This is a genomic window from Burkholderia lata, assembly GCF_000012945.1.
GTDB lineage: Bacteria > Pseudomonadota > Gammaproteobacteria > Burkholderiales > Burkholderiaceae > Burkholderia > Burkholderia lata.
In genome coordinates this window covers 3,013,439-3,069,151 of the sequence record NC_007511.1, presented here as the reverse complement: position 1 = coordinate 3,069,151, position 55,713 = coordinate 3,013,439, and the positions used below count along the sequence as shown (strand labels likewise).

The 55,713-nt window shown below is 65.7% G+C and carries 54 protein-coding genes and 1 pseudogene (2 of these 55 only partly in view); 32 read left to right on the top strand and 23 right to left on the bottom strand.

All coding sequences use genetic code 11. From position 1 onward, the window contains the following. From BCEP18194_RS36265 to BCEP18194_RS36250, 4 genes are all read left to right on the top strand, one after another. On the top strand, positions 1-961 hold the 3' portion of the coding sequence (locus tag BCEP18194_RS36265; RefSeq protein ID WP_011356300.1) for an NADH:flavin oxidoreductase/NADH oxidase family protein. It extends 284 nt beyond the left edge of the window; the window shows 961 of its 1,245 coding nt (coding positions 285-1,245); its start codon lies off the left edge, out of view; the stop codon is at positions 959-961. 193 nt (positions 962-1,154) lie between these two features. Beyond that, positions 1,155-1,538, top strand: coding sequence for a DUF2946 domain-containing protein (locus BCEP18194_RS36260; RefSeq protein WP_011356299.1), 384 nt, complete (start codon positions 1,155-1,157; stop codon positions 1,536-1,538). Positions 1,539-1,647: 109 nt separating this feature from the next. Further along, entirely contained in the window at positions 1,648-2,565 is a 918-nt protein-coding gene (locus BCEP18194_RS36255) for a hypothetical protein (RefSeq protein ID WP_011356298.1), read from the top strand. A 16-nt stretch (positions 2,566-2,581) separates the two neighbouring features. Beyond that, positions 2,582-2,947, top strand: a complete 366-nt coding sequence (locus tag BCEP18194_RS36250) for a copper resistance CopC family protein (protein ID WP_011356297.1) — start codon at positions 2,582-2,584, stop codon at positions 2,945-2,947. 76 nt (positions 2,948-3,023) lie between these two features. On the opposite strand, the gene BCEP18194_RS36245 is transcribed toward BCEP18194_RS36250, so the two are convergent. From BCEP18194_RS36245 to BCEP18194_RS36210, 8 genes are all read right to left on the bottom strand, one after another. Beyond that, on the bottom strand, positions 3,024-5,141 hold the full coding sequence (locus tag BCEP18194_RS36245) for a TonB-dependent receptor (protein ID WP_011356296.1): 2,118 nt from the start codon (positions 5,139-5,141) through the stop codon (positions 3,024-3,026). 53 nt (positions 5,142-5,194) lie between these two features. Continuing rightward, a complete protein-coding gene (locus BCEP18194_RS36240; protein WP_011356295.1) occupies positions 5,195-7,297 on the bottom strand; it encodes a TonB-dependent receptor family protein in 2,103 nt (700 codons plus the stop codon). A 173-nt stretch (positions 7,298-7,470) separates the two neighbouring features. Then, on the bottom strand, positions 7,471-7,914 hold the full coding sequence (locus tag BCEP18194_RS38900; RefSeq protein WP_011356294.1) for a DUF2946 domain-containing protein: 444 nt from the start codon (positions 7,912-7,914) through the stop codon (positions 7,471-7,473). After that, positions 7,892-9,355 carry a PepSY-associated TM helix domain-containing protein gene (locus tag BCEP18194_RS36230; RefSeq protein ID WP_011356293.1) on the bottom strand — a complete coding sequence of 488 codons (1,464 nt, stop codon included), beginning with the start codon at positions 9,353-9,355 and terminating at the stop codon, positions 7,892-7,894. The genes BCEP18194_RS38900 and BCEP18194_RS36230 overlap by 23 nt, the downstream gene beginning before the upstream one ends. Positions 9,356-9,597: 242 nt before the next feature. Further along, on the bottom strand, positions 9,598-10,083 hold the full coding sequence (locus BCEP18194_RS36225; protein WP_041493391.1) for a hypothetical protein: 486 nt from the start codon (positions 10,081-10,083) through the stop codon (positions 9,598-9,600). 104 nt (positions 10,084-10,187) lie between these two features. Continuing rightward, positions 10,188-10,733, bottom strand: a complete 546-nt coding sequence (locus BCEP18194_RS36220; protein WP_011356291.1) for a hypothetical protein — start codon at positions 10,731-10,733, stop codon at positions 10,188-10,190. Next, a complete protein-coding gene (locus BCEP18194_RS36215; RefSeq protein WP_011356290.1) occupies positions 10,730-10,963 on the bottom strand; it encodes a hypothetical protein in 234 nt (77 codons plus the stop codon). Before BCEP18194_RS36215 ends, BCEP18194_RS36220 begins: the two co-directional genes overlap by 4 nt. A 93-nt stretch (positions 10,964-11,056) precedes the next feature. Continuing rightward, on the bottom strand, positions 11,057-11,380 hold the full coding sequence (locus tag BCEP18194_RS36210; protein WP_011356289.1) for a hypothetical protein: 324 nt from the start codon (positions 11,378-11,380) through the stop codon (positions 11,057-11,059). Between the two features lie 596 nt (positions 11,381-11,976). On the opposite strand from BCEP18194_RS36210, the gene BCEP18194_RS36205 reads away from it, so the two are divergent. After that, the gene (locus tag BCEP18194_RS36205) at positions 11,977-12,609 is read left to right on the top strand and encodes a LysE family translocator (protein WP_011356288.1); all 633 of its coding nucleotides are present in this window, start codon (positions 11,977-11,979) and stop codon (positions 12,607-12,609) included. A gap of 24 nt (positions 12,610-12,633) precedes the next feature. On the opposite strand, the gene BCEP18194_RS36200 is transcribed toward BCEP18194_RS36205, so the two are convergent. Further along, entirely contained in the window at positions 12,634-13,602 is a 969-nt protein-coding gene (locus tag BCEP18194_RS36200; protein ID WP_011356287.1) for a LysR family transcriptional regulator, read from the bottom strand. Positions 13,603-13,873: 271 nt separating this feature from the next. Here BCEP18194_RS36200 and BCEP18194_RS36195 point away from each other — a divergent pair, with 271 nt between their 5' ends. Together BCEP18194_RS36195 and BCEP18194_RS36190 are read left to right on the top strand one after the other, a co-directional pair. Beyond that, positions 13,874-15,202, top strand: a complete 1,329-nt coding sequence (locus BCEP18194_RS36195; RefSeq protein WP_011356286.1) for an MFS transporter — start codon at positions 13,874-13,876, stop codon at positions 15,200-15,202. Between the two features lie 132 nt (positions 15,203-15,334). Then, a complete protein-coding gene (locus tag BCEP18194_RS36190; RefSeq protein WP_011356285.1) occupies positions 15,335-16,501 on the top strand; it encodes a M24 family metallopeptidase in 1,167 nt (388 codons plus the stop codon). 67 nt (positions 16,502-16,568) lie between these two features. Here the strand turns inward: BCEP18194_RS36190 and BCEP18194_RS36185 are convergent, their stop codons facing one another. Further along, complete coding sequence (locus tag BCEP18194_RS36185) at positions 16,569-18,197, bottom strand: NADP-dependent glyceraldehyde-3-phosphate dehydrogenase (protein ID WP_011356284.1); 1,629 nt, start codon at positions 18,195-18,197, stop codon at positions 16,569-16,571. A gap of 624 nt (positions 18,198-18,821) precedes the next feature. Between BCEP18194_RS36185 and BCEP18194_RS36180 the strand changes: the two genes are divergently transcribed. Continuing rightward, positions 18,822-19,847 (top strand): ankyrin repeat domain-containing protein, encoded by a 1,026-nt coding sequence (locus BCEP18194_RS36180; protein WP_011356283.1) that lies wholly within the window; start codon positions 18,822-18,824, stop codon positions 19,845-19,847. A gap of 143 nt (positions 19,848-19,990) precedes the next feature. Continuing rightward, positions 19,991-20,356, top strand: a complete 366-nt coding sequence (locus tag BCEP18194_RS36175) for a hypothetical protein (RefSeq protein ID WP_011356282.1) — start codon at positions 19,991-19,993, stop codon at positions 20,354-20,356. Positions 20,357-20,467: 111 nt separating this feature from the next. Here the strand turns inward: BCEP18194_RS36175 and BCEP18194_RS36170 are convergent, their stop codons facing one another. Then, positions 20,468-21,418 carry a LysR family transcriptional regulator gene (locus BCEP18194_RS36170; RefSeq protein ID WP_011356281.1) on the bottom strand — a complete coding sequence of 317 codons (951 nt, stop codon included), beginning with the start codon at positions 21,416-21,418 and terminating at the stop codon, positions 20,468-20,470. 226 nt (positions 21,419-21,644) lie between these two features. Here BCEP18194_RS36170 and BCEP18194_RS36165 point away from each other — a divergent pair, with 226 nt between their 5' ends. Continuing rightward, positions 21,645-22,673, top strand: a complete 1,029-nt coding sequence (locus tag BCEP18194_RS36165; RefSeq protein ID WP_011356280.1) for a DUF1338 domain-containing protein — start codon at positions 21,645-21,647, stop codon at positions 22,671-22,673. 135 nt (positions 22,674-22,808) lie between these two features. Here the strand turns inward: BCEP18194_RS36165 and BCEP18194_RS36160 are convergent, their stop codons facing one another. Continuing rightward, complete coding sequence (locus BCEP18194_RS36160) at positions 22,809-24,317, bottom strand: DKNYY domain-containing protein (protein WP_041493390.1); 1,509 nt, start codon at positions 24,315-24,317, stop codon at positions 22,809-22,811. Between the two features lie 80 nt (positions 24,318-24,397). Between BCEP18194_RS36160 and BCEP18194_RS41510 the strand changes: the two genes are divergently transcribed. After that, positions 24,398-24,703 carry a hypothetical protein gene (locus tag BCEP18194_RS41510; protein ID WP_167316030.1) on the top strand — a complete coding sequence of 102 codons (306 nt, stop codon included), beginning with the start codon at positions 24,398-24,400 and terminating at the stop codon, positions 24,701-24,703. A 106-nt stretch (positions 24,704-24,809) separates the two neighbouring features. Next, positions 24,810-25,115 carry a hypothetical protein gene (locus BCEP18194_RS36155; RefSeq protein ID WP_157687378.1) on the top strand — a complete coding sequence of 102 codons (306 nt, stop codon included), beginning with the start codon at positions 24,810-24,812 and terminating at the stop codon, positions 25,113-25,115. A gap of 64 nt (positions 25,116-25,179) precedes the next feature. Here the strand turns inward: BCEP18194_RS36155 and BCEP18194_RS36150 are convergent, their stop codons facing one another. Together BCEP18194_RS36150 and BCEP18194_RS42210 are read right to left on the bottom strand one after the other, a co-directional pair. Next, entirely contained in the window at positions 25,180-25,434 is a 255-nt protein-coding gene (locus BCEP18194_RS36150) for a GlsB/YeaQ/YmgE family stress response membrane protein (protein WP_011356276.1), read from the bottom strand. A 124-nt stretch (positions 25,435-25,558) separates the two neighbouring features. Next, positions 25,559-25,741 carry a hypothetical protein gene (locus BCEP18194_RS42210; RefSeq protein WP_081436717.1) on the bottom strand — a complete coding sequence of 61 codons (183 nt, stop codon included), beginning with the start codon at positions 25,739-25,741 and terminating at the stop codon, positions 25,559-25,561. 7 nt (positions 25,742-25,748) lie between these two features. On the opposite strand from BCEP18194_RS42210, the gene BCEP18194_RS41815 reads away from it, so the two are divergent. Continuing rightward, the gene (locus tag BCEP18194_RS41815; protein WP_167316029.1) at positions 25,749-25,970 is read left to right on the top strand and encodes a hypothetical protein; all 222 of its coding nucleotides are present in this window, start codon (positions 25,749-25,751) and stop codon (positions 25,968-25,970) included. A gap of 18 nt (positions 25,971-25,988) precedes the next feature. Here BCEP18194_RS41815 and BCEP18194_RS36145 read toward each other — a convergent pair whose 3' ends face one another. Genes BCEP18194_RS36145 through BCEP18194_RS41810 form a run of 3 tightly spaced genes read right to left on the bottom strand, consistent with a single transcriptional unit; the run spans position 25,989 to position 26,813 of the window. Further along, on the bottom strand, positions 25,989-26,186 hold the full coding sequence (locus BCEP18194_RS36145) for a CsbD family protein (RefSeq protein ID WP_011356274.1): 198 nt from the start codon (positions 26,184-26,186) through the stop codon (positions 25,989-25,991). A 56-nt stretch (positions 26,187-26,242) separates the two neighbouring features. Next, the gene (locus BCEP18194_RS36140) at positions 26,243-26,593 is read right to left on the bottom strand and encodes a BON domain-containing protein (protein WP_011356273.1); all 351 of its coding nucleotides are present in this window, start codon (positions 26,591-26,593) and stop codon (positions 26,243-26,245) included. A gap of 55 nt (positions 26,594-26,648) precedes the next feature. Next, a complete protein-coding gene (locus BCEP18194_RS41810) occupies positions 26,649-26,813 on the bottom strand; it encodes a hypothetical protein (protein WP_167316044.1) in 165 nt (54 codons plus the stop codon). 393 nt (positions 26,814-27,206) lie between these two features. Here BCEP18194_RS41810 and BCEP18194_RS36135 point away from each other — a divergent pair, with 393 nt between their 5' ends. The 4 genes from BCEP18194_RS36135 to BCEP18194_RS36120 all read left to right on the top strand — a co-directional run bounded on the left by BCEP18194_RS36135 (position 27,207) and on the right by BCEP18194_RS36120 (position 32,022). Continuing rightward, positions 27,207-28,751: a PAS domain S-box protein gene (locus BCEP18194_RS36135; protein ID WP_011356271.1), complete on the top strand. Its 1,545-nt coding sequence runs from the start codon at positions 27,207-27,209 to the stop codon at positions 28,749-28,751. A 140-nt stretch (positions 28,752-28,891) separates the two neighbouring features. Next, a complete protein-coding gene (locus BCEP18194_RS36130; protein WP_011356270.1) occupies positions 28,892-29,083 on the top strand; it encodes a CsbD family protein in 192 nt (63 codons plus the stop codon). Positions 29,084-29,502: 419 nt separating this feature from the next. Then, positions 29,503-30,654 (top strand): branched-chain amino acid ABC transporter substrate-binding protein, encoded by a 1,152-nt coding sequence (locus BCEP18194_RS36125; protein WP_011356269.1) that lies wholly within the window; start codon positions 29,503-29,505, stop codon positions 30,652-30,654. Positions 30,655-30,849: 195 nt separating this feature from the next. Next, the gene (locus BCEP18194_RS36120) at positions 30,850-32,022 is read left to right on the top strand and encodes an NAD(P)/FAD-dependent oxidoreductase (RefSeq protein WP_011356268.1); all 1,173 of its coding nucleotides are present in this window, start codon (positions 30,850-30,852) and stop codon (positions 32,020-32,022) included. A 109-nt stretch (positions 32,023-32,131) separates the two neighbouring features. Here BCEP18194_RS36120 and BCEP18194_RS36115 read toward each other — a convergent pair whose 3' ends face one another. After that, positions 32,132-33,313: a serine hydrolase domain-containing protein gene (locus BCEP18194_RS36115; protein ID WP_011356267.1), complete on the bottom strand. Its 1,182-nt coding sequence runs from the start codon at positions 33,311-33,313 to the stop codon at positions 32,132-32,134. A 365-nt stretch (positions 33,314-33,678) separates the two neighbouring features. Here BCEP18194_RS36115 and BCEP18194_RS36110 point away from each other — a divergent pair, with 365 nt between their 5' ends. Then, a complete protein-coding gene (locus BCEP18194_RS36110; RefSeq protein ID WP_011356266.1) occupies positions 33,679-34,806 on the top strand; it encodes an aminotransferase class V-fold PLP-dependent enzyme in 1,128 nt (375 codons plus the stop codon). 379 nt (positions 34,807-35,185) lie between these two features. Here BCEP18194_RS36110 and gcvA read toward each other — a convergent pair whose 3' ends face one another. Further along, entirely contained in the window at positions 35,186-36,118 is a 933-nt protein-coding gene (gene gcvA, locus BCEP18194_RS36105) for a transcriptional regulator GcvA (RefSeq protein WP_011356265.1), read from the bottom strand. A 138-nt stretch (positions 36,119-36,256) separates the two neighbouring features. Here gcvA and BCEP18194_RS36100 point away from each other — a divergent pair, with 138 nt between their 5' ends. Together BCEP18194_RS36100 and BCEP18194_RS42205 are read left to right on the top strand one after the other, a co-directional pair. Next, entirely contained in the window at positions 36,257-37,468 is a 1,212-nt protein-coding gene (locus tag BCEP18194_RS36100; protein WP_011356264.1) for an MFS transporter, read from the top strand. Between the two features lie 5 nt (positions 37,469-37,473). Next, positions 37,474-37,587: pseudogene (locus BCEP18194_RS42205) on the top strand (2-dehydropantoate 2-reductase N-terminal domain-containing protein); the annotation flags it as partial. 18 nt (positions 37,588-37,605) lie between these two features. Here BCEP18194_RS42205 and BCEP18194_RS36095 read toward each other — a convergent pair. Next, positions 37,606-38,064, bottom strand: a complete 459-nt coding sequence (locus BCEP18194_RS36095; RefSeq protein ID WP_011356263.1) for a GNAT family N-acetyltransferase — start codon at positions 38,062-38,064, stop codon at positions 37,606-37,608. Between the two features lie 231 nt (positions 38,065-38,295). Here BCEP18194_RS36095 and BCEP18194_RS36090 point away from each other — a divergent pair, with 231 nt between their 5' ends. The 8 genes from BCEP18194_RS36090 to BCEP18194_RS36055 all read left to right on the top strand — a co-directional run bounded on the left by BCEP18194_RS36090 (position 38,296) and on the right by BCEP18194_RS36055 (position 45,808). Beyond that, positions 38,296-39,198 carry an AraC family transcriptional regulator gene (locus BCEP18194_RS36090; RefSeq protein ID WP_244273025.1) on the top strand — a complete coding sequence of 301 codons (903 nt, stop codon included), beginning with the start codon at positions 38,296-38,298 and terminating at the stop codon, positions 39,196-39,198. 87 nt (positions 39,199-39,285) lie between these two features. Continuing rightward, positions 39,286-40,200: an alpha/beta hydrolase gene (locus BCEP18194_RS36085; protein ID WP_011356261.1), complete on the top strand. Its 915-nt coding sequence runs from the start codon at positions 39,286-39,288 to the stop codon at positions 40,198-40,200. Between the two features lie 424 nt (positions 40,201-40,624). Then, on the top strand, positions 40,625-41,011 hold the full coding sequence (locus tag BCEP18194_RS41505; protein WP_157687375.1) for a hypothetical protein: 387 nt from the start codon (positions 40,625-40,627) through the stop codon (positions 41,009-41,011). A 292-nt stretch (positions 41,012-41,303) separates the two neighbouring features. Further along, positions 41,304-41,672 carry a VOC family protein gene (locus tag BCEP18194_RS36075; protein ID WP_011356259.1) on the top strand — a complete coding sequence of 123 codons (369 nt, stop codon included), beginning with the start codon at positions 41,304-41,306 and terminating at the stop codon, positions 41,670-41,672. Between the two features lie 284 nt (positions 41,673-41,956). Further along, positions 41,957-42,403, top strand: a complete 447-nt coding sequence (locus tag BCEP18194_RS36070) for a hypothetical protein (RefSeq protein ID WP_011356258.1) — start codon at positions 41,957-41,959, stop codon at positions 42,401-42,403. Positions 42,404-42,511: 108 nt separating this feature from the next. Next, the gene (locus BCEP18194_RS36065) at positions 42,512-43,006 is read left to right on the top strand and encodes a GNAT family N-acetyltransferase (RefSeq protein WP_011356257.1); all 495 of its coding nucleotides are present in this window, start codon (positions 42,512-42,514) and stop codon (positions 43,004-43,006) included. Between the two features lie 125 nt (positions 43,007-43,131). Then, on the top strand, positions 43,132-45,024 hold the full coding sequence (locus BCEP18194_RS36060) for an SAM-dependent methyltransferase (protein WP_041493661.1): 1,893 nt from the start codon (positions 43,132-43,134) through the stop codon (positions 45,022-45,024). Positions 45,025-45,157: 133 nt separating this feature from the next. Then, positions 45,158-45,808 carry a hypothetical protein gene (locus BCEP18194_RS36055; RefSeq protein ID WP_244273021.1) on the top strand — a complete coding sequence of 217 codons (651 nt, stop codon included), beginning with the start codon at positions 45,158-45,160 and terminating at the stop codon, positions 45,806-45,808. 92 nt (positions 45,809-45,900) lie between these two features. Here BCEP18194_RS36055 and BCEP18194_RS36050 read toward each other — a convergent pair whose 3' ends face one another. Beyond that, on the bottom strand, positions 45,901-46,872 hold the full coding sequence (locus BCEP18194_RS36050; protein ID WP_011356254.1) for a LysR substrate-binding domain-containing protein: 972 nt from the start codon (positions 46,870-46,872) through the stop codon (positions 45,901-45,903). A 136-nt stretch (positions 46,873-47,008) separates the two neighbouring features. On the opposite strand from BCEP18194_RS36050, the gene BCEP18194_RS36045 reads away from it, so the two are divergent. Together BCEP18194_RS36045 and BCEP18194_RS36040 are read left to right on the top strand one after the other, a co-directional pair. Further along, positions 47,009-49,309, top strand: a complete 2,301-nt coding sequence (locus BCEP18194_RS36045; RefSeq protein WP_041493660.1) for an NADP-dependent malic enzyme — start codon at positions 47,009-47,011, stop codon at positions 49,307-49,309. A 417-nt stretch (positions 49,310-49,726) separates the two neighbouring features. Further along, on the top strand, positions 49,727-50,695 hold the full coding sequence (locus BCEP18194_RS36040; protein ID WP_011356252.1) for a hypothetical protein: 969 nt from the start codon (positions 49,727-49,729) through the stop codon (positions 50,693-50,695). A 40-nt stretch (positions 50,696-50,735) separates the two neighbouring features. Here BCEP18194_RS36040 and BCEP18194_RS36035 read toward each other — a convergent pair whose 3' ends face one another. Both BCEP18194_RS36035 and BCEP18194_RS36030 read right to left on the bottom strand, forming a co-directional pair. Next, the gene (locus BCEP18194_RS36035; RefSeq protein ID WP_011356251.1) at positions 50,736-52,430 is read right to left on the bottom strand and encodes a bacteriophage N4 adsorption protein A; all 1,695 of its coding nucleotides are present in this window, start codon (positions 52,428-52,430) and stop codon (positions 50,736-50,738) included. Then, a complete protein-coding gene (locus tag BCEP18194_RS36030) occupies positions 52,427-54,388 on the bottom strand; it encodes a glycosyl transferase family protein (protein ID WP_011356250.1) in 1,962 nt (653 codons plus the stop codon). The genes BCEP18194_RS36035 and BCEP18194_RS36030 overlap by 4 nt, the downstream gene beginning before the upstream one ends. A gap of 970 nt (positions 54,389-55,358) precedes the next feature. Between BCEP18194_RS36030 and BCEP18194_RS36025 the strand changes: the two genes are divergently transcribed. Both BCEP18194_RS36025 and BCEP18194_RS36020 read left to right on the top strand, forming a co-directional pair. Further along, entirely contained in the window at positions 55,359-55,655 is a 297-nt protein-coding gene (locus BCEP18194_RS36025) for a hypothetical protein (protein ID WP_041493659.1), read from the top strand. Between the two features lie 12 nt (positions 55,656-55,667). Further along, positions 55,668-55,713: the beginning of a DUF2334 domain-containing protein gene (locus BCEP18194_RS36020; RefSeq protein WP_011356247.1), read on the top strand. The gene runs 1,595 nt beyond the window's last position; 46 of the gene's 1,641 nt are visible here — the first part of the coding sequence; it begins with the start codon at positions 55,668-55,670; its stop codon lies beyond the right edge, outside the window.

Genomic DNA, 55,713 nt, shown 5'->3' with positions numbered 1-55,713 from the left:
GCACGTGTGGATGCAGATCAATCACCCTGGGCGCCAGATGCAGGCGGCGCTCGGCCAGACGACGCTCGCGCCGTCGGCGGTGCCGCTCGCGCTCGGTGCGCTGTCGAAGCAGTTCCCGGTGCCGAAGGAGATGACGCCGGCCGATATCGCCGACGTGAAGCAGCGCTTCGTGCGCGCGGCCCAACTCGCGGAGCAGAGCGGTTTCACCGGCGTGGAGATTCACGCGGCGCACGGCTATCTGCTGAGCCAGTTCCTGTCGCCGCTGACGAACCGCCGGCAGGATCAGTGGGGCGGCAGCATCGAGAATCGCGCACGCCTGCTGCTCGATATCGTGCGGGACGTGCGCGCGACGGTGTCGCCGGAATTCGCGGTCGCGGTCAAGCTGAACTCGGCCGATTTCCAGCGCGGCGGCTTCAGCGCGGACGATGCGAAGCGCGTGGTCGAACTGCTGAATCCGCTTGGCGTCGATCTCGTCGAACTGTCGGGCGGCAGCTATGAAGTGCCGGCGATGCAGGGCGAGGCGCGCGACGGGCGCACGCTGGCCCGCGAAGCGTACTTCCTCGAATTCGCGCGCGACATCACGGCCGTCGCACGGATGCCGCTGATGGTCACGGGCGGCATCCGGCGTCGCGTGGTGGCCGAGCAGGTGGTCGACAGCGGCGTGGCGATGGTCGGCATCGCGACCGCGCTGTCGATCGAGCCGAACCTGCCGCGCGACTGGCGGGCCGGCAAGGACAGCGCGCCGGTGCTGGAACCGATCCGCTGGAAGAACAAGGCGCTCGGCGCGCTGGCCAACATGGCCGTCGTCAAGTTCCAGCTCACGCGGCTCAGCGAAGGCCGGCGCACGCACCCGCAGGTGTCGCCGCTGCGCGCGCTGGTCAGGCAGCAACTGGCCGCGCAGTGCCAGACGCGGCGCTACCGGAAGTGGATGGCGGGGCGCGTGGCGGGCTCGCGTGCGTGACATGCGTGGGCGGGGCTGAATCGACGGTCCCGCGCTGATCGGCCCGCCGCCTGGCGGGTCGCTTCAAGGCTTGACCCTTTCGGATTGCTTTCCGAAATATCGAGCCTGTTTACTGCATTATTCAGGCGCCTGAGCGCGATTTCAGCGTGGCATAATCCACCACCTTCATCGCATTCCTTCCTCGTCGCGCGTCATGCACGTCGCCCGTTTCCGCAAGCCCGGCAGCCTGATCGGATTGATCGCAATCCTGATGATGGCGCTCGCCCCTGCGGTCTCGCAGATGATGGCGTCGCGTCACCGGCTCGTCGATGCGCTGGCCGTCTATTGCACGGCAAGTGTCGACGAAGCGGTGGTCGCGCACGACGACGGCAAGCCCGCGCATGGCGTCAAGGCGCACTGGCATGCTTGTCCTTATTGCAGCTTCGTTGCGCACGCTGTCGCGTTGCCGGGCCAGGCCGTTGCATTCGCCGTTCCACGCGCGGATTCACAGGGGCCGGTCGTGTCGGCATCGATTCCGGCGCGTGTCCATCTCGTCCATACCGTCGCGCAATCGCGCGCGCCTCCCGCGTTCTCCTGAGTTCGTCTGATCTTTCTGCCTGACCCGCCGCCGTTTCGCGACCGAATCGGGCGGCCGTTCGTCGCGCACGTGCGCGACGGCATCGAACGACAACCGGAGAACACACAACATGCCCCGCTTCAACCAACGGCACGCGCCCCGCGCATGTGCCGCGCTGCTGGCCGCCATCGCCGGCCTGTCCCATGCGTCTTTCGCGAACGCACACGCCGTGGTCGGCGATCGCGTCTTTCCCGCGACGATGACCGTGGACGACCCCGGCGTCGGCGACGAATTCGACACGCAGTTCGGCCACATCAAGACCTCCGACGACAGCGGCAACACCCTCAACGTCAATACCGTGTCGTACGAGTGGGACAAGCTGATCACGAAGAACCTCGCGTTCAGCGTCGCCAGCCAGTACGTGTCGCAGAACGCGCCGGACGGCGGCTCGGCGAAGGGCTGGGACAACGTGACGCTCGGCGTGAAGTACCTCGCGTACACGAACGCACAGCATGAATTCATGGCGTCGGTCGGCCTGAAAACCGAGATCGGCGGCACCGGCGCGAAATCGATCGCGAACGCGTATTCGACGTTCACGCCGACCGTTTATGTCGGCAAGGGCTTCGGCGATCTGCCCGCGTCGCTCGGCTATCTGCGCCCGCTCGCGCTCACGGCCGAACTCGGGCCGAACCTGACCACCGCGTCGTCCGACCAGGGGCCGAACTCGCTCGGCTGGGGCATGACGCTGCAGTACAGCATCCCGTACCTGCAGCAGCAGGTGAAGAACCTCGGCCTGCCGCAGCCGCTCAGCAACATGGTGTTCGTCGTCGAGGCGCCGATGAGCACCTGCACGGCGGGCGCATGTTCGGGCCAGACGACCGGGACGATCAACCCCGGTGTGCTGTGGCTCAACCGCTATGGGCAATTCGGCGTCGAGGCGCAGATTCCGGTCAATCGCGCGAGCGGCAATCACGTCGGCGTGATCTTCGATGCGCATCTGTATTTCGACGACCTGTTCCCCGGCTCGCTCGGCAAGCCGCTGTTCTGATCGAAGGAGAAACGCGATGAACCGATTGACCACACTGCGCATGACCGCCGCCGCGCTACTGCTCGCCGGCGCCCAGTTCGCGCATGCCCATGCGTTTCCGACACATCAGGTGCCGTCCGCGGGGGAAACCGTGACCGGCTCGCCGAAGACAGTCGCGATCGATTTCGACGACGGGCTCGAACCCGCGTTCAGCTCGATCGCCGTGACCGATGCGCAGGGTCACGCCGTCACGAACGGCAAGGCCGAAGTCGACGCGTCGAACCGCAAGCACATGTCCGTCGCGCTGAACCCGTTGACGCCGGGCGTCTACTCGGTGGCGTGGGTAGCCGTCGCGCTCGACGGCCACCGCACGCAGGGGCACTACGCGTTCACGGTGAAGTGACGCTCACCGCCCGCGTCCGCGCCCGCCGCCATGCATGCACGCCGGTGGCGGGTGCGGTGCGCGTCATTGCGCCGCGTCAGAACCGGTAGTTCGCCACCACTTCGAGCCGACGGTCGTTGCCGAGCAGGTACTGCGTCTCGTTGTAGTACGCGGACTGCACGAAGCGGCGGTTGAACACGTTGTACGCGCGTGCGGTGATCGTCGTGTCCTTGCGCGGCTTCCACGCGAGGCCGAGGTCGACGGTGGTGTACGACGGCATCACGAGCTGGTTCGCGGTGTCGGCGAAACGCTTGCCGACGTACTTGACGCCCGCGATGCCCGTCCAGTCCGGCGCGAAGTGCCAGCTCACCCACAGGTTCGCGAGCCGCTGCGGCACCGACACCGGCACGTTGCCCGCGCGCGAGACGGTCGTGCCGCCGGACGTCTGCTGGAAGTCGTCGTATTTCGCGCGCAGGACCGACACGTTCGCGTCGACGCGCCAGTCCTTCGCGATCTCCGCGCCGACCGTCGCCTCGAGCCCGCGCGACGACTGCTGGCCGATCTGGATCGACTGGTTCGGGTTCAGCGGATCGGCCGTGAGGAGATTGCTCTTGACGATCCGGTACGCGGCGAGCGTCCATTCCGCCTTGCCGCCGAGGAACGACTGCTTCACGCCGATCTCGATCTGCCGGCCGGTCGCGAGCGTGAAGTTGGCCTTCGACGCATTCAGCGACAGCAGCGAGCTGATCGGGTCGGCCGCGACCGAATACTGGCCGTACACGGCGAGACCGGGCTGCACGTCGTACACGGTGCCGATGCGCCAGCCGGTGTTCGCGAACACCTTCGTGAACGCGCCGCCGTTCACGAGATCGTCGCGGTTCACGCTCGCGTGGTCGTAGCGCAGCCCGCCGATCACCGACCAGCGCGGCGTGATTTCCAGCCGGTTCTCGGCGAACAGCGCGTACTGGTTCGCCTGGCTGCGGTACTTCGGATAGGTGCCGGCCGTGTTGATGAAACTGCCCGGATCGAAGTTGAACGGATCGACCGTCGACGTGCCCGAATACGGCGAGTTGTTGTCGTGCTGGAACGTCGTGTGATTGAACTCGAAGCCCGTCGAGAATGTGTTGCGCATGCCGAGCAGTGCGGTGGTGACGGTGGCCGCCGTCACATTGCCGTACTGCTCCTGGTCGTGGAAGATCTCCGTGAAGCTGCTGCGACGCACTTGCGCGGTCGACGGCAGGTACGTGTAGTACTCGGCGTCCTTCCAGTGACGGTTGCTCTTCATCCGGTACAGCGTGCTCGTCACGTTCAGGCTGTCGCTCGGCTGCCAGTTCGCCGACACCGTCGCCCAGCTGTCGCGGAACGCGATGTCGCTGTCGCCGACGTTGTAGTTCTTCTTGTCGAGCGCGCGATCGCGCGCGCCGTTCACGAGCGGCACGCCGAAATACTGCATCGGATGCTGGAAGCCCTGCGCATACGATGCCGTCACGTACAGGTCGGATGTCACGTCGTAGCGCAGCGCGCCGGAGATCGACAGGTTGCGCGAATTGCCGCGGTCGACCCAGCCCGACGAGCGGTTGCCGCTGATGTCGAAGCGGTACGACAGCTTGTCGTTGATCGCGCCGCCGCTGCCGAACGCGACCCGCGCGGTGCCCTCGGTGCCGCCGCCCACTTGCAGCTCGTTCTGGATCGCGCCGCGGGTCGGCTTCTTCGGCACGATGTTGACGACGCCGCCGATCGCGCCTTCGCCGTAGATCACCGAAGCGGGGCCGCGCAGCACGTCGATATGATCGACCGACCACGTGTCGAACGGAAACGTGATGCCGATCGCGCCGTACGGGCGCACGCCGTCATAGAGCTGCGTGACCGACGACGCGCCGACGAAGCCGCGCGCGCCGAGCTCCGAGCCGCCGTTGCCGGGATGCGGTGACGCGCTGATGCCGGCGGCGCGGCTCACCGCGTCGACGATCGCGCTGTCGCCGCGCGTGTCGAGCGTCTTGCGATCGATCTGCTCGACGCTCGCGGGCGTTTCGAGCGAAGTCAGGCCGAGACGGCTGCCGGTATCGAGCGGTTGCGTGAGCGGCGTCGCCTTCTGTGCGTTGACGCGAATCGGCGCAAGCGTGGTGCCGGTGTGCTTGACGTCGCTTTCCTGGGCTTGCCCGGCGGGCGAGAAGGCTGCGAGCAAGGCGGCGGGCAGCATCAATCTGAACTTCATGTTTCGATATCCTTTGAATCTGCTTAATGCGGTGTTGCTTGAAAGGCGGCGCATCAGAACGCGTACCGCATGCCGGCGAACACGCTGCGTCCTTCACCCGGATAGAAGATCGCGGTGTTCGCGGTGCGCGCATCCGCGACCGTGCTGATGTCGCTCACATAGCGCTTGTTGGTCAGGTTGCGCGCGTCGACGAATAGCGACAGCCCGTTGCGGAAGTCGTAGCCGGCCTGCAGCCCGAGCAGCGTGTAGCTCGGCACGCGCAGCGTGTTCGCATCGTCGGCCCACGCGCCCGACGGCACCCAGTCGAGCGTCGCCGCGATGTGGAAGCCGCTCGGCCGCGCGTACCCCAGCGTCGCGCGCAGCACGTTCAGCGGCACGCCCGCGATCCGGTTGTTGCCGTACTGCGGATCGTTCTTGAAGCGGAAGTCGTTCAGGTTCCAGATGCCCGACAGCGTGACCTTGTCGCCCGCGCCGCGCCCGGTGACGTTGCGCAGCAACTCGACCGATGCGCCGGCCTCGATCCCCTGCAACACCGTCTTGTTCGCGTTGAATGTCGACGCCGGCACATCCGGGTTCGTCGTGTACTGCAGCAACTGGTCGCGCACGAGCGAGCGATAAGCGGTCACGTCCCAGCTCACGCGCTCGCGCGAGCCGCGCGTGCCGAACTCGATCGTCCACGCGTGCTGCGCCGCGAGCGGCGTGAAGCGTGTCGTGTTCGAGAAGGTTTGCGTGAGGTCGGTGAAGTCGGGCACGTCCTGGCTGCGTGTGATGTCGACGTAGGCCTGGGTGTTCGCGTCCGGCTGCCACAGCAGCCCGAGCTTCGGATTGACGCCGCTGTAGCTCGCGTTCGTCGACTTGTAGTTCGGGCTGCGCGGCAGCCCGCCGTTGTCGATGTACTCGCGCACCGAATGCAGCACCTTCACGCCCGTCATCAGCGCGACGGTCGGTACGAAGAACAGCCGGTTCTCGACATACGCCTCGTAGTTGAACGCCGTCTGCGTCGAGTCGAGCGTTTGCGCGCCCTTGTTGCCGTTGACGTTCACGTACTGGTTCGCCTGCGTGCGGCCGCCGAAGAAGCGCGCACCGACGATCAGGTCGTTGCGCATCCCGCCGAGCGTCAGGTGGCCCGTGTAGCGCGGCGCGAAGCCGTAGGTCCAGCCGTCCTGGTCGAGCGCCTGGAAGATCGGGTGATAGAGGCTCTTGTGGATCGCCCACGTGTCGAACTGCAGTTCGCCCGAATCGAGCTTCACGGTCGTGCGGTTCGCGATCCGCTCGGTGCGCGTGTTGCGCGCCTGATCGCCCGACATCGCGTTCGGTGCGGCCTTGGTCGGATTGTTCAGCGCGTCGGACAGCGACAGCGTGCCCGGCAGCAACTGGTCGACGACGTACACGCCGACGTAGAAGCGCGTCTCGACCGTCGGGCTGAACCGGTAGCCGACGTTCGCGTTGAACTGCTCGTATTGCCCCTTCGAATGATCGCGATAGCCGTCCGCGTGATTGACGCTGAAGTTCGCGAGGAAGTCGAGCGGGCCGAGCACGCGCGAGATCTGCGCACTCGTGCGCACCGTGCCGTAGCTGCCGCCTTCCACGCGCAGGATGTTCGGCGCGTCGGCGGTATGGGCGGTCGGCGTGATGAAGTCGATCGCGCCGCCGAGTGTCGACGCCCCGTACGCGAGGCCGTTGCCGCCCTTGTAGACCTGCACCGCCTGCAGCGCGAGCGGATCGATCTGGTAGTAGTCGCCGCTGCCGTCCGCGAGGTTGGTCGGGATGCCGTCCTGCAGGATCTCGAGGCCGCGCGTGTGGTACGAGCGGGCAATCCCCGAGCCGCGGATCGACAGCCGCAGCTCCTGGCCGTAGCGGTTCTCGACGAACACGCCGGGCACGTCCTTCAGCACGTCGCGCAGCGTGAAGGCGTAGGTGTTCCGGTAGCTGTCGGCATCGACGAAGCCCACGGAGCCGACCGTCTGTTCGAGCGTGCGTTTCAGGCTACCGGTCGATTTCGATGTGAGCGAGTCCGGCACGCGGGTTGCGTTGACGTTGATTGCAGGCAGCGTCGACGCGGCCGGTGCGTCGGCGCCTTGTGCGCATGCGGCCGACGCGAAGAGAACGGAGATCGCGCCGGACAGCGCGGCGGCAATACGGGTCGAGGTAAACATGTCGTTGTATGTATGGTTATGGTGACGATGACGAAACGGACACGATGCGCGCCATGCACGGCGCCGGCCGCCGCGCGTGGTCACGCGCGCGGGCTCGGCATCGGGCACCGGCAGGGCGGGCAGGCGAAGCGGACGGCGCGGCGCGGTGTGCGGCGGCGCGGTCGCGCGGTGCGTCAGGCGCGGGCGGGAGGCGGCCCGCGCGCGGCGAGCGCGTAGCGCTTCGACGGGTGGCGGACGGAGGGGATCGGTGGCGCGGGCGGCGCATGCCGCACGGCCGGGGAGGCGGAGAGGAACACCGCGTACTGCAGCGGCGGATGGCCGGCAAGCAGGCCGCAATAGCCGCAGCGGTCGAAATGCTTGTCAGACGGCGAATCGGCTGGAGAAGCGGACGGCGCGGGCGATTCCGCGTGCGCCACGAGCGTATTGCCGGTTGCCGAGCAGATCGGCGCGGCCGGCAGGCCGTCATCGGGTGCGGCTGCGCGCAGTTGCGAGATCAGCGGCGCGACGAGCGCGAGCACGAGCGCGAACAGCCCGAGCCACGCCGTGGCTCGGGCCTGGAGCGTCGGCGCGTGTCGCGCGCCGGCGCGCGATGAATCAGGCCGCCGCGCGTGCCGCACGGCCGAACAGCAGACGATCGATCAACCAGACCGCGACGATCGTCGCGCCCATCAGCGGGAAGACGATGCCGAGCAGCACGAGCCCCGCGATCCAGCCGCGCATCGGCGGCGCGCCGCGTTCGCGCGACGGCGCGCCCAGCTTGCGAGCCGGGCGACGCTTCCACCACATCACGGTGCCCGTGACGGCCATCGCGGCGAGCCCGAGCGACAGCACCGCGCAGATGATCTGGTTCGCGAGCCCGAAGTAGCGGCCCATGTGCAGCGACGTGCCGTACGACACGGCGCGCGATACCGCGCCGTAGTCGTCGTAGCGGATGTCCTTCAGCACGGCCCCGCTGTACTGGTCGATGTAGATCGTCCGCTCGGCTTGCGGGTCGTCCGGGAAGTACGACGCGGTGAACACGCCGTCCGCGCCGGACGGCAGCGCGAGCGTGTAGCCGTTCGTCACGCCGAGGCCCGCGACGATCGCGATCGCGCGGGCCAGCGGCAGCGGTGCCGGCGTCGGCGCCGACGGCGAATGCGGGACGGGCACGTTGCCGACCGCCCACGGCGTTTGCGGCAACGGCAGGTCGTCCATCACCATCCCCGGCATCGACTCGCCGGATTCGTGGTGATGGCCGGCCGGCGCGGCGGCCTCGGCAGGTGCGGGCGCCGCGGCGGCACCCGGGCGCGTCGAGCGCACCGATCCGCCGCCCCAGGCACCTTCCGGTGCGCCGAGGTTGACGGTCGCGGCCAGCGCCTTGAAGTTCTTGCCCCACGAGCCCGACCACGGCAGCCCCGTCAGGATGAACGCGACCGTGCCGGCCGCGAGCCAGATGCCGGCCGTCGCGTGGAGGTTTTTCCACAGCGGCCGGCCGCGCAGCGACAGGTCGGGGCGCAGGGCCTGCCCGACGCGTGCCGCGCCGCGCGGCCACCACAGCGCGATGCCGGTGCCGATCATCACGAAGGTCCAGCATGCGGCCAGCTCCATCAGCAACTCGCCCGTCTTGCCGAGCAGCAGCTTGCGATGCAGCATCCGGTCGATCTGCATGAAGCGGTTCTCGACGCTCAGCGTGCCCAGCACACTGCCGTCGTACGGGTTCACGTACACGCTCTCGCGGCTGCCGTCGCGCAGCCGGAACACGTATTCGGCGCTGCGGTCCGGCGCGGTCGAGACCTGCACGGACACCGGCGTCGCGCCGGCCGGCATCGCGGTGCGCGCGCTCGCGAGCAGCGCGTCGGCATCGAGTCGCGGTGTGGCGCGCGGCTCGACGACCAGCCGGTGCGGATACAGCAGCGGCTCGATCTGCGGCTGGAAGCAATAGAGCGTTCCGGTGATCGCGAGGACCACCAGGAACGGCATGACGAACAGGCCGGCATAGAAGTGCCAGCGCCAGAGCGTCCGGTAACCGGCGTGGGCGGATTGGGCGGGCGAGATCGCCCGTTCGACGGTGGTCGACATGGTGTCAGCTCCTCGTGTTCGTTGAGCGGCCACGCCGGTGCGAGCCGGCGGACGTCAACGCGCGTTGCGCCCGCCGGCCGGCATCGACGAAACGGGCGGCGCGGCGTCATGCGCAGAAGCGGCGCATGACGGCGTCGCCCGCGCGAGGCGGGCAGGCGGGTGAACGCTTGAATCAGGTCGTGTGAGACGAACGGCATGCGGGCCCGCGCACGTCGACGTGCACGAGCCGCTGGGCGGAACCGTCAGCAGAACAGGGGAGGCGCGCGGGAGGGTGGGCGATCGTCGAAGATCGATCGCACGATGGGGATACGGTCGAAGTGAATCCGGAAGCGGCGCGGCGCGGCGGCGGGAAACAGCAGCACCAGCAGCACGAACGACGCCAGCGCCGTGAACAGCGCGGCACCGAATGCGCACAGGCTGTCGCCGCTGCCGGACGATGCCGTGTTGTCGGCATGCCCGTCATGCTTGAGCGCATCGGCGAGCGCGAGCGCATCGTTGGCCGGTGTGATCGGCGCGCCGGCATCGAAACGGGCGGCGAGTGCGGCCACGTTGACGATCAGCGGGCCGCGGCCCGAACACAGCACCACCGAGCCCGCATCCGGACCGTCCGGATCGAGCATCACGGCGCCCGACATCAGCGCGCGGGACAGCAGCGTCACGAGGAGGAACCCCCACAGAAGCTGTCGCGCGACGCCTTGCCGGAGCAGGAAGCGGCGAAGTGCGTTCATGGCGCGCGATTGTACCTCCGTTTGCGGGGAGGAGCCGGCCGCCACGCTGATGTGCGGCATCAGCGCGGCGTGCTGCCGGACGCGGATGGCGCGCCCGAGCGCGGCTATTCGGAACCGAACGATCCGCTGCCGGGCGGCGCGTTCGCCGGGCCATACGACCAGGTGCCGTCCGCGCGGGCGGTCAGCACGTTGCCCGAGCGCCGGTCGTACAGATGCCACTGCTCGTCGGCCGGGTCGTCGCCGTATGGCCAGGTCGTCAGCTTGCCGCCGAGGTCGAAATCGAACGCCCACGAACCCGGTTGCGCACAGGGCGTGACCGACTGCAGGATCTGCCCGTCGAGCCGTTGCGCGGCGGCCGCGATGTCGCCGGATCGGGATTCGCTGTGCGCGAGCTCGTGACCGTCGAGCGCGATCGACCAATGGCAGTAGCAGATCCACAGATGCCCGTTGCCGGCCACCGTCACGTGCCGCGACGCGAGCCGGTCCCGCGCCGTCGCGGACAGGCCGGGCGAGCCGGCGAGCGGCTCCCTGACATGCAGCGCGGGTTGCCCGAATTCGAACGTGAGAAAGCTGCCCTGGCCTTTCGTCACGGACCAGGCAGGGGTTTCGCAGATGGCCGGCCAGATCTGGTCGAAGTCGACAGCGTTCACGGCGTGCGTCTCTCTTCGGCGAAACCGGCGTCGGCATCGTCCGCGCTGTCGTCAGCGTCGGCCAGCAGATCGGACAGGTCGGCCGGCGACAAGCGACGCATCGTCCGCTCGACGTCGTGATCGTAGCGGCGATCGTTCGGGTCGAGATGCTTCTGCGCCTTGCGGCCGTAGCGTTTCACGAACACGCCGAGTGCGCCGGCCAGTCGGGATTTCCGGTTCCTGGGGATCATGCGGCGAGGTCATCGGGCATGCGCGCGCCGCGAATCGGGAAGGGCCGCCGTGGCCGTGCGTGACGCCCGCGGCAGCCGATGCATTGCGCCGGCTCAGGCCGGATACGCATCGTCGACTTTCAGGTTCGCGAGCCGGAACAGCGTGCGCAGCGTCTGCGGATGAATGTCGCGGTGCGCGGCGAGCGACGTCAGCATGAAGTCGAGCACCTTCGCGTAGCGCAGCAGCACGAGGCAGCGCGCGAGATCGGGCGTGTGGCCGCGCATGTCCTCGGCGAGGTGAACCATTTCGGTGGACAACGAGCGTGCCATCTCGAGTTCCATCTGCTGTTTTTCGGTCCAGTCGGGCAACGGCTGTTCGAGCAGCTTCGCGAGAAAGAGCTGGAACGACGTGTCGGACGAATTGGGCAGCGCATCCATGAAGGGCCTCGTAACTTGCTCGGATCGTTCGGGCGTATCCGGTGGATGCGCCCGAGGGTGGGTTCGTGTTCGCGCGGTGACCGGCGCGGTTGTTACCCGAACGGAATGCAGGTTCCGTACCAGCCCCGCGAGACGATTGTTGAGTATTGTTGAGCGGCGCTGCGACGCGGGGCGGCGAGTCCCGCCGGTGCTGGGTGGGGGCGGTGATCGAGGCCGCCATCTACATGCGCGATGTAACGACGACCGGATACCCGGGGCGGCTCGCCGAGGCGAAATGCTTCACGGATGTAACGTAACGCCCGTTTAAATCACGTGACACGTTTCCGCGACGAACCACGCGACCCGCGGCGGCCCGTGCATTCCGCCTGCGCCTGCGAGGCGTTCGGCCGGCCGGACGCGGTGCGACAGGACCTTCGCCCCGGGGCGGCGGGCGCCGTCCGCGAATGTGACGGGTGTTTCAAATCCGAGACGGATTTGCCCGCGGCGACCCGGTTGCGCGCGCTGTCCAACTGGCCCAGCGAATTGTCGGCCAATTGTGCATGGGCAGACGGCGCGCATTTGCCAACAATCCCCTGATCATCCCTGCGAGGTTCGACATGAGCGTCCACGCCTTCTTCTCGGCCAACCTGCTGCTGGCCTACACGGCCTATTTCATTGGCACCGCCAGCCCCGGGCCGAGCAATCTCGCGATCATGTCGGTCGCCGCGAACCAGGGCCGCAAGGCGGCGCTCGCGTTCGCGCTCGGCGTCATTTCCGGGTCGATGTTCTGGGCGACGGTGGCGGCGCTCGGCGTGTCGGCCGCGCTGCTGGCGTGGTCGAAGCTGCTGGTCGCGATCAAGCTCTTCGGCGGGCTGTACCTGCTGTGGCTCGCGTTCAAGTCGGGGCGCACGGCGTGGTCGGGCAAGGCGGCGTCGTCGCTGAACGCGGCGGGCGAGCAGCGGCTGTCGCGCTTCTATGGTCGCGGCGCGATGCTGCACCTGACCAATCCCAAAGCGATCCTCGTGTGGGTGTCGATCGTCGCGCTGTCGTCGAACGGCGCGGGCGCGTCGCACGGCGCCGTCGTGCCGGGCTGCCTCGTGATCGGGAGCCTGGTATTCGGCGGCTATGCACTCGTATTCTCGATGGACGGTGCGCGCCGGCTCTACGTGCGCGGCCGTCGTGCGATGGAAGCGTGTCTCGCCGTCGTGTTCGGCGTGGCCGGGATCCGGCTGCTGGTGTCGAACGTGTGAGGCGGCACGCCCGCGCATCTAGCGCTAGCGGGCGGCGCGTCGCTTGGGCGAACGCACGGCGTCACCCGGCTGCTCCGCCGGGCGCGTGAACAGCGACACGATTGTCTGCCGCAGCCAGCGGTGCGCGGGATGGCTGTCCCAGCGCTGATGCCAGATCACGCAGTAAGGCCGCGCGGGCATGCGCACCGGCGGTTGCCGCGACACCAGTTCCTTTTCATGGATCGACAGATCAAGCAGCGTGGTCGGCAGCACGCCGATGAAGTCCGACTCCCGGATGATCGCCAGCGCGGGCGAGTACGCATTCAGCGTGAGGACGAGATTGCGCTGCAGGCCGTGCGCGGAGAGCAGGCTGTCGTACACCGGCACCCGCATGCCGGAAAACCCGACGTCGAGATGTCGCGCCGCGAGAAAGCGTTTCAGCGTGAGCGGCCCCTTCGCGAGCGGGTGATCCTTGCGCATCAGGCAGCTCCAGTGGATCGGCCACATCTCGTGCGTGCGCACGCCGCTGCTCGGGCTCGAGTCGTTCAGGTACCCGCCGATCGCGAGGTCGACACCGCCACGGTCGAACATGGCCGGCAGGTCGGCGACGCTGAACGGCGTGAGCTCGATCCGCATCGATGGCGCATGCTCGCCCATGAAGTGCGCGAGGCGCGGCATGATGCGCTCGACCGAGTAGTCCGACATCGCGATCGTGAAGGTGCCGCGATGCTCTTGCGGGTCGAACTGGTCCGGCGAGATCGCCTGCTTCAATGCGTCGAAGTGCGGCTGGACTGCCGACCACAGCTCGCGGGCCCGCGCGGTCGGGCGTACGCCCGAGACGGTCTTCTCGAACAGCACGTCGCCGAGCGATTCGCGCAGCCTGCGCAATGCATTGCTGACCGCCGACTGTGAAAGCGCCAGCCGCTCGGCGGCGCGCGTGACGTTGCCTTCGGCCATCAATGCCGCGAACACGCGCAGCAGGTTGAGGTCGAGCTGGCGGAACACATCCTTCATCGCACATCTCCCATTCGGGGGCCGGCATCCCGCGCGTGGCGTCGGGAACCGGATCATCGTGGCGGCCAGTGTCCGGGCGACGGGCCGTTCGGGCAAGGCCGCGTTTGCCCTTGCCGCGAGCCGGCCGGCGACGCGACGAAGCCGCGCGCCGCGCGCGCACCGTTATTCACATTGGTGATGATCATATTCCGGAAATCCGTTGGACGCGGTAACGGTGCGCATCGAACATGAGCACGAAACCACTGCAGCCAGCAGGTGGAGGAGACAAACGATGAAAGAGGATGCAGTGAATCCGGCCGGCGCCATCGCGCTCGATCGCCTTTCGGTTGCGGCACAGCCGTCTGCGCGGGCCGGCACGATGCGCGACGTCGCGGCGGCCGCCGCAGGCAACGCGCTCGAATGGTTCGACTTCGTGATCTACGGCTATTTCGCCAGCGTGATCGCGAAGCTGTTTTTCCCGGTGGCCGGGCAGGTCGGGTCGCTGTTGCTCGCGACGGCGACCTTCGGCGTGGGGTTCGTCGTGCGGCCGCTCGGCAGTGTCGTGCTCGGGCTGTACGGCGACCGGTATGGCCGCAAGGCCGCGATGTCCATGACGATCTGGCTGATGCTGGCCGGCACGGCCGCGATCGCGGTGGCGCCGCCGTATGCGCAGGCCGGCTGGCTCGGCGCGACGATCCTCGTGCTGGCGCGGCTCGTGCAGGGCTTCGCGGCATCGGGCGAATTCGGCAGCACCGTTGCGTTCCTCGCGGAAAAGGCGCCGCCGCATCGACGCCATTTCTTCGTGAGCCTGCAGATGTCGAGCACGATGCTGGCCATCGTGCTGGGCGGCACGATCGGCACGATCCTGACGACGTCGCTCAGCGCGCACCAACTCGAAAGCTGGGGCTGGCGCGTGCCGTTCGTGGTTGGCCTGCTGATCGGCCCGGTCGGCTTCTACATCCGCAGGAGCGTGTCGGAAACCGATGCGTTCGTGCACGGCGAAGCGCTGCCGGTTTCGCAGGTGCTCAAGCGCCTGTTCGGCGAGCACCTCGCGTCGTTCCTCGCGGCGATCGGCGTGACGATCGTCAGTACGGCCGCGTTCTACATGTATTTGATCTACATGCCGACATTCGCGGTGAAGCAGCTCGGGTTGCCGATGTCCGCGCCGTTCATGAGCACGACGGTCGCCGGCATCGTGATGGTGGCGATCGCGCCGGTCGCGGGCCTGCTCGGCGACGTCTGGCGCCGGCCGGTCGCGATGGTCGCCGCCGCGATCGTCGTGCTGTCCGCGATCACGCTGCCGCTCTATCTGTGGGTCATCGCGAGCCCTTCGCTGCGCAACCTGCTGATCATGCAGGCCGCTGCCGCCGCGCCGATGGGCGTGCTCGTCGGGCTGGTGCCCGCGCTGTCCGCGCGGGCATTCCCGGCCGCGGTGCGCAGCACCGGGCTCGCGGTGTCGTACAACATCCCGACGACGGTCTTCGGCGGCTTTTCCCCGCTGATCGTCACGTGGCTGATCGCAACCACGCACAACAAGGCGTCGCCGGCGCTGTACATCGTCGCGATGTCGGTCGTGAGCCTGGTCGCGCTGCTCGGGTTCCGGCGCATGCCGAGCGAATAAGCGAGCCGGATTCAGTCGATGTTCGTTTCGATGAAATAGAGGATAACGAATGAATAGAATGCGCTGGAATGGCGATGCCGCAATAACCGGCCCATGCGGCCGCCCCCTCACCCTCAACAGGAGAAGTCACGCATGAAGCTCACACCCACCTTCGCGCCGCCGAGCGAGGCGGAACTCAAAGGACGTCTCGACCGCGTGCGCGCACGCATGGCGGAAGCCGGCCTCGATCGTTACGTAGCGTTCTCGCCGGACAACATCTACTACCTGACGAACTTCGCGAACATCGTCCACGAGCGGCCGTTCGTGCTGGTCATCTCGCGCAGCGGCCCACCGCAATTCGTCGTGCCGCAGCTCGAGCAGCCGCATGTGCGGACGCGCTCGATCGGCGAACTCGAGCTGATTCCCTACTTCGAATTCCCGGCGCCGGCCGGGCGCGAATGGAGCGACCGTTTCAAGGCGCTGTTCGGGCCGGGCGAGCGTGTCGGCGTCGAGTCGGTGTGTCCGTTGCAGGTCTATGCGCAGACGCCGGGCGAGCGCGTATGCATCGACATCATCGACGACGTGCGGATGATCAAGTCCGACTACGAGATCGACCGCCACGTGTACGCGTGCGGGATCGCGACCGACGCGCACAACCTGCTGCTGAACGAAGCGCGCCCGGGCCTCGGGATGGCGGAGATGTCGTCGCGCATTCGCGGCTACATCATGCAGCGGCTGCTGGCCGACGATCCGTCGCTGAACCCGTCGGCGACGCGGATCGTCGCGGTGTTCCAGCCGGGCAGCGTGTCGCACGATCCGCACAACTTCAGCAACATCGACATGCGGATGGAGGAGGGCGGCCCGCACGTGTCGATCGTCAATGCGGTGATGAACGGCTACGGCGCGGAAGTCGAGCGGACCTTCTTCCTCGGCCACGTGCCGGACGCGGCGCGACGCGCGTTCGACGTGATGTCGGAGGGGCGGCGGATCGCGTTCGACGCGGCGATGCCGGGCGCGCTGCTGAGCGACGTCGATCGCAAGGTCAACGACTATTTCCGCCGCGCGGGGATGGGCGACCGGATGCTGCACCGGACCGGGCACGGGATGGGCGTCACCGCGCACGAGGCGCCGTTCTTCGCCGAAGGCTACGACCGGCCGATCGAGAAGGGGATGTGCCTGACGATCGAGCCGGGCATCTACATCGAGGGTGTCGGCGGCTTCCGTCATTCCGATACGGTGCTGATCGGCGATGAAGGCCCGGTTCAGCTGACCGGCGGGCCGCTCGATCTCGACGCGTTGACGTTCCCGGTTCGGGCATAGTCACGCACAGGCTAAAAAAAAGCCGCTGCGCGGGCATGTGCAGCGGCATTTTTGCGAACGGCACGCTTCAGAAAATGAAGCCCGTATTGATGAACTTCGAGTAGTGATCCGACACGATCGAATCGAGCAGCTGCTTGCTGCTGTCGGTCTGCTTCGCCGCGACCATCGAGCGGATCGAGAACGCGCGCAGCGCGTCGCTCACCGACAGCGTGCCTTCCGCCGAATCCTTGCGGCCCGCGAACGGGAACACGTCGGGCCCGCGCTGGCACTGGCAGTTGATGTTCACGCGGCACACCTGGTTCACGAGCGGATCGACGAGCGCGCCGATCTGCGCCGGATCGGAACCGAAGATGCTGACCTGCTGGCCGTGATCCGACGTCGTCACGTAATCGAGCGCGGTGTCGACGTCGTCGAACGTCGCCACCGGAATGATCGGCCCGAACTGTTCCTCGCGGTACAGCTTCATCCCTTCCGACACCGGGTACACGACGGCCGGATAGAACAGCGTCTTGCTGAACTCGCCGCCCGAATGGTTGACGACCTGCGCGCCCTTGGCCTTCGCGTCGTCGATCGCGTCCGTCATGTACGCGGTGCGATGCATGCCCGGCAGCGGCGTGATGCTGACGCCTTTCTCCCACGGCATGCCGATCTTCAACTGTTCGAGCGCGGCGGTGAAGCGCTTCAGGAATTCGTCGACGATCGAGCGGTGCACGAGCAGCATCTTCAGCGCGGTGCAGCGCTGGCCGTTGAACGACAGCGCGCCGAGCAGGCATTCCTTAACGGTGAGGTCGAGATCGGCGTCGGGCAGCACGATCGCCGCGTTTTTCGCGTCGAGGCCGAGGATCGCGCGCAGCCGGTGCGATTTCGGGTGCTGCTTCTTCAGGTGGTCGGCCACCTTGCTCGACCCGATCAGCGCGAGCACGTTGATCTTGCCCGACGCGAGCATGTGCGGCACGACCACCGCGCCCGGTGCGTAGATCGTGTTGATCACGCCCTTCGGGAACGCATCGCGGAACGCTTCGAGCAGCGGCTCGAACAGCAGCGTGCCGTACTGGGGCGGCTTGAACACCACGGTGTTGCCCATCAGCAGCGCGGGGATCAGCGTCGCGAAAGTTTCGTTCAGCGGATAGTTGTACGGGCCCATGCACAGCACGACGCCGAGCGGCGTGCGGCGGATCTGGCCGATCGTGCCTTCGGCGATCACGAAGCGCGAATTCGCGTTGTCGAGCTCCTTCAGCGCGTCGATCGTCTGCGTCATGTACGTGACGGTGCGATCGAACTCCTTCTGCGAATCGGCGAGGCTCTTGCCGATCTCCCACATGATCAGGTTCACCACCAGCTCGCGCTGCGCGACCATTCGCTTGATGAAGTCCTGCATGCACGCGATGCGCTGCTCGACCTTCATCGTCGGCCACTCGCCGCGGCCGGCGTCGTACGCGCGCACCGCGGCGTCGAGCGCCGCGTCGCTTTCCGTTTCGCCCATCACCGGGTAGCTGCCGATCTCGACCTGCTCGACGCTGCCGTCCGCCTGTCGCACGCATACGGGCGACAGCACGGTCTTGGTCGCGCCGTCCCACGGCCGTAACTCGCCGTCGACGAGCGACACGCGCTGGTGAATCGGTGAAGTCAGCCGGTACTCGGCGGGGATGTCCTGAAAGGCGGGAAACAACTGCTGCAGGGAGGCGGAATCGGGCATGACGGTCTCGTTTGACGGGGGGTCCGGGAAGGACGGGCGATGCGAATCCTGAGCGGGGTGATCCTCGATCCTGAATCGGCATGATGACGCGCGGACGACGACGCGTCACGCGGGAACCTGGCCGATTCAATGATTGGAACCAGTTCCATTAAAAAGGAACGCCGGCGCGAATGCAAGATTTGCCGAACCGAGTCGCATGCACTGTAAGCATTTGGAAAGACTGTTGCCGAATGCTTGGTATAACACGCCAACCGGACCCGCAAACGTTTCCCTTGGGCCAGATTGCGCGGATAATGGCGCAGCGCGGTAACGTAAAAAATGCAGGGAACCTGAGAGAACGAACGAAGTGAACAACAAGAAAGGTCCGCCGCGCTGCCGAAGCGAGGTCGGCTGCCCGGAGCGCCGGGCCGGGGTTGCCCGGCCTGGCGCACGCCGGACACACGAGTCGCTTTTCGTTTGCACCTTCCTTCCGGCGGCATAGTCGCCGCAATTTCTCCTCTCCTGGTCCCCTCGCCGTGAAGCAGGCGCTTGAACGCCTGGCGCACGTGGTGTCGTCTCGTCCATTGCGGCGCGCGACGGTACGGCGAATACGAATAAATACCGACAAGGATCCTGAGAGCATCGATGCGGGCAAGAACGAGAAGAATCGCCACGGGGCTGGCGTGTCTGTGCATGGGCATCGCGTTGTCCGGCGCGGCCCATGCGCTGGAAGGCAAGGAATGGAAGCTGATGGTCGCGATGGGCGACTACGCAGCGAATAAAACCCCGCAGAACCTGGCGCGCGTGCGCGCGGTGCTCAAGCAGGGCGCCCGTCCGTACGACAAGACGGCGAAGCAGCGCCATGCGATGCCGGATGCCGAACTCACACCGATGGGGCTGGCCGTCGTCAGCCAGGTGCCGGACGTCGTCGCGCTGTTCATCGCGTCCGGCGTCGCGATCAACATGCCGATGTCGCCCAAGGGCTGGACGCTGCTGACCTACGCGATCAGCAACGCGACGCTCGGCGAGCTCAAGCCCGACCAGCTCGAAACGATCGGCCTGCTGGTCGGCGCGGGCGCGAACGTCAACGCGCTTGCACCGAGCGGCGAGCCACCGCTGGCGATGGCAGCGAATGCTTACACGCCTTCACCGGACCTCGTCCGGATGCTGCTGAAGTCCGGCGCCGACGCGCGTGCCACCGACCCGAACGGATACACGGTGCTGACCGGACGCTCGGCATCCGATCTGGACCTGCTCAAACTGCTGGTCGACGCCGGCGCCGATCCGCACGCCCATGCGAAGACCGGTTTGTCGCCGCTCAGCTTCGTGTGCGAGCGACGCGACGAACTGAACGGTCAGCCTGACCCGACTGCGGCCGAGCGCATCGCGATCCTCCATGCACCCGGCACGCCGATCGAACCGCAACCGGGCGAATCACGCGGCCGCTGGGTCGAGACGCCGTTGCTGCGCGCGGCGATGGCGCACAACCCGGATTGCGTGAAGGCGCTGCTCGATGCCGGCGCGAATCCCGACGCGCCCGCGCTGATCGGCGCGGGCAAGGAAGACGCTGGCGGTACCGTGCGCGAAGCCGTCGCGCGCGGCGCGAAGGAGACGCCGGACGTCTATGACGCCGGGGCCGTCGCGCTGATCGAAGCCGCGCCGCGCCAATAGCAGTCAGGCCGTGCGCGTCGTGTGCCGTCATGTCGCCCGCCATCGGTCGGGCACGGGGCGCTCGCGTGCAGGGTCGTCGTGTTCCTCCGGCGCGCTCGCGCCATCTTTTTCAAAACGCTGTCCAACCACGGAGAATCCACACAATGAAACGAATCGCACTTGCCGCGCTCGCACTGACGATCGCCACGGGCGCCCTGGCCGCGAAGGGTGAACTGAAGGTATCGGCTGCGCAGATGATCGAGGCTTACACGGGCTCGGGCGGCGACAAGTATTTCGACCAGCCGGTCGCGCTGACGGGCACGCTGCTCGGCCTGGAGAAGGGCTTCACGGGCAAGACGCTCGCGGAGATCGGCGAAGATGAGGATGCCGAGCAGGCGGTGCGAGCGTCGTTCATCGATGCGGCGGCCGAGCAGAAAGCGCAACGGCTGGTCGGCAAGCGCGTCACGCTGCATTGCGTGGGCGAATTTGCATCGGGGATCGCGACCGTGCGTGATTGCCGCGTGAAGTAAGCGCGGGCATCGACGGCCTGCTTCGGCCCATCGACGCGCCGGCTTGACCGGCGGCACGGCAGTGGCTTGTGCCGACCGGTCGCGCCCGGCGGGGCGTCGCGATGACTCGGGTTACTCGACGTCGTCGTCGTCTTCACCATCCTCCACGTCGTTTTCCTCACTCCCCGGCGCCGCATACGCGCTCGCCTGCTCGAGCAGCCAGCCGCGAAACAGCTCCAGCGGCTTGCTGTGGCTGAACTCCGTCGGATACACGAGGTAGTACGCGGAATCGCCGACGGTTGCCGCATCGCACGGCACCACCAGCCCGAGCTGCTGCAACTGTTCCTCGACGAAGAACTTCGGCACGAGCGCGATGCCGAGTCCGGCTGCGGCCGCGCTGATCAGCATCGTGTGCAGCTCGTAGCGCACGCCCTGCATCGTGCGGATGTCCTCGACGCCGTGCGTCTCGAACCACTGCGCCCACGCGCCGGGGCGTGTCGTCGAGTGCAGCAGCGGGTACGCGAGCAGATCCTCGACGCTTTTCACGGGCCCGTCGAGCAGCGCCGGCGAGCAGATCGGCACCACTTCCTCGCCGAACAGGTAATCCGACGACGTGCCGGGCCAGGTCGGCTTGCCGTAGTGGATCGCGGCCTCGAAGTGGGTGTCCTCGAACGAGAACAGGTCGGTGCGGCTACCCATGTTCACGCGCACGTCGGGCGTGCGGTCGTAGAAGCTCTTGATGCGCGGAATCAGCCAGTGCGACGCGAAGGTCGGCAGCACCGCCAGCTCCAGGTAGCCGCCGCCGCTGCCGTGCGCGATGATCGACAGCGTGTCGCGGTCGAGCGCCTCCAGCGCGCGGCGCACCTGCGTGCCGTACAGCTTGCCGGCGCGCGTCAGCACGACCCGCTGCTTCACGCGGGCGAACAGCCGCACGCCGAGGCTGGCCTCGAGCGTCGCGATCTGGCGCGATACCGCGCTTTCGGTCAGGAACAGCTCCTTGGCCGCGTGGGTGAAGCTTTCGTGGCGCGCGGCGGCTTCGAAAGCCACGAGCGCGCCCATGTTGGGAATCTTGAATTTGCGCATGATGTTCGATTCGTCTGACGATCAGGCCCGCGTGACACAAGGCGGAGGGCGGAGCGGGAGAACAGCTGATAATTCCAAAAACTCATCACATATCAATTTAATCTCGCTTTACGCCCGGCTGCAACCCTTTGAATAATGCTCCCCACGCAAGGTCAGGCGCCCGTGGGGCGGCCGGCCGACGAGTTGCCGGCACGTTTGCCGGCGGTCCCCCGAGACGAGAATCCTGATGCGCAATCCGAATATCGAGAGCTTGCTGACGAAGCTGCTGGGACAGGCGAAGACCGACGCCCTGTTCTCGACCCTGAACATGCCGGCCATCCTCGAAGAATGGGAAGACGGCGTCGTGACGCGCGCGGAAATCGCGCAGGCGATGAACATGGCGCTGTTCGAAGGGCTGCTCGACCGTTCGGCGAACGGCCGGGCGTATACGGCCGAGGCGATCGAAAGCGGCGGTTCGGTCTATTTCGACCACGGCGCGCTGCGCACGGTGCGCTGGCCGAACACGGGCGCGCTGCCGCCGGGCGAGGCCGCGTTCACGCGCATCCTGCGTCCGCTCGGCTTCCGCCTGAACGGCCGTTACCCGCTCGACAAGCTCGGCATGACGGGCCGCGCGTATGCGCATGAAGATGCACCGGACGAAATCGCGCAGTTCTTCGTCAGCGAACTGCATCCGGAACGTTTCTCGAAGGAATTCCAGCAGGCCGTGACGAATGTGGTGAGCACGTCGCGCGATCCGCTGTCGCCGGCGGCCGTCGCGCTGCTGTGGGAAGTCGAACGCGAAGGCTGGCTGTCGCTGGAAGCCGCGCAGGCGCTGCTGCCGGAGATCGTCGGGGCGTTCGCGCGCCAGCACGACCTGCCGAACGAGCTCGACTACGAAACGCTGCTGCTCGAATCGGCGGAAATGGCGTGGATCTCGACCGAAGGCAACGCGTTCAACCACGCGACCGACCGCGTTGCCGACGTGTTCAAGCTGTCCGACGACGAGAAGGCGAAGGGCCGGCCGATGAAGCCGGAAGTCGAGCGCTCGCGCTCGGGCCGCGTGTTCCAGACCGCGTATCGCGCGGATACCGTCGAGCGCGAATTCCGCACGCGCGACGGCGGCACGGTGAAGCGTAACGTGCCGGGTTCGTTCTACGAGTTCATCACGCGCAAGCGCACGTTCGACCAGGCGGCGCGCCGCTGGGTGACCGACCTGCGCTTCGATGCGGGCAACGCGCAGGGCATCTTCAAGATGACGGCGAACGCGGCGAAGTAACGTCGACGAAGCGGCCAGCGGTGCATGCGGCGGCGTGATCGCCGTGCCGGGGCCGGCGGGCCGCTGCTGAAGGAAAGGATGATCGATCGGGCAGGGCGCGACAGCGTCCTGCCCGATTGCGTTTGGCGGCGTGCGTCAGTCGCGCGGCGCAGTGGCGTCGCGCAAGGTGCGCGCGTCGTAGCGACGGGCGCTGTCCTCCGCGGTCCCCGGCTCGACGACGCGGAACGTGGCCGGATCGGCGCCGTCGATCTCGACGAGGCTCACGTAGCCGACGATATACGCGTGCTTGCTGTCGCGCGCGAAATCGTCGTCGAGGAATTCGAGCGTCGGCAGGTGCACGCGCTTCGTCGATACCGGCCGGCGGCCGAAGTACAGCTTGTCGCCGGCGCGCAGGAACGTCGGGTGCAGCACCTGGAACGCGCTGGCCGGCACGTCGACCTGCAGCGGCTTGCCGTCGCAGAACAGGCGCTCGCCGTCCCACGCATAGCTGCCTTCGACCTGCAGCCGATCGGGGTCGATGCCTTTCTTGACGACACCGAGGTGAAACGCCCGCGTCGCATCGCGCGCCCAGCCGCCCGACAGCACGCGGAACGCGGCCGGATCGGCGCCGCGCAGCGGCTGAGGCTGGGCAGGCGTGAACGCGTAGAACACCGTGACGCCATCGGTGAAATAGTGCGGGCCGAGTACGCGCAGCGCATCGATCGGCTGGTCGGAGAAGCGGGTCAGCTCGATCGGCATCTCCGCACAGGTCCGGTACGCCCAGTGAATGCCGTGCGCGTCGCCGCACAGCCAGTCGATCGAACCGAAATCGAACAGCGTCTCGCGCGCGGCGAAGGTCGCGGGATCGAAGCCGGTCAGCGTCGCGTCCTGGAACTGCACCGTCGAGTCTGCTGCCGGCTGCTGCTGCCGATGCCACCAGTAGTCCCGCAGGTCGGGGCGCATCGTGAAGAAGCTGCGCCAGTCGTCGAACAGGCGCGTCTCCTGCACCGTCTGTCGTTCTCCGGATTCGATCGGGCCGATCCGGTCGGTGCATCGCAGGTAGCCGTCCTCGTCGGGCCCGCACAGGAAGCTCGCGCGATCGATGTCCTTCGGCCGGCCGTAGTAGTACACGCGATCGGCATCGGCGAAGTAACCGCCCGGGAAGCCGATCGCGCTCGCGCCATGCGAGCCGTTGATGCGGCGGCCGTTCATGTAGATCGATTCGTCGTCGGTGGCGAGGTACTCGTGCTCGCACCTCTCGAACGTCACGCCGCGACCGTCGGCCGGCCGGTTCCAGGTTTCGTAGACGAGCGGCCGGAACGCGTGCGGGCTGCGCGTGCGGATCGTCCGGCCGGTGATGTAGTACGCCTGCCGCGCATCGCGCGCGTAGCGCTGGTTCAGGATCTCGAACGTCGCGAGATCGGCGTCCTCGATCCGGTAGTAGTACAGCATCACCATCGCGCTGCCGAGTTGCCCTTGCACGATCACGTGTACGCCGTCGGTGAACCAGCGGCCGCCGATGCAGCGGAACGCGTGCGGCCGTTCGATCGGCAGCGGCTTGCCGTCCTTGCCCCACAGCGGCAGGCCGTCCGCGCGGCGGATCACGGTGTCGCCGGCGATCGCGTAGTCGGGATGGTTGGTGTCCTGCAGGGGCGGCTGGGGCATGGCGGATGGCGCGCGGGCGTCGTGGCGGTCGCCGTAGTATGCCGTGGAATACGGGCGGGAATGCGGGGGCGCGCCGCTGGGTGACCGACCTGCGTTTCGATGCGGGTTACGCGCAGGGCATCTTCAAGATGACCGCGCACGCGGCGAAGTCACGCAAGGCCCACGAAATTCCGTGCGGTTCAGGGCGGCGTCTGCCATGTCGGGGAAAGGTCGTCATTGACACGACGGCCGGGCTCGAGGGTTTACACGGCCCAAAAATTCTCGACGCGATGTGTCACATCCACCGGCACCGGACGACAAAAGGCACGCCAGTCGAACCATCATTCGTCAGCCGATTCGTCGTAGCGCTTGCCTGGGAGAAGCCTTTCGATCACCCGGTCGATTGATTGGACGAGGTCTTGATGTGAACTGGCCATTCATGACACGCGCTCAGGAAACCCGTGCATGCGACACGGGCGCTTCCAGACGTCCTTTCTTGACAGGAGAACCCGGATGAACCCGATTCGCAAGCTCATGCTGTGTGGCGCCATTCCGTTCCTGCTGGTCGCCGGTGCGGCGCAGGCAGACGGCGGTGGCATTGGTCGCAGCGGCACGTACATGTCGCACACCAGCGACTGGACCATGATGATGATGGACAAGCTCACGCCCGAGCAGCGCACACAAGCCATCGTCATCCAGCAAAAAATGATGGCGATGGATATGGCGCACAACGAAGCGATGGCAAAGATGCAAATGCAGCATGACAAGGAAATGATGGTCTTGCAGAGCCAGCTGCTCGAACTCTACAAGGGGCACTGAGTGTGGCGAGCCCGGTGTCGAACGCCGGGCTCGTCTCCTCGCGTCCGGCGCGCCGGATGACCTGTCACGTTGCGCGACGTAACACGCGAATCACGAGCAAAAGGATCACGGCACCGATGAGGGCGATGACGATCGAGCCGAGAATCCCGCTGAAGCCGATACCGAGCAACCCGGCGAGCCAACCGCCGATCACCGCGCCCAAAATGCCGACAACGATGTCGATGACGAGGCCGAAACCTCCGCCCTTGACGAGTACGCCCGCGAGCCAGCCGGCGATGGCGCCAATGACGAGCCATACGATCAGACCATGCATGTCCATGAACGATATTCCTTCTGGATTGGCGAGCGTGTTGAAAACCGGGTGACCATGCCTTTGCCCGCGGCATCCGGCACGCGGCGCCACGCCGGCGGTTTTGAGGAACGTTGACGCGCCTCGTCGCCTCTTATTGCGAGGCGGCTGTTGCCGCGCTTGCCGCCTTGGCTTTCTTTGCCGCGTGGTGATGGCCGATTGCGCAACCGGCAGCGGCGCCCACTACCCCGTGGTGCCCTGCTACATGGCCGGCGACCCCGCCCACGGCCGCGCCCTTCAGGCACCCCGCTGCAAATCCCGGGATCGAAGCGGTCATCAAGGCGATGCAGGCGACCGATATCGAAAGAAATTTCACTGTTTATCTCCCTGAAAAACGAGTTGTATTGTTCGGCTTGATCGAGCAGACCCGGTCAGAAAACGTGCGTGATCAGAAAGAACAGCACCAGCAGCCCGACCGGCACGCCGAGCAGCCAGGCGATCAGGTATTTGCCCATGTCGTTGTCCTGGTGGCCGCGACGCCGTGGGCGCCGCGGCGGTTGCACTAAGGCGCGATCGCGTCACAGTCACAGCTCACGGTCGAATTCCTTCAACTGCTTCTCGGCCGCGTCGCGGGCGATCCCGTAACGCTCCTGGATCTTGCCGGCCAGATACTCGCGATTGCCTTCCGCGACGGCCAGGTCGTCGTCGGTCAGCTTGCCCCACTTGGCCTTCAGCTTGCCGCTGAGTTGCTTCCACTGGCCCTTGATCTTGTCCTCGTTCATCGTGTGCTCCTTGTCATGCAGGGATAAAAGGCGCGGCGGCGTGCCGCGCCGGAACGTCAGGCCTTCGCCTTCAGGCCGGATGCGTCGACGTGCTTCACGCCCTTGACCGCTCGCGACACGGCGATCGCCTTCTTCACGGCGATCTTCGTCGGCAGCACGCCGGTGAGCGTGACGACGCCGTCGACCGTCGTCACGCTGATGTCGACGCTCTTCAGGCCGTCGACCGTGGCCAGCCGGCCCTTCACCTTGGTCGTGATCCACGTGTCGGAGACGGGCTGGTTCGATTCGGCCTTCATGCCGTCGCCGGTCGATGCGTCCTGCGCAACCGCGTTCGTGAGCGGCGCGGCACCGAGCAGGAAAGCCGCGCTGACGGCGAGCAGCGTCGAAAGGGGGCGGGTCTGGTTCATGGATGTTCTCCTTCGCTTGGCGTAATGAATCGATGAATGCGAGCGGCGCCGCGTATTACCTGACGATCGGCGTGTCGTAGCCGGGCTCGCGCGGCGGGATGTCCGGGCGCGGCACGTCGGGCGGCAGCGGCACCGGCGGATCGGTGCCGGGCGGCGGTTCGGGCGGGCTGTCCGGCGGCGGTTCGGGCCGCGTCGGATCGGGTGTCTGATGCAGCTTCATCGTGCTTCTCCTCTGCGGTTCGGAAGGCAGCGCATGAGCGCCGATGCAGGACCAGCGTACCGGTGCAAACGTGCGTGGACATCGCGCAAATTCACCTGATCGGCTAGTGCGTTTGCACGGGGCGTCGTGAAAGGCGGGAGACGGGCGGGAGAGCGGCGCGGCATGCATCCATCGCACGCGCGGCGCGGCATGGCGGGCCACGCGGATGCGTGGCGGATCGGCGGGATGCCGCACGGTGGCGGCGCGCGGTGCGAATGTACTATGGCGGATAGTGCAATCGCGCCTGTCGCGCACCGGTGCGGCACGCGATCATCGCCACACGCGCCGGCCGGCGCGTGTCGACGAAGCGGCAACCGGGCCGGCGGTCATGCAGACGACAGGGACAACCATTCGATGAACGAACAGGTAAACGAACAGGCGCTGAAATCGCATACCGACCGGCGCCAGCTGCACCAGATCATCGCGGGGCTCACCGAGGGCGTGATCCTGGTCGAGCCCGACCAGCGGATTGTCTGGGCGAACGAGGCCGCGCTCGCGATGCACGGCGTGACCGAGCTGAAGGCGCTCGGCGCGACCGTCACCGATTACCGTGAGCGCTTCCGGCTGCGCTACCGGAACAACCACCCGGTGCGCGACGGCCACTATCCGATGGATCGCGTGATCGCGGGCGAGGAGTTCAGCGACGTGACGGTCGAAGTCGAATCGGCCGCCGACGAAACCGTGAGCTGGGTCCACCGCATCCGCAGCCTCGTGCTGACGAACGCGGCCGGCGAACCCGACTGCCTCGCGCTCGTGCTGCACGACGCGACCGAATGGGCGAGCGCCGAGGAACGCTTCGAGCGCACCTTCAACGCGAACCCGGCGCCGGCCGTAATCTGCCGGCTCGACGACCTGCGCTACGTGAAGGTCAACCAGGGCTTTCTGGACATGACCGGCCACGCACGCGACGACGTGCTCGGCCGCTCGGTGTACGAGATCGACGTGCTCGACCAGGCCGAGCGGCGCGAACTCGCGATCGAGCGGCTGGGCGAAGGCGCGACGATTCCGCAGATGGAGGCCGTGCTGAAGCTCGCGGACGGCAGCACGAAGGCCGTGGTCGTCGCCGGGCAGCCGATCGACATGAACGACGAAGCGTGCATGCTGTTCACGTTCATGGATCTCGAGCCGCGCAAGCAGGCCGAGCGCGCGCTGCGGCAGAGCGAGGAGCGCTTCGCGACGGCGTTCCGGATGGCGCCGGTCGCCACGGCGATCGTCACGGCCGATCGCTTCGAATTGCTCGACGTCAACGGCGCATTCGCCGCGATGACGGGCCATGCGCAGGACGACCTGCTCGGCAAGTCCGCGGACGAAATCGGGCTGTGGGCCGAACGCGGCGCGTGGCAGCGCATCGAGAACCGGCTCGCGCGCGACGGCAACGTGCGCAATGCCGACGTGCAGATTCGCACGCGCGAAGGCGACGTGCGCGATTGCGTCGTGTCGGCCGACCCCGTCGCGATACATGGGCGCGACTGCCTGCTCGTCGCGCTGCTCGACATCAGCGATCGCAAGCGCACGGAGATGGAGCTCGTCTATGCGATCGAAACGGCGATGCAGGATGCGTCGTGGTTCAGCCGCACGCTGATCGAGAAGCTCGCGAACGTGCGGCGCGCGAATGCGCCGGATGCGGGCGCTCAACTGTCGGACCTGACCGCGCGCGAGCGCGACGTGTTCGACCTGCTGTGCCACGGCCTGGCCGACAAGGAAATCGCCGGCCGCCTCGGGCTCGCGCCGAACACCGTGCGCAATCACGTCGCGACGATCTACGCGAAGCTCGACGTGCACAGCCGCGGCGAGGCGATCGTGTGGGCGCGCGAACGTGGGATCGTCGGCGCGGCCGACGCGAATGGCGCGCGCGGCGAGAAGGGCGGCGACAAGGGCGGCGCGAAGGGCAAGGACTGACGCCGTCGGTACGAATGCACCATGCGTGCTGGTGCATCCGCATCTGCCGCGCGCGGCGCGTGCTTGCGATCCTGTCCACTCGGCGGTGCGGCGCTGGCCGTCACGCCGCCGGCTCTCCCCAACCATCGCAGGAGACGACCATGGACAGGAATCGCATCGAAGGCAAGCTCAAGCAGGTCAAGGGTTCGGTCAAGGAAGCGCTCGGCAAGGTGACGGGCGACCGCAAGACGGAAGCGGAAGGCGTCGCCGAACAAGCGGCCGGCAAGATGCAGGAGCAGGCCGGCGAGGCGGCCGATGCGGTGCGCAAGCAGACGGGCACCGATCGGCACTGACCGATGACGCGGCGCCGCCGGCGTCGCGATGGCCGGCCGGGCCATCATCGCCACGATGATGCGCCGCCGGCATGACCACGGCCGGCCTTGATGGATGGGCGCCGGCGTGGCGTTCCTCGGCAACGAACCACGCACGGCTCGCCGTCAAGTGGGCCGCGGGCCGCCCGCGAACGCGGAACTTGATGACAAATCCTCACAACATAGTTCCGATATTTCGTTTGCTGCACGGGTATTGGCTATCCACAATCCATTCACCTCTTTCGCGATGAAAGGCTCTTCGGAGACGGAGCCGCGGCGATCGACCGGCCGGCAAGGGCGTTGCATGACGCGCCGCCGGCGGACGAGATGACCGGCACGCGGGAGGTTGCCGACGCGCGGCGATCGCGCGTTGCATCCCGGCCCCCAGAACAAGGATTGTCATGACGTTCCGCATTCGTTCGCTTTCCGGCGTCGCACTGACCGCCGCGATCCTCGCGCTCCAGACCGGCGCGGCTCACGCGCAGGAGACGGTCGTCAAGGTCGGCGTGGCCGGCCCGCTGACGGGCGGTGGCGCTGCCTACGGCAAGGACATCGAGAACGGCGTGCGCATGGCCGTCGACGAAGCGAATGCCGCGCATACGACGGTGGGCGGCAAGCCCGTGAAGTTCGTCGTCGCGTCGCAGGACGACCAGAGCGATCCGCGCACCGGCGTGCAGGCCGCGCAGCAGCTCGCGGACGCGCAGGTGGCCGTCGTGATCGGCCACTTCAACTCGGGCACGACGCTGCCCGCCTCGAAGATCTACGCGAAGGCCGGCATTCCGATGATCACGCCGTCGGCGACCAATCCCGACATCACGCGCGCCGGGCTCGGCACCGTGTATCGCGTGATCGCGACCGACACGCAGAACGCCGGCAACGCAGGCGCCTATGCGGCGAGCGTGACCAAGGCGAAGCGCATCGCGATCATCGACGATCGCACCGCGTTCGGCCAGGGCGAAGCCGACGAATTCGAGAAGTCCGTGAAGGCGAACGGCGGCACGATCGTCGCGCGCGAATTCACGAACGACAAGGCGGTGGACTTCAGCGCGCAGCTCACGAAGATCAAGAGCACCAATGCCGATCTCGTGTTCTTCGGCGGCCTCGACGCGCAGGCCGCGATGCTCGTGAAGCGCATGCGCCAGCTCGGCATCCGCGCGCAGTTCCTCGCGGGCGGCGGCGTGATGAACGCGAACTTCATCAAGCTGGCCGGCAATGCGGCGGAAGGCGCGTCCGTGTGGGAATACGGGCAGCCGCTGTCGCGTCTCGCGAAGGGCAAGCAGTTCGAAACGAAATTCAAGCAGAAGTACGGCATCGACATGCTCGCGTACGCGCCGTTCGCGTACGACGCGACGTGGATCGCGATCAACGCGATGCAGAAGGCGAATTCGACGAAGCCGGCCGATTTCAACGGCGCGCTGAAGGGCACGCGCTACGACGGCATCACGGGCACGATCGCGTTCACGAACACGGGCGACCTGAAGAACCCGAGCTCGACGCTGTATGAGGTGAAGAACGCCGCGTGGCAGCCCGTCACGACGAAATCGGCGGATTGAACCCAACCCGCGCGCGCGGACTTTCGCGGCGATGCCGGACGTGCTGAAATGCCATCAGCGATCGGTTGCGATCGCGGCGCACGCCGGTGTGACAGCCGCACGAGTCTGCCCGCGCGACGCCGCGCGTGACGCGGCACGAACAACCCACGGGCGGGGCCGGCTGGCCGCGCCCTTTATGTGCAACTGGAGTCAGTCGTGAGTTCTCAAGTCGTCATCGTCGGCGGTGGTGTGATCGGCAGCTCGATCGCCTATTTCCTGCGCGCCACCGATCCCACGGTTTCCGTGACCGTGATCGAGCGCGACCCCACCTATGCGCGATCGTCGTCGGCGTTGTCGGCCGCGTCGATTCGCCAGCAGTTCTCGACGCCGCTGTCGATCGAGATGTCGCTGTTCGGCATCGACTTCCTGCGCACGATCGGTGAACGCCTCGAAGTGGACGGCCACCAGCCGTCGATCGACCTGCACGAAGGCGGCTACCTGTTCCTCGCGACGCCGGCCGGCGACGCGACGCTGCGCGAGAACCATGCGCTGCAGACGAGCCTCGGCGCGGACATCCGGCTGATGGACTGCGATGCGCTGCGCGCGAAGTTTCCGTGGCTGAACGTCGACGATCTCGTGTCGGGCGCGTATGGCGTGAGCGGAGAAGGCTGGTTCGACGGCTACGGGCTCGTGCAGGCGCTGCGCAAAAAGGCGCAGGCGCTGGGTGCGCGCTATGTGCCGTCCGATGTGAAGGAAGTGCTGCGCGACGGCCGCAAGGTGACGCACGTGGTCACGGCCGACGGTGAACGCTATGCGTGCGACACGCTCGTGAACGCGGCCGGTGCCTGGACCCGCACGCTGTCGTCGATGATGGGCATCGACATCCCCGTGTATGCGCGGCGCCGCAGCATCTTCAACGTGTCGTCGCCGGCGAAGCTCACGGAATGCCCGCTGCTGATCGACCCGACCGGCGTGTACTTCCGGCCGGAAGGGCGCACGTATATCTGCGGGACGTCGCCGAGCCCGGATCGCGACCCGGACGACCTGCCGCTCGACGAAGTCGATCACGACCTGTTCGACGAGGTGATCTGGCCGACGCTCGCGAATCGCGTGCCGGAATTCGAGGCGCTGCGCGTGGAGAACTGCTGGTCCGGGTACTACGAGTACAACGTGTTCGACCACAACGCGATCATCGGGTATCACCCGGAGCTCGACAACGTCGTGTTCGCGAACGGCTACAGCGGCCACGGGCTGCAGCAAGGGCCGGCGACGGGGCGCGGCGTCAGTGAACTCATTCTGGGCGGGCGTTACGACACGCTCGACCTGTCGACGCTCGGCTGGTCGCGCGTGCTGGAGAACCGGCCGATCGTCGAAAAGAACGTCGTGTAGCGCGGCGTAACCCGCCCGGTGTGGTGGGCGGGATTCTCCTTGTGTCTCAACTCATTGGCCCGACTGTGTCGGGCCTTTTTTTGTTGCGCGTGCAATGGTATTGCGCGCGTCAGCCGACGCCGTAGACCGCGTCGCGCAGGTCGAGCGTGTACGGGCCGTTCATCCCTTCGTAGAGCGTGTTCGACAGCGACACGACGGTGAGCCCGCGTGCGCGGTCGACGAACCACGAATGACCGTAGACGCCGCCCCAGCGCCAGGTGCCCGGAGACTCCGGCGACAGCGCCGCGCGCGGGTCGCGCAACACGGAAAACCCGATCCCGTACCCCGCGCCGGGCAGGTCGTACAACTCGAGGTCGCCGGTGTGGACACGACCCATCTCGTCGACCAGCTCGGCCGGCAGAATGGCGCCGCCACCCGCCCGTAGCGTATCCAGCACGGTCAGCACGTCGCCGGCGGTGCCGACCATCCCGGCGCCGCCCGATGCGAATGCATCCGCGTTGAGTGCGCGCGACGGCGAGTACGTCACGCCGACGGAGCCTTCGTAGATGGGTACGGCTTCGTTTTCGGCGAGCCGGTGAGGCTGCGGCGTGTCGTTGACGTAGGGCGTTGCGAGCCGCGCGGCGTCGCGTGCGACGAATCCCGTGTCGCGGGTGCCGAGCGGGCGGAGCACCAGCGCATCGACCGCATCGGCGAGCGGCTGCCCGCTGACGGCTTCGATCACCGCGCCGACCACGTCGATGGAGAGCGAATAGTTCCAGCCGGTGCCGGGTGCGTACTGCAACGGCACGCTCGCGATCCTGCGCATGTTTTCGGCGAGTGTGATCGATGCGCCATCGAGCCCGTCGGAGACGCCTGCGCGTGCATACGGGCCGGTCGCGTCGGCTTCCGCGTAGCGATAGCCGAGGCCGGCGGTATGCGTGAGCAGGTGGCGCACCTTGATCACCGGCACGCTGCCGTCGCGCAGCGCCGGGCGGAACTCGGGCAGCCACTTCGTGACGTCGTCGTCGAGCGACAGCTTGTGCTGTGCAACGAGCGCCATGGCGGCCGCCGCGACGATCGGCTTCGTCACCGACGCGAGCCTGAACAGCGTGTCCTCCTGCATCGGCGTGCGCGCTTCGCGATCGGCGAACCCGGCCGCGCGGCGATAGACGAGTTCGCCGTCGCGTGCGATCAGGACGACCGCACCGACGAGGCGGTGTGTGTCGAGTTGACGGGACAGTACCGCATCGACGCGCTCGGCGAGTGCGGGATCGGTCGACGGCTGCTGGGATGACGCGCGGTTGGGGATCATCGAAGACTCTGTCGTGAAGGGTGAGCCGACATGGTAGGCGGCATGCCCGGACCGTGCTGTTTACCCACACATGGAACAGGGCTTCGTGGGCTTCGTGCGCCGCAACGGCCGGTGTAGACGGCCACAGGGCGGGCGATTCGGCCGGCGGCCGAGGCGGCTCCGTTGCAGCGCGGCGCGCCTGACGGCAGCGGCACCCCATCGCACCGGCGCCGGGCAGCCGACAAAATATGCCCCAAGCGGCGCGCGGCCTTCGTTAGAATCTGCTTTCGTCGAGAAAATAACGCAATTGCATGGGTGCAGCGCGGTATCGCATGACGGACGCTGCTCGCCCAGATTTCATCGTTCATCTTTCACCGGAGGCGAGCATGCCAGGATTACTTCCCGATGTTGACCGCGAGGGGCTCCTCGAATATTCGGTGGTGTACACCGATCGATCGGTCAACCATATGTCGCAACGCTTTCAGGGCGTCATGCGCGACATCTCCGGCACGCTGAAAAAAGTCTACAACGCGAAGTCCGTCGTGATCGTCCCCGGCAGCGGGACGTTCGGCATGGAAGCCGTCGCGCGACAGTTCGCCACGAACAAGAAGTGTCTGGTCATCCGCAACGGCTGGTTCAGCTTCCGCTGGTCGCAGATTTTCGACATGGGCAGCATTCCGTCCGAAACGACGGTGCTGAAGGCGCGCCCGGTCGAAGCGGGACGGCAGGCTGCGTATGCGCCGGCGCCGATCGACGAAGTGGTTGCCGCGATCAAGGAGCACAAGCCGGATCTGGTGTTTGCGCCGCACGTGGAAACCGCGTCCGGGATGATGCTGCCCGACGGGTATCTGCGCGCGGTATCCGACGCCGTGCATGCGGTCGGCGGCATGTTCGTGCTGGATTGCATCGCGTCCGGCACGGTGTGGGTCGACATGCAGGCGAGCGGCGTCGATATCCTGATCAGCGCGCCGCAGAAGGGCTGGAGCGCGTCGCCGTGTTGCGCGATGGTGATGCTCAGCGAGCTGGCCCGCGAACGCATCGATGGCACGACCAGCACCAGCTTCGCGTGCGATCTGCGCAAGTGGCTGCAGATCATGGAGGCTTATGAAGGCGGCGGGTTCGCGTACCACGCGACGATGCCCACGGACAGCCTCACGACGCTGCGCGACGTGATGAAGGAAACCGAGGCGTACGGCTTCGACAAGGTGAAGGCGGAGCAGCTCGAGCTGGGCAAGCGGATTCGCGTGCTGCTGGCTGAGAAGGGTTTCCGGAGCGTGGCGGCGGAAGGGTTCGAGGCACCGGGTGTCGTGGTCAGCTATACGGATGACGACGGGATTCGCACCGGGAAGAAGTTTGCCGACGTTGGTTTGCAGATTGCGGCCGGTGTTCCGTTGCAATGTGACGAGGGGGACGATTTCAAGACCTTCCGTCTGGGGTTGTTCGGTCTCGACAAGCTGCATGATGTCGATGGGGCGGTTGCGCGGTTTGCGGACGCGCTGGAGCGGGTTCTTTAAGGCGCTTGCCGGATTCGGCGAGGTGGTGGGCGGTGGGTGGCTGCACCTCCGGTCTATCGCCTCGCCGGATTAATGGTCATGGAGTTGTCCGATGCGCGCGTTCGGGTGCCTGGTTCGAGGTACTCGTGCGCAGCGAGGTCGGTCCATCTTTCTGTACGACCAACCTGAAGGGTTTGCATGGCATCCGTCGTTCGACAGGAAGTCCTGTCGGTATCCGCATCGGGCGTGTGATCAAACGATTGCAGGGCCGGCAGTTTCCGGCTTGCGTCTTTACGCGATGCAACGCGTCACCGCCATTCATCGGCGCAGCTTCGTGTGCTCGACGCGTCGCCTCGGCGTGTGGGCCCGGACGTCGTGCCGCCCGGCCTGATCGGCCAGCCTAGCCAACCTCTTGGCTCGCCATGCCCTCCATCCATTGCTGGAACGCGGACACAGCGGCATCGTCGATGCGATGGGTGTTCGTCACGAGCGTGTAGTCGTCGGCGCGCCATGCAGGTGATGCGATCGGACACACGAGGCGCCCCTCGGCGAGATCGCGCCTGATCAGCGGCTGCGATGCCAGCGCCACGCCCAGCCCCTCGATGGCCGCGCCCAACTGAAGATTCACGTGATCGAATTCGACGTGGCGCGCTGCCCGCAAATCGGGAGCACCTGCTTCCTTCAACCAGTGCGACCAGGCGGAGCGCGTCGTGGCCGAATGCAGCAGGGTGTGATGGCGCAGGTCGGTCACGCTCTGTATCGGATGCTGGCGCAGCAAGGCGGGATTGCAGACGGGCACGCGCAGGTCGGGCATCAACGGGCGCGATATGACGCCCGCGCCATGCTCCGGACCGGAGCGAACACCGATATCGAAAGCGTCGGCGACATAGCGCAGCTTGCGCGATGTCGTCGACACGCGGACGTCGATGTCGGGGTACCGCAACTGGAAATCGGCGAGCCGCGGCAGCAGCCAGCAAAGCGCAAAGCTCATCGTCACGTTCACCCGCACGACGCCTGAGATCCGGTGTGTGACCGTGTTGTGGCGCAGCCGTACCACCGCGGTACCGAGGCGCTCGAACGCGTGGCTGACGTCGCTCAGCAAGGCTGCCCCTTCGTCGGTGAGCACGACACCGCGCGGACGACGGTCGAACAACGGCAGGCCGAACCAGTCCTCCAGCAGCCTGATCTGTTTTCCGACGGCCCAGTGGGTGACATAGAGTTCCGCCGCCGCGCCCGCGAAGCTGCCGTGCCTCGCGACCGCATCGAACGCGCGCAGCGCATTGAGCGGGGGCAACTCGTCCCGGTGCTTCGCGGCATCTCGGCTTTCGTTCATGACGTGACTTTTTCTCTCCGTTGGCGCGATTTTAGCTCAATTGAAATCGCGGGTGCCTCGGTCATAAAATCGACGCGTCGAGCCTGAAAGCGACGCCACGAGCGGCTTCCGCCAACCACGCGTACGGAGAAAATGACGATGCGCTTGCCGGTTTTTTCCCTTCCCCTCAGGCGGGAGACTGCGCCGTCACGGCCGCGCGTGCTGTGGCTATCGTGCATTGCGCATGCCGTGCACGATGGCTACACGGACATGATCTACGCGTTGCTGCCGATCTGGCAGTCGGACTTCGGACTGGACTTTGCGGCCTTGGCCATCCTGCGCGGCATCTACGCTGGCGCGATGGCAACGCTGCAGTTGCCCGCGGGACGTCTCGCGCAACGCCTGGGCAGTCGCGTGATCCTCGCAATCGGCACGTTGCTCGCGGCGCTTGGCTATGCGATCGCGGGCATGTCGGGCGGCCTGCTCGGTTTGAGCGTGGCGCTGGCGATTTCGGGCGGCGGATCCAGCACGCAGCATCCGATCGCATCGGGCGCCATCTCCCGCGCCTATGGGCGCGACGCGAGAGGTCCGCTGAGTGTTTACAACTTCTCCGGCGATCTGGGGAAATCCGCATTGCCGGCAGCCATTTCGCTGCTGGTGACCATGATGCCCTGGCGTCACGCGCTGTGGATCGTCTCTGGATTGGGCTTCGTCGTTGCCGCAGTCATCGCGGTCTCGTTTCCTGATGTGCGGCGCGACGCCGGGAAGGCGGCGGTAAAAGAGCAATCGTCCGCTCAGCGCGGTGGCACCTGGGGACGCGGATTCTCGGCCCTGTTTTCCATCGGCGTGCTCGATACGGCCGTACGCATGGGACTGCTTACCTTCCTGCCTTTCCTGCTCACGGCCAAGGGCGTCTCGCCTCAAATGGTGGGAACGGCACTCGCGCTTGTCTTCATTGGCGGTGCGGCCGGCAAGTTCATGTGTGGCTGGCTTGGCGCACGGTTGGGCGTGGTGCGTACGGTGCTGCTTACGGAGGGTGGTACAGCTGCGTGCATCGTGGCGGTGATGTATCTCCCGTTGGGCCCCAGCATGGTGCTGCTGCCGATTCTGGGCATGATGCTCAACGGCACGTCCTCGGTGCTGTACGGAACCGTTCCGGAGATGTCCGCGCCCGAGCGCACCGAGCGCGCATTCGCACTGTTCTACACGGGGACGATTGCATCGGGCGCGATATCGCCTGTTCTCTACGGTTTCCTGGGCGACAGCATCGGTGTGCATGGCGCCACGTATGCCACCGCGTTCACTGCGCTGGCGATTTTCCCGCTCGTGCTCGCACTGCGCCCGCATCTGGCGGATGACAAAACAGGATGAACACGATGACAAGGTCCAACTGCCCAACCGTCGCCCTTGTCGGTCCGGGTGCAATCGGAACGACCGTCGCTGCCGCGCTTCATGAAGCCGGCCGCACGCCGGTGATCTGCGGGCGCTCCTGGCCGCTCGGGCGGAAGCTACCGCATCAAACAATACAAAACATCCGGACACCCTTCCTCGTTCCTGCTTCCGTCGCTGTATGCAATCGCAACGAACCCGTGCCGTTCATAAAACGCAGCGGCATCGCGATTCATCTGGAACGTGTAGAGCTGGAGCTTGCCAACTGTCTGAGACTTCACTGATTCCAGGAGGGAAGAACCGATCCCTTGTCGTTTGAATTCGGGGCACACATACAACTGGTCAACCCACACCACGCCGTCAGCGGCAACGTGTGCAGCCATGCCAACGATGCGGTCATCGTTCACTGCAACGGTAACGTCGCCCGACGGCACAAGCATGTTGGCCACCCAATCGCGGACGGCGGCTTCGGAGTGCGCGAGCGGCGCGTACGATGCCAGCGTGTTGCGCGACCGTAGATAGACTTCGGCTACCTCGGCGGCATCATCTGCAATCGCTCGACGCAAGATCAAGGGCATGTATCTTCCGCTCCGAAATCGTCAAAAGGTGCACAACGATAGCAGCACGGAATCGAACTTCCAAGATCGTGCAGCATGCTGCTGAAACGGGCGAAACCGGAAGTTTGCCGCGACATATCGCGTGTGCGGCACAGCGAATCGGCACTGCCATCGCGTCACCGATTCGCAGCTTCATTCCGGGATTCCCGGGGGCGGACATTCCCGTATCATCTGTCCGATTCGCGGGATCGCATGACCGGCGATTCCGCACAAACGAGAGGACGAGCGATGAAGGTCGAAGGGCGCGGCCACGGTAAAGCGACCGAGCAAAACGCAACGGCAGATCCGCAGCGTGCCGGCATCGCACCCGTCACGAAGAGCACCGACCCGCGCGACTACCAGCATGCACCCGGCATCGCCGCCGTCATGCCGAAAGCCTTCCCCGACGGCTTCGTCGTCGCGGAGCACCGGCACCCGCGCGCACAACTCGTCTACACCACCACCGGCATCGCCGAAGTCATCGCCAGCCAGTCGCTCTGGATGATCCCGCCGCATCGCGCACTGTGGATTCCGCCCGACCTGCCGCACGCGATGCGCGCCCACGGGCAGCTCGAAATGCGCACCGCCTATGTCGACCCGCGAGCATACCGATCGGCCACCCCGGAGCAGCCGAGCCTGGTCAACGTGTCGCCGCTGCTGCGTGAATTGATCGTGCGCGCATCGGCGTTCCCGGTCGAGGTCAATCCCGACGGACGCGACGATCTCGTCATCCAGCTCATGCTCGCCGAAATCGAGTGGTCGGCCGAGCAACCGTTGCGGCTGCCGTCCGGCCAGGACCGGCGTCTTGCCCGAGTCTGCGACGCGATTCTGGCGAATCCGGCCGATCAGCGAACGCTGACGGAATGGGCCGATGAAGTCGGCGCATCGAGCCGGACCCTGGCCCGGCTGTTCACCGCCGAAACCGGGTTGTCGTTCAGCCAGTGGCGCCAGCAGGCCCGGATTTCGGCCGCGCGCCCGCTGCTGGCGTCGGGGCGCTCTGTGATCGCCGTCGCGGCCGAGCTCGGCTACGAAACCACGAGCGCGTTCTCGACCGTGTTTCGCCGGTTTGCCGGCATGACGCCCAGCGCTTACGCGAAACTGTCCGATTCCGCGTAGCAAACGTCTTTCCAGCAAACGCGGGGTGTGGCGCGCACGCTTATCGTGTCGGTCATCGAATCCACTGACCGAACGAGGCAAGCCGACATGACGCGACATGACATCGAATTCCAGTCCGAAGGCACTACGCTGCGAGGCTGGTACTACGAGCCGGCACGGCGCATTGCCGATACCGCAACGCATCCGGCCATCGTGATGGCGCACGGCTTCTCCGGTGTGAAGGAACAATATCTGGATCGCTACGCCGAGGTGTTCGCCGCCGGCGGCTTTGGCGTGCTGCTCTACGATCACCGGAATTTCGGTGCGAGCGACGGGTACCCGCGTCAGGAGATCGACCCGGTGCAACAGAAGCGCGGTTATCGCGATGCGATCAGCTATCTGCTCACCCGACCGGACGTCGACGCCGCACGCATCGGCATCTGGGGCACCAGTTACAGCGGCGGCCACGTGCTCGAAGTCGCGGCGATCGACCGGCGCGTCAAATGCGTGGTGTCGCAGGTGCCGACGATCAGCGGCTATCAGTCGGCGTTGCGCCGTACGCGTTCCGATCTGGTGCCGGCGGCGCTGGCTCGCTTCGATGAAGATCGCCGGCAGCGATTCGCGGGCGGCCCGCCGGCGATGTTGCCGGCTGTCAGCGCCGATCCCACGGCGGCCTGTGCGATGGCAGGCGCGGATGCGTACCGGTTCTTCACCGAGTCGGCGGCGCAGTTCGCACCGAACTGGAAAAACGAAGTGACGCTACGCAGCGCCGAGATGTCGCGCGAGAACGAGCCGGGCCAGTATGTCGAACGCATCTCGCCCACCCCGTTGCTGATGATCGTCGCCGACCAGGACCTGCTGACGCCCACCGACCTTTGCCTCAAGGCGTGGGGAAGTGCGCTGGAGCCGAAGCGGCTGCTCATGATCAAGGGCGGACATTTCACGCCGTATATCGAGCACTTCGATGCAACCAGCCAGGCGGCGGTGGAGTGGTTCACGCTGTATTTGTGCGGCGCGCGTTGATCTGGCCCGTTGCGGCGTTGGCAGTGTCCGCGGCTTGTATGAATGTCGCTGTCGGTGGTTTTGACCGCGACTGCGTTTGCAGGGCAAATGGAAGGTTGAAGCGCGTCGGCGTCACGCCACACGCCTGAAGCGACGCCGGAGAACGACTCGCGGAGCCAAGTCGTTACGCGGGCTCACGAACGATGCGGCACCACTTGGCCACACGCGACGGCGATCGCTGCTTCGTTATATGGAGTAATAGCTGTAATTTGGCCTGAAATTTTCTATCGGGCGACTCGGGCTAGACTGGTCTCGCCTTGATACCCCCCCAAGGTGTTGTTGTGTTCTCGGCTTGGCCCGCACTCAGGTGCGGGCCAATTTTTCGGGCGGGCGCCACCGGCGGCCGAACGATCGCCGACCGGATGCAGATTGGAGGAAACCTAGCGTGACAGTACGCCCGACAGTCCGCGATGCCGGTTCGCTCGTGCGGATCGCCGCGTTGAGCGCGGCGGCGGCAGCCGCGACGGTGTCCGCCATGCCGCCGGCGTTCGCGCAAGCCAGCGAGCCCGTGACCAGCAGCGTGTTCGTGCACCGGTCGTACGATACGGGCAATAGCGCGATCAACGAGAACTTCCAGTACATCGCGCATCCGCCGATACGGCCGGTTGCCGCGAGCGCACCGCCGGTCGCGCGTGGCGCGCACCGTGGCCGCCGCGGACAAACGGGCACCACGAATTCAGCCGGCGCAACGGGCAGCGGGTCGAACAGCGCGGCCGTTCCTTTGCCGACCATGCCGGCGGACGGGTCGTCCGGCGCACCCGTTTCGCAGTAGTCGTTTCTTTCCGAATCCTTCCAGGCAAGCCTGTCGATCGACGCTCGGTCGCCATGCCGTACGCGATCGTCGGCTGTCGCCAGGATCATGATGACGTCAGGTAGCACGGTGTGACCGCTCGATGAGGGGTGAGCGGGATGTCTCCTTGTATCTCGCTCGTTGGCCCGACTGTGTCGGGCTTTTTTTGTTTGGTCGCGAGCGGGGGTGCCGGCGACGGCGACGTGTGGCACCATCGCGGTGATTTACACAATCCATCCGGGTGCCGGCAGACCCATCTATCCGAGGGGGAGTCATGTTTGACCATGTCAAATTCGGCGTGACCGACTTTGCAGCCAGCAAGGCGTTTTTCCTGAGCGCACTTGAACCGCTTGGCGTCGTGGTGCAGGGGGAAGGCGAGCCGTCGTACGGCATCGAGATTTCCCCGCCGGGCAAGCCGTCGTTGTGCCTGTTCCTGACGACGGAGAAACCGGCGCATCTTCACATCGCGTTCGTGGCCGACAACCGGCAGCAAGTCGAGGCGTTCTATCGCGCGGCGCTGGCGGCCGGCGGGAAGGACAACGGCGCACCGGGGCTGCGGCCGCACTATCACGCGAATTACTACGCGGCGTTCGTCATCGGGCCGGATGGACACAATATCGAGGTGGTGTGCCATCAGGCGTAGGGGGGATTCCCTGTCGAACGGAATCGGGAGGCGAGGCTGCCTCGGACGTCACGTGTTGAAGCACAGTCGCTGACCGATGCCTCCGGAACGATGAGCGAACGCATGCCCTCGAATCTTTTGCAAGAAGCAGTGACCGGCGATTAACGTCAGGACCCTGACCGTACCTGTCGCGATCGCCGGTGTACTACACTCGGCGGACACGCGTTGCAGCGTGATATCGACAAGCGGCGAATACGATACCAACACCATCCGGGGCGGGAGGCGCTGGCTTCCTGAAAAAGACGATGCCAATCAGCAAATTGAAGGCAATGCCGGCGTTTCGCGACGACGCACCGCGGCAGATCCGTCACGCTATCGCGCTCTTCACAATTGTCTGGCTCATCGAGGTCGGACTCGCCGTCTGGTTCATGATGATGGGCTTCGATGAGGTCGGCCAGGTACCCGCGGCGAAGGCAGCGCTCATGCGTCAAGGTTTCGCGTGGGTTGCGATAGTCCAGGCCTTCTGGCTTTCTTTGAACGCCAGCCTGATCGTGGGTCTCTGCCAGCGACAGAAGCTGGCGCGCATGCTGGAACTCGCGCTCACGATCGTCACGACGCTGGCGTTTATCGTGGCGGGTTTTCCTTTCAGGGTGAGTCTGGTCGAAGTTGGTTTTTTAGCCAATGCGATCGCCACCGTGCTCATTTTTACGGGCCCGTGTACGCGCTGGTTCCAGGCGGTGGCTTCTTCATAAGCGCGTCGCGCCTTCGGCTGACGGAGCGCGTGCTTGCTGTCAGGCGTGCGGCTTTGCGGGATGGCGGCTTTCGAGTCACGACGTGAAGACTCAACGGAGAGACGAGCGATGACCTCGAAAAGCATCCGCAGGGCAACGGCAGACGACATACCGGCGCTGACGCAGATCCGGAATGACGCACACGCGAAGAAGCTCACGCACGGCGATCATGTGTGGGGCAAGGAAGGCGACGGATTTTCCGAGGCGTGGGTACGCAACAACGTCTCCCAAAAGGAGGTGTACGTCGTCGAACTGGGCGGCACGTTGGCCGGGACGTTCACGCTCGCTTTCGACGAGGACAAGCACTGGGGGCCGCAGGAACCGATCGCCGGTTACGTGCACGGCCTTTGTGTGCGGCGAGGTTTCAACGGGCAAGGGCTCTGCAGCTTCATGCTCGACTGGTGCGCGCGCAAGGTGAGCAGCGTGAACCGGCGTTTCGTTCGACTCGATTGCGCCGTCGACAACGTGACGCTCTGCGCTTACTACGAGTCGCTCGGCTTCATTCGCGTCGGGTTGAAATCAGACGGGATCGTCTGGGCACTGTACGAGAAACCGGCTAAGTAGCTTTCTGCTGGAGCCCCGGTGAATTGTCCTGGACGTTTCAACCGACCGCCCACACAACCCCTTCGATTTCCCTTGCACCTGACGCTACGTCAGCTTTTATGGTCGACCCCGACGACTGGGAAAACATGCGACTGAAAATCGGCGATCTGGCGAAGCGGGCGGGACTGAGCGTCCGGGCCTTGCATCACTACGATGCGATCGGGCTGCTGTCGCCGTCGCAGCGCACCGACGGCGGCGCGCGCCTGTATGGGCGGGACGACCTCGTCCGGCTGCATCGGATCGAAGCGCTGAAACGGTTCGGGTATTCGCTGCCGGACATCAAGGCCAGCCTCGACGGCCAACTGGCCGGCTCACCGCTCGCGCTTCTGCAGCGCCAGATCGCGGAACTCGACGCGCAGGCATCGCGCGCGCAGCGCCTCGGTCGTCACCTGCGATACATCGTGGACATGATCGCCGCCGGCGACGAGACCACGGCAACCGACTGGCTGAACGCTCTGGAGCGAATGAACATGATCCAAAAGCACCTTGATGACGACGAACTCGATGCGTTGCTGGCATCCGGGCCGGATACGATCGCGCCGACGGATCCATCGTGGGCCGCGCTGATCGAAGCGGTTCGCGTGGCCACGCAGCAGGCGCTGCCGACCGACAGCGAGGCCGCCCAGGCACTCGCGTGGCGCTGGATCCGCCTCGTGGTCCGCATGACGCGTAACGACCCGACGCTCGCGACCAAGCTGATGCGAATGCAGCTCGACGAGCCGCGCGCCCCGCAAATCGTCGGCATCACGGCGGAGATGCTGGCATGGATCGACGAAGCGTTCGCGCACGCGCGTTGCGCGCTGCTGGCGAAGTACCTCGATCCGGCTCAGGCCGTCGAGGTGCGGCGGCGCCAGTTCGCCGCGATGAAGGATCGCGCGTGGCCGGCGCTGGTAGTCGAACTGAGAGCGCAGTTGGACGCGGGCGTGGACGCCGGTGCGCCTGCGGTGCAGGCCATCGTCAAGCGCTGGCAGCAGTTGTTTCTCGACAGCTTCTGCGGCGACGACGCCGCGCTGGAAGCACGCGTGCGCGATGCGATGATGCGCGAACCGGATCTGCAACTGGGCATCGGCCTCGACGATGCGTTGCTGGCCTACCTGAACCGGGCGCATATCGTCGGCCACGACACGACACCGGTGAACGCCGGGCCCAAGCCGAGCGCGTTGATGGTGGCCACGCAGCGGGCCGCACACCAGTTGCTCGACCGGCCGCTGGTGCTCGACGATCCGGTCGCCCTGACCGTGCTCGGCGCGACCGAGGCGCAGGCCCTGCGCGACAACCTCGACAAGTTCCGCCAGCCGATGACAGTGGGCATGCGCAGCACGGTGGTCGTACGCAGCCGGCTTGCCGACGACGTCTGGGCCGACGCGATCGAACGTGGTGTTCACCAGTATGTGGTGCTCGGCGCGGGGCTCGATACCAGCGCATACCGGCGACCCGATGCGCCGGGGCGCGTGTTCGAAGTCGACCTGCCGGCGACGCAGGCGTGGAAGCAGGCCCGCTTGCGCGAGGCGGGCATCGCGGTGCCGCCGTCGCTGCGATTCGTGCCGGTCGATTTCGAGCGGGTCGGGCTCGCGGAAGGGCTGGCGCGCGCGGGATTCGATGCCGATGCGCCGGCGCTGTTCAGCTGGCTGGGCGTGACGATGTATCTCGACGAGGCCGCGGTCATCGAGACGCTGCGCTTCATCGCGGGCTGCGCCAAAGGCAGCGCGGTCCTGCTCGAATATGTGGTTCCGCTGCCGACCCTGCCGCCGATCATGCGTATCGCGATGGAGCAGATGATGGCGCGGTTCGCCGAGCGCGGCGAACCGTGGAAGTGTTTCTTCGAACCCGACGCGCTCACCAGGCGGCTGGCCGTGCTGGGCTTCAGCCACAGCAACACGTGGACGCCGGACGAGTTGAACCAGCGCTATCTCGCGAATCGCGCGGACGGGCTGCATATTGGCGCATCGCCGGGGCGTCTGGTCCTGGCCACCGTCTGACGATGCTGGCCGGCGCGTATCGCCGGCCGCGACCGCTCATTCGACAGAAGCGGTCGGATCATCGACAATTCGCGGCGATCAAAACATGAGAGAAGGGGGCAGGGGCATGCGCAGGGTCTTCAAGTCGCTCGGAGTGATCCTGAGCATTTCCGTCGTGGGGATCGCAGCGGCTCAAGCTGCCTCCAGCGAACTCGCATTCCCGCGTTTCACCCAGGCGGAGGGCCGGACGGATAGCGACGGTCTCCCGCTGTCCGGCGCGACACTCTGCGTGCTTCCCGAGCGTGCGCCGTGCTTCCAGATGCCGCCTGCGCCGCTTCCCAATTCGCCGAAGGAGCTTTACCAGTTCGGACTGATGCCACGTTCCGAACGGTTGCCGATTGCATCGGGCGGTTCCTGGGTGTTCTTCTCGGGGATGTTCTCGGGCGGCGGCAGCGGGATGCTCGAGCGCGTGGCGATCTTGCGCTATGGCGCGAACGGCAAGATCGAAAACCTGATGCCGGAAGTCACCCAGACGGAATCGGCTGACCGCGCGATGTGGAAGGCGCCGGACGTGTCGCCTTATCCGGTGTTCGTCCGGGCGGACTTCGTGTGGGCCGACAACGAGGATCATTTCGGCAAGCACTTCTTCGACGTCGACGCGTGGGTGTTCGATCCCGCCATCAATCAATACAGGAAGCGGTTTTCCTACCGGACGACCAGGCGCTATGACCGCGGCGAGGGCTCGGATCGCGTGCTGGCCACCGAGCGCGCGGAAATTCAGCGGCGCCTCGCGGCGAGCAAGTAGCCTGCGACAGACGTGCCCGGTATCCGCCGGGACACAGGGCAGTTTATGGCGGACCCGGCGAGCCATTCAACGCAAGGCCGGCTCGCGAAACCCTATCGCTGCGCGTCCCCGTACGTCTCCTTGCACACCCCGCGCAGCGCCTCGACGAGCAGATCCCGCGCAGGCGAACGCGAATCCGCGGCGCGGGTAAACAGCGCGATGGGCGGGAGCGTCCACACCAGCGAGTACGGCACGATCGCCACGCCGGCGATCCGCACCAGTTCTTCCGCGATATCGGCGGGCACGATCGAGACGGCTTCGTCGCTCGACGCGATCATCTCGCCGATCAGCTTGGACGAGTAACTCTCGACGACCGGAACGGGCGGCGCGATGCCGGCCGACAGGAACAGGTCGGTGACCTGTTCGCGCATCGGCGTGTGCGGTGCGCCGAGAATCCAGTCGAGCGCGTGCAGCTTGTGCCAGTCGAGCGCGGCGCGGGCCAGTTTCGCGGCGAGACGCCGGCTCGCGATCATGCGCGGTTGCTGCTGGTACAGCACTTCGAAGGAGACCTGGCCCAGGTCGATCGCCGACGAGGCCCGCCCGATCACGATGTCGACGCTGTGATCCCTGAGCTGCAGCAGCAACTGATCGCTGGTGCCTTCGTGAATCGTCACGGTCAGGCGCCTTTCCATGCGCGCTTGCAGCCGCTTGAGCGCGGCCGACAGCATCTGTCCGGAAATGAACGGGATCACGCCGATATGCAGGTGGGCCGCATGCCCGGCGGCGACCGCCTCCATCTCGCGGGCGAGGTGGTCGAGATCCTTGAGCATCGCCTTCGCCCGCTCGAGCACGACCGCGCCGAGCGCGGTGGGCCGCATGCCGCGCGACGAGCGCTCGAACAGCGGCGTGCCGAACATGCTCTCCAGCTCGGACAGCGCATTCGTCACGGCCGGCTGGCTGCTGGCCATGTGCTCCGCGACGCGCGTCAGCGACCCGTGCTGCTGGATCTGCAACAACAGCACCAGGTGCCGCATCTTCAAGCGGGCGCCCAGCCGCCTGACCACGTCGTTTGCATCGAAAGTCATTGACTGGTCACGTATTCATCATGAAAAAGTGATGGACCGATATTAAAACAGAATCATCACCTTATGGCGGATCCCTAGAATCACCTTCATGGATCGCGCCGGGACTGGCCTGGCGCCCGTGCCCGGATCGGAAAACATGAAACAGACTGAGACACAGCAGCAGGCAGCGTTCGACTATCACGAATTTCCGACCCCGGGAAAGATCTCGGTCGTCGCCAGCAAGCCGCTCGTGACCCAGCGCGATCTCGCGCTGGCCTACACGCCGGGCGTGGCGGGCGTGTGCGAAGCCATCGCCGCCGATCCGCTGCAGGCGCACCGTTTCACGAGCCGCGGCAACCTGGTGGGCGTGATCACGAACGGCACGGCCGTGCTGGGTCTGGGCAACATCGGCCCGCTCGCGTCCAAGCCGGTGATGGAAGGCAAGGCCGTGCTGTTCAAGAAGTTCGCGGGGATCGACGTCTTCGACATCGAGATCAACGAAACCGATCCGGACAAGCTGGTCGACATCATCGCCGGTCTCGAGCCGACCTTCGGCGGGATCAACCTCGAGGACATCAAGGCGCCCGAGTGCTTCACGGTCGAGCAGAAGCTGCGCGATCGCATGAAGATTCCCGTCTTCCATGACGATCAGCACGGTACCGCCATCACCGTCTCCGCCGCGTTCATCAACGGGCTGAAGGTCGTCGGGAAGTCGATTTCGGAAGTGAAGGTCGTGACGTCGGGGGCCGGTGCCGCCGCGCTGGCTTGCCTGGACCTGCTGGTCGACCTCGGGCTGCCGGTGGAAAACGTCTGGGTGACCGACATCGAAGGCGTCGTCTATCGCGGCCGCACCGCGCTGATGGACCCGGCCAAGTCGCGCTTCGCGCAGGAAACCGACGCGCGCAAGCTGGCCGAAGTGATCGGCGGCGCGGACGTGTTCCTGGGCCTGTCGGTCGGCGGCATCCTGACCGCCGACATGCTGAAGGCGATGGCGCCGCGCCCGCTGATTCTCGCGCTGGCCAATCCCACCCCGGAAATCTTCCCGGAACTGGCGCATGCGACGCGCGACGACGTCGTCATCGCGACGGGCCGCTCGGACTACCCGAACCAGGTCAACAACGTCCTGTGCTTCCCGTACATCTTCCGCGGCGCGCTGGACGTGGGCGCGACGACGATCACCCGTGAAATGGAGATCGCCGCGGTTCACGCGATCGCGGGGCTGGCCGAGGAAGAGCAGAACGAAGTCGTTGCGGCGGCCTACGGCGCGTACGACGTGGCGTTCGGCGCGCAATACCTGATTCCGAAGCCGTTCGACCCGCGCCTGATCGTGCGGATCGCGCCGGCCGTGGCCAAGGCGGCGATGGAAGGCGGCGTGGCGAAGCGCCCGCTGACCGATCTCGATGCGTACGTCGAGCAACTTCAGCAATTTGTCTACCATTCCGGCGCGTTCATGAAGCCGCTGTTCGCGACGGCGCGCCGGCTGGTGCGCGACGGTGGCAAGGCGCGGATCGTCTTTACCGAAGGCGAGGACGAGCGCGTGCTCCGCGCGGTGCAGGTGATCGTCGACGAGAAGCTGGCGCGGCCGATCCTGGTCGGGCGCCCGGAGGTGCTGCTGGCGCGCATCGAGCGTTTCGGCCTGCGGATCCGGCTCGGCCAGGACGTCGAGGTGACCAATCCCGAGTATGACGAGCGGTTCCCGCAGTACTGGACGACGTATTGGGAGCTGCGGTGCCGGGATGGCATCTCGAAGGAGATGGCGCGGGTCGAGATGCGGCGCCGCCTGACGCTGATCGGCGCGATGATGGTGCGGCTCGGCGATGCGGACGGGATGATCTGCGGGACGGTGGGCGAGTATCACAACCACCTGCGGTTCGTCGACGAAGTGATCGGGAAGAAGCCGGGTGCGTCGACCTATGCGGCGATGAACATCCTGTTGCTCGACCAGCGGACGGTCGCGCTGGTGGATACGCACGTCAACGACAACCCCGATGCGGAGCAGATCGCGGAATTCACGATTGCCGCGGCGCGTCAGATGGAATGGCTGAATCTGACGCCGAAGGCGGCGTTGCTGTCGCGGTCGAACTTCGGGTCGGGGAGTGCGGCGTCGGGCGTGAAGATGCGCCGGGCGCTGGAGATCGTCCGGGAGCAGGCGCCGGATATCGAGGCGGACGGCGAGATGCATGGCGACTGCGCGCTCGACGAGGGCTTGCGCTCGAGGCTGCTGCCGATGTCGCCGCTGAAGGGGGCCGCCAACCTGCTCGTTTGCCCGAACGTGGATGCGGGGAACATCGCGTACAACCTGCTCAAGACCGAGGCGGGCAGCAACGTGGCGGTGGGGCCGTTCCTGCTGGGCGTCAACGCGCCGGTGAACATCCTGACGTCGAGCGCGACGGTGCGGCGGATCGTGAACATGGCGGCGTTGACGGTGATCGAGGCGAATCGCAACGCGTCTGCCTGAGCAGGAAAGGGAAGCGGGGCCGTGGCGGCTCCGCAAGGCGCCGCGTAGCGGGCTCCCGGTTGTCGCGGGTTCCGCTACCGGGTGCCTGGTGAACGGGTGCCGCGGGTGGTTCGTGACGCGGCGCCGCGTTTGTCCATCAAGGTGGGTGGCGACCGGCTTCGGTCGTCGGCAATCGTTTGCACGCAGACCCGGACTTCGGTTTTACCCGGAGGCGCACCCGTCACATCCAGGCATGGATGATGCAGTGCATTTAATAAGTATCACGTAACAACTGTCTCGGCGCGACACCCTGGCGTGTCCATTTTTGATACCGATCCTAACCATCTTTTAGGGCTCGCCACTTTCAATATCGTCCGATAATTAGCTTTTATTTTCGTCTAAAATCGCGCTTCTTCTTACTTTAGGACGGAAAGCGTTTTGAAAAGACTGACGAAAAATCTTTCGCGCACGGCCATCGCCGCATGCGTCGCTTATGCTGGGCTCCTGCCTTTATCCCAGTCCGCTCAAGCCCAGGTCGAACCTCTGAAGAATCCCGTCTACGGCGTGACCCTCGACGACCTGACCAAGCTGGACGCGATCGTCGCGTCGCTGCAGAACCTGCCGTACAAGCCCACCGTGCGTGTCGTGTTCGATCCGGGTACGTCGGCCGCCGACTACTACGCACCGCTGCTGCGCCTGCACGCCGTCGCGTACGTGATGGGTGAAATCTACGATTCTTACTATTTCCCTACGACGCTCGCCACGTATCAGGCACGCACGCAGGAACTGGTGTCGCAGCTGAAGAACACCGTCGACGTCTGGGAGATCGCGAACGAAATCAACGGCGAATGGTTGCGTAACAACCCGAGCGGCACGAACGCCGTGGTCAACTCGCAAGAGCAGCAGATCGGTCAGATGGTTGCGGCAGCCAACCAGATCGTCAAATCGAACGGCGGCAAGACGGCCATCACGCTGTACTACAACGACGACAGCAAGGGCAACAACTGCTGGGAGAAGCCGCAGGATTACTGGAAGACGTGGCCGACCACCTTCCTGTCCACGACGGTCCGCCAGCAAGCTGACTACGCGTTGTTCAGCTACTACCCGTACCAGGATTGCACGGGGCTGAATCCGACGTGGAAGAACGATTTCGCGGCGCTGGAAAGCATCTTCCCGAACGCGAAGGTCGGCTTCGGCGAAATCGGTACCTCGGAAACCTCCGCGCCGGCGTCGGTGCAGCAGAACCTGATCAAGACCTACTACCCGATGGTCGACAGCATGAACGATCCGCGTTTCATCGGCGGATTCTTCTGGTGGAACTACGTCGAGCAAATGCTCCCGTATTCGACGAGCTCGTACTTCCAGCTGTTGCGTCAAACGATCCTTCCGCTCAAGTCGCCCAACTAAGCGAACAGCGCCGTTTCAGATCAAGCGTCAGCGTCGATGGCTAGAACCACAATGTCGCGCGTACCACGAGACCACGTGCGCGTGCCGCTGACGTCAACCCGAACCGGTATTGCACCGTGACATCCAGATAACTTGCCGGCGCGCTATAGCGGCCTTCGCGAAACCAGTACCGAACCTGGATGCCGGGCCCGGCGCCGATCGCCGTCTTGTCCGGCTGCCGATTGTCATGATCGCCGGCCACCGCGGCGTGCGGGTAGACGGTCAGCCGATCGCTGATCATCGGCAACCGCCAGGTGTGCCCGTAGCGCAACTCCGAATAAATGATGTATCGACCCGCGCTGATGAAGTAAGCGCCCTCGACATACGCCTGCCAGCTGCGCCAGCTCGGCTCGGTCACCCTCAGGTCGGTCCCGCCTTCCGACGAATACCCCAGGCGCATCAGCCAGTCGGTCATCGACAGGCTGCCGACGTGGAACAGCCGCTCGGCGGTCAGCACGACGTTCTGGTCGGGCAGCGGCTTGTAGCGCGCGCCCACCGAACCCTGCACAGTCGGCATGCCGGTCACGTTGCCCGATCCGTCGTAGGCCGTGCCGTATCCGCGCACGAAGAACTGGAAAATGCGGCCGTTCTGATAGCCGATCTTCGGCGGCTGCCAGTACGCCTCGATACCCGGCTGCAATACGCTGATCGTGCCTTGCGGGCCGAACGCGGCCGACTGGTACGGTACGCTCAGCACGAACCCCCAGGTGCGCTGAAGCTGCTCGACTTCCCGCCGATAGCCGAACTTGTGCTGCGCATCGAACGTGTGCTCGTTTTCATCGGCGTCGAGGCTGTGCTCGAACAGATCGATGGACTCCTGGTTCAGCCCGATCCGCTTGGCGGCGTAGCCCGCGTCCGCGTAGTTCATCGCATTGCCGGCACCGCCGGAAAATCCCTCCTGGAATGCGTCGAGCGCCTCGCGATCCTTGTGGTCGCGCAGCAGGTCGTAGGCGTCCTGCAGCTTCTGTTGCGCGGTATTGTCCACCGGCGCCTGAGCGGCCTGATCGTCCAACCGCGCCTGTGCCGCGATCGACGCGGCCATGTTGCGCTCGCCGTCGGTCGTCGCGTCGCTGGCCGCCAGGTCCGCCACGCGGATGGCGGTGTCGCGGTCGCCTGCCTGCAGGCTCATCTGCGCGATGCGTAACTGGACCACGGCCGATTTTTCATCGGCCAGCGGCGCCAGCGCAACGCCGGCTTCATGCGGAAGCTTCGCCGCGAGCGCGCTGTCCGACCAGGCGAGACGCAGGTTGCGCTGCTGATCCTTGCTCCATTTCCCGGTCGCGACGGCGGCCGCGAAATCGCTGCACGCCACGTCGTAGCGCATCTGACGCTGCGCCAGGTAGCCATGCTGCGCGCGTACCGCCGCACTCTTCGGAAAACGAACGATCAGCGATTCGACCATGTCGTCCGCTTCGTCGACTTTTCCTTCCCGTCTGTATACGTCGACGAGCAGCAGCCCGAGCTGTTCGCTTCCGGGCTGAAGCTTGATGGCGCGCGACGCATACACTTCCGCGAGGGGCAGGTCGCCGGCGTTGATCGCCTTGTACGCGCTGTCGGCCAGCTTGTAGGCCTTGGGTGTCAGTTGCTGGGCGGCGGAAGCCGGCGCCTGCCAGGCCAGCGACACGGCGATCGCCAGTGCGCTCAATCGCGCGCAGCGCTTGAGGCCGGCCGCGATCGGGAGTGTTGAATGCTTCATGCCTGTTCTCCCGAGGGTTTTTGCACGGGAGCGCCCTGCTGCGCTGCCGGGTCGCCGTCGCGTATGCGGACGAGTTCGACGAAGCGCGAGTGCCGGGAGAGTTCGGCGGCAATCTCCGCATCGCACGCGATGAAGTAGGCCACGTTCGATCGGGCGCCGCGCCGCACGACATCCTGCTCGTCCTGCGACAGCGGCCGCCCGACCGCGATGTTCAACGTGCCGTCGTCCGCGGTCGAGAAGGGGACGGCGCGATACGCGTACTGCAGCTCGAATGCCAGCGAATCCGCGAAGTGGCCCACCGCGACGTTGCCGAGGCTCACGCGGGGCAGCTCGGCCTGCTCGGCGATCGCATCCGCCAGCGATTCCGCGGATATCGCGCAGCCTTCGACCAGCAGTTCCCCGAGCCGCCTGCCGCAGGTCAGCTGCTTCTCCAGGCTCGCCTGCAATTGCTCCAGTGTCACCACGCCCCAGCCGACCAGGATCTCGCCGACTTTCAGGCGCACTTTCCCGAGCGCTTCGTTCGACAGGTAGGTATGGCTGGTCTTGTCCCATGCGATGGGCTTGCCGGTCACCAGGTGGCGGATATAGATGCGCCACGCGCGACACACCGCGTAGAAGTTGATCAGGTTGTTGACGAACATCCGCGGAATCGAGAGCAGCCCCTGGGTCGGGCCGTTCAGCTTGCTGACGAAATGGAAGCGCTGCCCGGCGCGCGCAAACAGCATCGCGGTGTTGATCCACAGCAGCGGTGCAACCCAGTCGGCCGCCATGACGAGCGAGGCGCCGTTCGGGATGACATGGCCGGCTCTCTGGAGCGCGCCCAGCAGCAGGAAGTTGAGCAGCACGCCATAGGCAATGACCGAAAACAGCGAGGTCACGATGCCCTTGCGATCGTGGAAGAACATGTATCGGGTGAGCAGGTTGCCTTTCCAGCCGAGTTGCTCCCATCCCTGAAAGGCAATGCCGAGGATCCAGCGCGTGCGCTGACGGTACGCGGTACGAAATGTTTTCGGAAAGTACTCGCGCGTGGCCAGCAGGTTTCGGCTGACGACGCCACCCTGTGCGCGCTTGTCGGTGTCATCGCGCGCGATCCCCGTCAGCGGAATGCATGCGAAGGTTTCCTTCATCCCCAGGTCTCTCAACCGGAAGCTGAAGTCGTAATCCTCGGTCAGCGAACTGGTGTTGAACGGAGAGCCGTTGCGTTCCTTCATCGCTGCTTCGATCGAGCGCCTGCTGTAGCACGACGCCACGCCCGCGCCCGGGACGACGCCGGTCAGCCGCGCACGCACCGGCACATCCTTCTGGTGCGTCTCGCTGAAGTCGTCCAGGTAGCAGCCGGCGACGAACTCGTTCCATTTCCGCGGCAACGACAGCACGGGAAGCTGGACCAGGTCGCTATCCGCCACCGCGTGGTTGAGGTACTTGAGTTCGACCGGATGAATGACGTCCTCGCAGTCGTGCATGACGACGCCCGCGAACTGAATGTGATGGACCGATTCGTAACGCAGGATGGCTTCGATGATCCAGTTCAGGCAGTCGGCCTTGCAGGTCGGCCCGTCGTTCATCACGGTCGCGCGCGTGACCCTGCCCGGATATCGGCGGACCATCCGTTCGACCTCGGCCGTGGTTTCGGCATCGTTGTGATAGGTGCCGACGAAGATCACGTATCGCTCGTACTCGAGCGTCGCCAACGTGTTCTCGATCATCTTGGCGATCACGTCGTACTCTTTCCACGCCGGCACCATCAGCGCCAGATGCCGCTCTTCCAGCGCGCGCAGCATGCCGATATCAACCGTTTGCGATTTTTCTCGGCGCAGGATGCGACGGATTTCAAAGGACCAGTAGCAGGCATCCAGCGTGAGGTCATCCAGGGTGCTTACCAGGATGACGATTGCGGTCACAATGGCGACAAGGTTGAGTGCGTATAAATACGTACTCCAAATCATGTTATCCATCATTCTTTCCGCGTTTTATCTTTTATCTGGTTATTCCCCCTCGTATCGACGCAAGACGAAACCTTCCCGTCCTCGTCGCCCCCGTCACGTCCACTCCGCGGCTTGCGCCACGCGAATGCCCGCCGCTCGAAAAAGCGCTGCGCAGGGCGCGAACTTCCTCGATGTGGCCACGTTGCATCGCGCGCGATGCAACGTGTTCAGTGGATGACTTTTTGACCGCCCGTTTCCTGCTTTGCCTGCCTCCGTCCCTGCATGCTTCAACGCTTGCAACCGCTCTCCACCCGACGCACGCGCAGTGCCCCCGCGCACCGACTCCGCAGCACACAGTTCATCAAGCAAGTCGTGCGCCATCGCTGCTCGACCCTTGAGCTTGCGGGCGTCGAACGGCGCGGCACAGGATCGGCCCGCAGAATCCGAGCCAAATGTTTCAGTGCTGAAACACGCACTCGATCGACCGGATGACACATCGTTTTCAGACCCTCTGGCGGGCCTCAGCGGCGGCTCTCGTGAAATCGTCGCGCGATTCGAGCGGTGGCCGGCGGAACGGATGGGCGTTGAACCGGAAACACGGCACCTCGGTCGTCATTGCGCATGCGTTCCAATCGCGACGATTGCAGCGTTGCATCCTTGCGACGCGCAGCGATTAACTGGTTTTCCCTGAATCGTACGAACATGTTTTTCGCGTTTGTCCGATTTAATTCGTGACACCGCCGCGTTGCATGCCTGAAACGTTTTATCGACACATTTTTGAGCTGTGTCGACGCGTCAATTTTGTCCCCTTGGCGCTATGCCCATTTGCGACGGATGGTACGGTTCTAGCTTGAAAGTCAAACCATCTCCTCCCGGATTTATTTGTCTGGTTTCAATTGCGCAGCAGAATTTAACGACATGGCGCCCCGATTCCGGATGGTGATTCGACGTGCTCGTTTCGCTAACGAGATGAACTTATTTTGCATATCAAAGGATGAAAATCATGCCTTCGCATCGCAATCAATCTTTTCGAAACGGGTTGAGCGCCGCCGGGTCAATCGCGGCATTGATCACGACGCTCGTCTTCGCCGTCGGCGTTCAGGATGTGGGTGCGCAGCAGACGAGTAATTCTTCTGCCTCGAAGATCAAGCCGCCGCCGCTGCCGAACGGCTCGGCGCACGTCAATGTGAAAGCCGGCATGTCCGACGAGGATTGGGAAAAGGCGTACAAGGAAACGGGCCGCCCGAAGTTCAGCAAGAAGTCTGTCAGTAAATCCAACGGCAATGTGGAACGCGACTAGGGAGAAACGGCCATGAAAAAGATCTTGATCGTCATCGCCCTGCTTGCGGGGCTCGCGC

Bases quoted from the DNA above. Each gene is read 5' to 3' on its own strand.
- BCEP18194_RS36260 (WP_011356299.1), top strand. From the start codon at position 1,155: ATGCACGTCGCCCGTTTCCGCAAGCCCGGCAGCCTGATCGGATTGATC.
- BCEP18194_RS36255 (WP_011356298.1), top strand. From the start codon at position 1,648: ATGCCCCGCTTCAACCAACGGCACGCGCCCCGCGCATGTGCCGCGCTG.
- BCEP18194_RS36250 (WP_011356297.1), top strand. From the start codon at position 2,582: ATGAACCGATTGACCACACTGCGCATGACCGCCGCCGCGCTACTGCTC.
- BCEP18194_RS36245 (WP_011356296.1), bottom strand. From the start codon at position 5,141: ATGAAGTTCAGATTGATGCTGCCCGCCGCCTTGCTCGCAGCCTTCTCG.
- BCEP18194_RS36240 (WP_011356295.1), bottom strand. From the start codon at position 7,297: ATGTTTACCTCGACCCGTATTGCCGCCGCGCTGTCCGGCGCGATCTCC.
- BCEP18194_RS36230 (WP_011356293.1), bottom strand. From the start codon at position 9,355: ATGTCGACCACCGTCGAACGGGCGATCTCGCCCGCCCAATCCGCCCAC.
- BCEP18194_RS36225 (WP_041493391.1), bottom strand. From the start codon at position 10,083: ATGAACGCACTTCGCCGCTTCCTGCTCCGGCAAGGCGTCGCGCGACAG.
- BCEP18194_RS36215 (WP_011356290.1), bottom strand. From the start codon at position 10,963: ATGATCCCCAGGAACCGGAAATCCCGACTGGCCGGCGCACTCGGCGTG.
- BCEP18194_RS36210 (WP_011356289.1), bottom strand. From the start codon at position 11,380: ATGGATGCGCTGCCCAATTCGTCCGACACGTCGTTCCAGCTCTTTCTC.
- BCEP18194_RS36205 (WP_011356288.1), top strand. From the start codon at position 11,977: ATGAGCGTCCACGCCTTCTTCTCGGCCAACCTGCTGCTGGCCTACACG.
- BCEP18194_RS36200 (WP_011356287.1), bottom strand. From the start codon at position 13,602: ATGAAGGATGTGTTCCGCCAGCTCGACCTCAACCTGCTGCGCGTGTTC.
- BCEP18194_RS36195 (WP_011356286.1), top strand. From the start codon at position 13,874: ATGAAAGAGGATGCAGTGAATCCGGCCGGCGCCATCGCGCTCGATCGC.
- BCEP18194_RS36190 (WP_011356285.1), top strand. From the start codon at position 15,335: ATGAAGCTCACACCCACCTTCGCGCCGCCGAGCGAGGCGGAACTCAAA.
- BCEP18194_RS36185 (WP_011356284.1), bottom strand. From the start codon at position 18,197: ATGCCCGATTCCGCCTCCCTGCAGCAGTTGTTTCCCGCCTTTCAGGAC.
- BCEP18194_RS36180 (WP_011356283.1), top strand. From the start codon at position 18,822: ATGCGGGCAAGAACGAGAAGAATCGCCACGGGGCTGGCGTGTCTGTGC.
- BCEP18194_RS36175 (WP_011356282.1), top strand. From the start codon at position 19,991: ATGAAACGAATCGCACTTGCCGCGCTCGCACTGACGATCGCCACGGGC.
- BCEP18194_RS36170 (WP_011356281.1), bottom strand. From the start codon at position 21,418: ATGCGCAAATTCAAGATTCCCAACATGGGCGCGCTCGTGGCTTTCGAA.
- BCEP18194_RS36165 (WP_011356280.1), top strand. From the start codon at position 21,645: ATGCGCAATCCGAATATCGAGAGCTTGCTGACGAAGCTGCTGGGACAG.
- BCEP18194_RS36160 (WP_041493390.1), bottom strand. From the start codon at position 24,317: ATGCCCCAGCCGCCCCTGCAGGACACCAACCATCCCGACTACGCGATC.
- BCEP18194_RS36155 (WP_157687378.1), top strand. From the start codon at position 24,810: ATGAACCCGATTCGCAAGCTCATGCTGTGTGGCGCCATTCCGTTCCTG.
- BCEP18194_RS36150 (WP_011356276.1), bottom strand. From the start codon at position 25,434: ATGGACATGCATGGTCTGATCGTATGGCTCGTCATTGGCGCCATCGCC.
- BCEP18194_RS42210 (WP_081436717.1), bottom strand. From the start codon at position 25,741: ATGACCGCTTCGATCCCGGGATTTGCAGCGGGGTGCCTGAAGGGCGCG.
- BCEP18194_RS41815 (WP_167316029.1), top strand. From the start codon at position 25,749: ATGCAGGCGACCGATATCGAAAGAAATTTCACTGTTTATCTCCCTGAA.
- BCEP18194_RS36145 (WP_011356274.1), bottom strand. From the start codon at position 26,186: ATGAACGAGGACAAGATCAAGGGCCAGTGGAAGCAACTCAGCGGCAAG.
- BCEP18194_RS36140 (WP_011356273.1), bottom strand. From the start codon at position 26,593: ATGAACCAGACCCGCCCCCTTTCGACGCTGCTCGCCGTCAGCGCGGCT.
- BCEP18194_RS41810 (WP_167316044.1), bottom strand. From the start codon at position 26,813: ATGAAGCTGCATCAGACACCCGATCCGACGCGGCCCGAACCGCCGCCG.
- BCEP18194_RS36135 (WP_011356271.1), top strand. From the start codon at position 27,207: ATGAACGAACAGGTAAACGAACAGGCGCTGAAATCGCATACCGACCGG.
- BCEP18194_RS36130 (WP_011356270.1), top strand. From the start codon at position 28,892: ATGGACAGGAATCGCATCGAAGGCAAGCTCAAGCAGGTCAAGGGTTCG.
- BCEP18194_RS36125 (WP_011356269.1), top strand. From the start codon at position 29,503: ATGACGTTCCGCATTCGTTCGCTTTCCGGCGTCGCACTGACCGCCGCG.
- BCEP18194_RS36115 (WP_011356267.1), bottom strand. From the start codon at position 33,313: ATGATCCCCAACCGCGCGTCATCCCAGCAGCCGTCGACCGATCCCGCA.
- BCEP18194_RS36110 (WP_011356266.1), top strand. From the start codon at position 33,679: ATGCCAGGATTACTTCCCGATGTTGACCGCGAGGGGCTCCTCGAATAT.
- gcvA (WP_011356265.1), bottom strand. From the start codon at position 36,118: ATGAACGAAAGCCGAGATGCCGCGAAGCACCGGGACGAGTTGCCCCCG.
- BCEP18194_RS36100 (WP_011356264.1), top strand. From the start codon at position 36,257: ATGCGCTTGCCGGTTTTTTCCCTTCCCCTCAGGCGGGAGACTGCGCCG.
- BCEP18194_RS36095 (WP_011356263.1), bottom strand. From the start codon at position 38,064: ATGCCCTTGATCTTGCGTCGAGCGATTGCAGATGATGCCGCCGAGGTA.
- BCEP18194_RS36090 (WP_244273025.1), top strand. From the start codon at position 38,296: ATGACCGGCGATTCCGCACAAACGAGAGGACGAGCGATGAAGGTCGAA.
- BCEP18194_RS36085 (WP_011356261.1), top strand. From the start codon at position 39,286: ATGACGCGACATGACATCGAATTCCAGTCCGAAGGCACTACGCTGCGA.
- BCEP18194_RS36075 (WP_011356259.1), top strand. From the start codon at position 41,304: ATGTTTGACCATGTCAAATTCGGCGTGACCGACTTTGCAGCCAGCAAG.
- BCEP18194_RS36070 (WP_011356258.1), top strand. From the start codon at position 41,957: ATGCCAATCAGCAAATTGAAGGCAATGCCGGCGTTTCGCGACGACGCA.
- BCEP18194_RS36065 (WP_011356257.1), top strand. From the start codon at position 42,512: ATGACCTCGAAAAGCATCCGCAGGGCAACGGCAGACGACATACCGGCG.
- BCEP18194_RS36060 (WP_041493661.1), top strand. From the start codon at position 43,132: ATGCGACTGAAAATCGGCGATCTGGCGAAGCGGGCGGGACTGAGCGTC.
- BCEP18194_RS36050 (WP_011356254.1), bottom strand. From the start codon at position 46,872: ATGACTTTCGATGCAAACGACGTGGTCAGGCGGCTGGGCGCCCGCTTG.
- BCEP18194_RS36045 (WP_041493660.1), top strand. From the start codon at position 47,009: ATGAAACAGACTGAGACACAGCAGCAGGCAGCGTTCGACTATCACGAA.
- BCEP18194_RS36035 (WP_011356251.1), bottom strand. From the start codon at position 52,430: ATGAAGCATTCAACACTCCCGATCGCGGCCGGCCTCAAGCGCTGCGCG.
- BCEP18194_RS36030 (WP_011356250.1), bottom strand. From the start codon at position 54,388: ATGATGGATAACATGATTTGGAGTACGTATTTATACGCACTCAACCTT.
- BCEP18194_RS36025 (WP_041493659.1), top strand. From the start codon at position 55,359: ATGCCTTCGCATCGCAATCAATCTTTTCGAAACGGGTTGAGCGCCGCC.